Origin of the sequence: Streptomyces sp. NPDC003247 (genome assembly GCF_042888135.1) — a bacterium.
Taxonomy (GTDB): domain Bacteria; phylum Actinomycetota; class Actinomycetes; order Streptomycetales; family Streptomycetaceae; genus Streptomyces.
In genome coordinates, this window is sequence record NZ_JBIAPF010000011.1 from 55,261 (window position 1) to 108,812 (window position 53,552).

Consider the following 53,552-nt stretch of genomic DNA (forward strand, 5'->3'; position numbering starts at 1 on the left):
AAGGGTTCCGACGTCCGGCTGGCCGGGTAGGAGCGCCTTCGGCGCCCCCGCCGGGCGACCTGGGTCCGAAGGGCGAGACGCCTGCGTCCGCACCGCAGATGGCATGGCGGGCGCGTACGGTCGGCATGCCCGCGGCGACCTCCCGGATCCCCTCCCCGTTCCGCCATTCGGACGATCGCGTCTCACCATACGACACGCCGGTGACATGCCCGCCTGTCCGTCCCTACGATCGACCGCATGATGCAGCGACAGGCGGATCTCACGAAGCGGCGGGCAGTAGACCTGTGCCGCGTCGCCGCCATGCTCTGTCGCCCTGCCTCCTGAGCGGAAGCGCCGCCGGCCTTCCGCGCCTCCCGGCGCCCTCGCTCGAGGGCATCCGTGCGCCGGCCGCCGGCGAAGCCCGGTCGCGCACCCTCTTTCTTGCACACCCCCGCCGCAACTGCCCCGGAGGAGAACGAGCATGAGCCGCAGCGACGTCCTGGTCGACGCCGACTGGCTGCAGGACCACCTGGACGACGAGAACATCGCCGTCGTCGAGGTGGACGAGGACACGTCCGCGTACGACAAGAACCACATCAAGAACGCGATCCGGATCGACTGGACGCAGGACCTCCAGGACCCGGTCCGCCGCGACTTCATCGACCAGGAGGGCTTCGAGAAGCTCCTGTCGGCGAAGGGCATCGCCAACGACACCCTGGTGATCCTCTACGGCGGCAACAACAACTGGTTCGCGTCCTACGCCTACTGGTACTTCAAGCTGTACGGCCACGAGAACGTCAAGCTTCTCGACGGCGGCCGCAAGAAGTGGGAGCTGGACGCCCGCGAGCTGGTCGACGGCACCGAGGTGCCCGAGCGCCCGGCCACCGAGTACAAGGCCAAGCCGCAGGACACCTCGATCCGCGCCTTCCGTGACGACGTCGTCGCCGCGATCGGCGCGCAGAACCTGGTCGACGTCCGCTCGCCCGACGAGTTCTCCGGCAAGCTGCTCGCCCCGGCCCACCTGCCGCAGGAGCAGTCGCAGCGCCCGGGCCACGTCCCGAGCGCCCGCAACATCCCGTGGTCGAAGAACGCCAACGACGACGGCACCTTCAAGTCGGACGACGAGCTCAAGGAGCTCTACGCCGACGAGCAGGTCGACCTGGCCAAGGACACCATCGCGTACTGCCGCATCGGCGAGCGCTCGGCCCTGACCTGGTTCGTGCTGCACGAGCTGCTGGGCGTGGAGAACGTCAAGAACTACGACGGCTCCTGGACCGAGTACGGCTCGCTCGTCGGCGTGCCGATCGAGCTCGGCGCCAACAAGTAACCCCCACCCGACCGACCTTCTGGTCAGACCCCTTCTGGAGAAAGCCATGTGTGGAGCGAAGGCCGGCGGCCCGGACGCCTCGACGATCAAGCCCGGTGAGACCACCATCCAGGGTCAGGTGACCCGCGACGGCGAGCCGGTGACGGGCTACGTCCGTCTGCTGGACTCGACCGGCGAGTTCACCGCGGAGGTCCCGACCTCCGCCACGGGCCAGTTCCGCTTCTACGCGGCCGAGGGCACCTGGACCGTCCGTGCGCTCGTTCCCGGCGGCACCGCCGACCGCACGGTCGTCGCCCAGAAGGGCGGCCTCGCGGAGGTCGCGATCGCGGTCTGAACGGACCGCTGACGGTCTGAACGGACTACTGACGGTCTGAACGGACTGCTGACGGTCCGGACGGGCTGCTCACGGTCCGGACGGACCGGTGAACGACCGAAGGGCCGCACCCCGCGGGTTGGACGCCAGGGGTGCGGCCCTTCGGGCTGCCCGGGCCGGCGCCACGGACCTACCCTGGACGCATGTACGCACGGCGGCGCCACACGTACTTCGCCATGATGGGCGTCTGCGTCGGGCTCTTCGTCCTGGCCTGGGGCGTCGTGCGCCTGTGGTCGGTGCCCGTGGCCGTCGGGATGTGCGTGGTCGCGATGGTCATCCCGCCGGTCGCCGCGATGGTCGCCAACCGCCGGGGCCCCGACGACCGCTGGTGGGACGACCCGTCGGGGGACCCCACGTCGGACGAGTGGTGGGACGAACTGGACGGCAAGAAGCGCCGTCAGTAGACCAGTGCCTGGGTGTCCTCGGCGAGCGACTCCTGCACGAACACCTGCGCGCCCGCGATCCGTACGCCGTCCAGGACGTCCTTCTCCGTGATGTCCCGCCGGGCCGCGCACTGCGTGCACAGCGTGAGCCGGCCGCCCGCCATGATCGAGTCGATCAGGTCGGGCAGCGGCGCGGCGTGCGGCAGCTCGAACTCGGCGGCGCGCCCCGGCAGCGCGAACCAGGCGGACTCCCCGGTCAGCCACAGGGACACCTCCACCCCGCTGGCCACGGCCACCGCCGCCACCGTGAACGCCTGCGAGCACCGCTCGGGCGCATCGGCCCCCGCCGTCACCTTGATCACCAGCTTCTTCGCCATGCCTGAATCGTAATCAAGATCCCCACAACGGCTTGTGCCGCCCATGAGTCTCCTGTGCAGCGCGATACGGAAGACGCGCTTCATGTCCTGAGGGGAATGGTGTGGGAACGAGCGAGACGGGGGCCGACGGGCTGCCCGAGGAGAAACCCGGCGAGACAGCCGGAGAGAGACCCGGAGAGGGATCCGGAGAGAGACCCGACGGGTTACCCGGTGGGAAACCGGGCGAGGCGCCGCCGGAGGCGCTCGTCGAGACCGGGGGGAACGAGGGCTGCGGGAACGAGGGCGAGGGCGCGGAAGAAGCCGCCGGGAAACCGCGGCCCGTGCGGCGTGGGCGGCGTACCGCCGTGCTGATCGCCGGGGCCGCCGTGCTGGGCCTGGTGGCCGGTACCTGCACCGGCTACCTGGTGCAGGCCGACCGTGAGCCGACGAAGCTGCCGTCGCTCTCGCAGCCGGAGATCGCCCAGGCGAAGGGCCCCGCCCCCGCGCCACTGCCGGCGGCGCAGGACCGGCGGGTGAAGACCGACGGCGACCTGCGCGAGCTGCTGCTGTCGAAGCCGAAGGGCGCCAGGGACGCCGACTGGCTGGGTGACGACGGCTGGATGGACCTGGCCGCCTACGCCGACACCTACACCAAGTCGAGCTGGATCTTCGATGACCTCATCGGCTCCGAGTTCCGCAGGGCGGCCGTCACGGGCTGGGAGGTCGGCTCGGCGTACACCGTGGAGATCCGGCTGGTCCAGTACCGGCAGCGGGAGACCCTCGCGGCCGAGACGGCCAGTCACAACAACCAGCGCGCGGCGGAGGACGACGAGACGACGGACAGCTGGACCGTTCCCGGCACCGGCGACGGCATGGCGTACGTGCACACCGAGCCGGAGGTCGAGCCCGGCTACGAGCCGGTGTACGGGGCCGAGGCCTTTGCCTGGCGCGGGGACATCGCCATGGAGATCTTCGTCAGCGGTGACGAGCCGGTCGACGAGAAGACGATCACGGATCTGGCCCGGCGGCAGATGGAGCGGCTGTGACCGACACACGAGACACCCCGGACACCGACGAGCCGGCCGAGCCCACCGAACTCACCGAGGCGCCCGAGAAGCCCGCTCGGCGGGGCCGCGCCGCCGTGGTCGCCGGGTCCGTGCTGCTGGCCGGGGCGCTCCTCGCCGGGGTCGGCTGCACCGTCGTGACCGTGCGGGGCGCCGACCGTGACGCCGGGGCCCCGGTGTGGACGTTCCCGAAGACGGCGTCCGTGCGGACGGAGGCGCCCACCGCGACCGGGCTCGCCGCCACCCTCGTGCCCTACGGCACCGACGGCTGGTCGCAGGGCCCGGACCTCGGCGAGTACGGCTCCGACGCGCAGCTGGGCGGCGCCCAGGCCACGGCCCTCCAGAAGGAGGCGCTGAGCGGTCTGCCGCGTTCCCAGCGCAAGCAGCTCGAGCAGCGGATCGACGAGATGCACATCCAGGGCATGGCGATGCGGAGCTACCTCAGCGGGCCGCCCGACCCGTACACGAACGACGGGCTGTACACGATGAGCGTCGTGCTGTCCCGGATGGCGGACCAGAACGCCGTCCGGGGCATCGCGACCTTCCAGAACGAGTTCCTCGCCGCCCTGGACATCTTCCGCGAGGGCCCGCAGATCAAGGGCCACAAGGACGCCAAGTGCTTCCTGCCGCCCGAGGACGACGACGAGGAACTGGACGCGATGTACTGCTCGGCCTACGTCGGTGACGTCCTGGTCACCGCCACCGCGACCGGCGTGAAGCCGCTCGACACCGCACGAGCGGCGACCTTCCTACGCACCCAACTCGAGCGCATAGCGGAGCCGGGGGCGGCGGTATGACCGAGCAGCAGCAGATCGAACAGCAGCAGATCGAACAGCAGCAGATCGAGCAGCAGCAGACCGGGCAGCAGCAGAACGAGCAGCGGCAGGTCGCGGATCCGGCGAGCGAGCCGGCCGTCGCGCCCGAGCCGCCCGCCCCCGAGCCAACCGCCGCCCCCGAGGCGCCCCCCGCACCCGAGCCAACCGCCGCCCCCGAGGCGCCCCCCGCACCCGAGCCGCCCCCCGCGCTCCGGCCCGCCCGGGACCGTCGGGTCCTGTGGGCGGTCCTCCGCTGGACCGCCGCCGTCGCCGTGTTCGCGGCGGTCGGCACGGCCACGGCGTACGGCATCTCCGCCATGGAGCGGACGGACGTTCCGGGGCTGGCGACGGAGTCGGACGGGCGGTGGGACTACCCCACGCTCACCAGGCCGCCGCTGCCGTCGGGCAGCCCCGGCCCGTTCGACGAGGCCAACCCGGCCGGCACCCACCACGCCGACCTGCGCGCCCTCCTCCTGCCCGCGCCCGAGGGCGCCACCGAGGACAAGGCGCTGCGCGGCGCGGACGGCTGGCTGGGGACGGAGGACTACCTCGCCGAGTACGCGCTGGAGGAGGACCGCGCGGAACTGGGGCAGAAGCTCGTCGACCACGGCCTGAGGCACATAGCGGCCCGTGGCTGGACCACCCCGGACGGGACCCGGACCCGGATCTACCTCCTCCAGTTCGACACGGCGTTCGTCGTGGACACCGTCATGGCCGGCGAGGCCGTCCCCTACGCCGACCTGGTCCGCCAGGTGCGCGGCGCGGAGACGCTCCCGTACGAGGAGACCTTCGAGACGAAGCCCGGGGTCCCGGAGATCGAACGCGTCCTGCACGCCGAGGCCGAGCCGTACGGCGCGGAACAGGTCCGGGCGGCGGCCCTCGCCGCGGGCGACGTCTACGCGGTGATCCTTCAGAGCCGCGCGGGCGGCGCCGCCGCCGTCCCCTTCCAGCAGACGGTCACGCTCCAGAGCCAGTTGCTGGGCTGACGCCCGCGAGGGCACACCTCACGGAGAGGGCCGGGCCCCGGCCGCGTAAGCTGGGGCCCGGCCCTGTTGTACGCACACCTGAAGCACGCTCATCCGAGGAGCACCCCGTGGAGATCTTCTTCGAAGCCCTGCTGGTCCTGGTCTGCGTCGGCGTCCTCGCCTTCGCCGGGCTGACCGTGAAGAAGCTGTACCAGGGCCAGCGCTGACCGACCACGTCCAGGAACTGCCACCCATGATCGAGATCCCGTCCGACCTCCACAAGGACCTCGTCCCGCTCGCCTTCCTGCTCGGCAGCTGGGCGGGCGCGGGCGTGCACGACTTCCCCGGCTCCGAGAAGTGCAACTTCGGGCAGGAGGTCACCTTCGGCCACGACGGCCGTGACTTCCTGGAGTACCACTCCCACACCTGGGTCCTCGACAAGGACGGGAACAAGGTCCGGCCCCTGGAGTCCGAGTCCGGCTTCTGGCGGATCGACGGCGCCCGCAAGGTCGAGGTCACGATGACCCGCGACGACGGCGTCATCGAGATCTGGTACGGCGAGCTCGCCGACAAGAAGCCCCAGATCGACCTGGTCACGGACGCGGTGGCGCGGACGGCGGCCTCCCGCCCGTACTCCGGCGGCAAGCGCCTGTACGGCTACGTCAAGAGCGACCTCATGTGGGTCGGCGAGAAGCAGACCCCCGACGTCGAGCTGCGCCCCTACATGTCCGCCCACCTGAAGAAGGTCGTCACCCCGGAGGACGTCGAGCGCTGGGCCAAGGCCCTGCCCGACGACATGCCGGACGACGGCATCGCCTTCTTCAAGTAGTCCTCGACTCTTCAAGTAGTCCTCGACTCTGCAAGTAGTCCTAGACTCTCCTGTGTGGCGAGCACCCAAGGCACCGACTGGAAGAGCGATCTGCGACGGCGCGGCTACCGGCTGACCCCGCAGCGGCAACTCGTGCTCGAAGCCGTGGACACCCTGGAGCACGCGACCCCCGACGACATCCTCGTGGAAGTGAGGAAGACCGCGTCGGGGGTCAACATTTCCACCGTCTACCGGACCCTGGAGCTCCTGGAGGAGCTCGGGCTGGTCAGCCACGCCCACCTCGGCCACGGTGCGCCCACCTACCACCTCGCCGACCGGCACCACCACATCCACCTGGTCTGCCGCGACTGCGGGGACGTCATCGAGGCGGACATCCAGATCGCCGCCGAGTTCACGGCCAAGCTGCGCGCGACGTTCGGCTTCGAGACCGACATGAAGCACTTCGCGATCTTCGGCCGGTGCAAGGACTGCTCGCTCAAGGGCTCGACCAGCGAGAGTTCAACTACCGAGTCGTAGGCTTGGCTTCATGAAGAGCCCCTTGCTGTCCCTGCCCGGCGCCGTTCCCGCCGAGGGCGTGGACGAAGGCGTCGCCGCCCACTACGGCGACCTGTTCCGCGAGCAGCGCGCCCTCGCCGACGGCACCGGATTCGTCGACCTCTCGCACCGGGGAGTCGTCACCGTCTCCGGTGAGGACCGGCTCAGCTGGCTGCACCTCCTGCTCACCCAGCACGTCACCGACCTGCCCACGGGCCAGGCCACCGAGGCGCTGATCCTCTCCGCCAACGGCCACATCGAGCACGCCCTCTACCTCGTCGACGACGGCGCGACGGTCTGGGCCCATGTCGAACCCGGCACCCAGGACGCCCTGATCGCGTACCTGGAGTCGATGAAGTTCTTCTACCGGGTCGAGGTCGCCGACCGGACCGACGCGTTCGCGGTGGTGCACCTGCCGGCCGGTTCCATCGCCGAGGTGCCCGAGGGCGTCGTCGTCCGGGAGACGCCGTACGGCCGCGACCTGTTCCTCCCGCGCGCCGACCTGGAGTCGTACGCCGGGACGGCGGGCCCCGCGGCCGGGATCCTCGCCCACGAGGCGCTGCGCGTCGAGCGGCACCGCCCGCGGCTCGGATTCGAGACCGACCACCGCACCATCCCGCACGAGCTGGGCTGGATCGGTACCGCGGTCCACCTCCAGAAGGGCTGCTACCGCGGGCAGGAGACGGTCGCCCGCGTCCAGAACCTGGGCAAGCCCCCGCGCCGCCTGGTCTTCCTCCACCTGGACGGCAGCGAGGTGCACCTCCCGCCCGCCGGAACCGAGCTGCGCCTGGCGGCCGACGGGCCCGACGGCCGCAAGATCGGCTTCATCACCACGTCCGCGCGCCACCACGAACTCGGCCCCGTGGCCCTGGCCCTGGTCAAGCGGAACGTCCCGGTCGACGCCCCCCTGGTCGCGAACAGCACCGCGGCGTCCCAGGAAGTCGTCGTGGAACCCTGAGCGCGGGGAACCCTGAGCGCGGGGAACCCAGAGCGCGGGGAAACCCGCGCGGCCGTCGCCCGCCGGGCCCCGCACGGCGGGCCCCGGCGGGGTGCCGGTGCGGTGGACCGGGTCAGCGCGGAACGGCGATCTTCGCCGCCAGCGTGAAGCCCGAACCGCTGATCGTCACCGCGGTGCCCAGCGCCTCGAGCGTCCCCGGCATCACGAGCAGCACCGTGATGCCGCCCAGCAGCGCCGCGACGGCGATGATCACCGCTGCGATCGCGTTGGACATCGGCAGCCGCGCGACGCCGGCCCCCTCGTCCCTCGTCTCCGGTGGTGAGCCGGATCCCCTTTCTCCGGGCAGGTGGTGTCCCATGCCCCGCTCCCTTCGTCAGCCCAGGTGAGTGGCGCCCGCGGTAGCAGCCGCGTGCACCGTGCCGGAGAGATGCCCAGCGTCCGGGCGGCGCAATACCGCGCCGGGGTACGGGAAAAGGGATACGGCGGGAAGGGGAGGGGCACTCCACCGTTCTCCGTAGGGAAAGCACGACCGCCGCCCCGGAGGCCTGTGACCCCCGGGGCGGTCCGGGTCTTCCGGGGCCCGCTGCTACAGGCCCCGGTGATCGGTTGCCGACGACCTCGGGTCCGACCCACCTGGGCTGACAGGGAAGTCAGGGATCCGGCGGCGTTCGCCGCCAACATGGCCAAGTTGGCAACCAACTTCGCTGTACTTATCCCCACGTGGCGGGGATCCATAAACAACTCGGGAACAACTGCCGACGGATGGGCCGAAGTTGTGGCGTCCGGACCTGTGAGGTCCGGACCCGTGAGGTTCGGACCCGTGAGGTTCGGACCGGGACCTGAGGCCTCCGGTCCCGGCGGTCCGGATCAGACCTCGATCAGCACGGTGAACGGGCCGTCGTTCGTCAGCGACACCCGCATCTGCGCGCCGAAGCGTCCCGTCTCCACCGTCGCGCCCAGCGAGCGCAACCGCGCCACCACCTCGTCGACGAGGGGCTCGGCGACGTCACCGGGGGCGGCCGCGTTCCAGGTGGGCCGGCGGCCCTTGCGGGCGTCGCCGTACAGGGTGAACTGGCTGATGACCAGCAGGGGCGCGTCGATGTCGCTGCACGACCTCTCGTCGGTCAGCATCCGCAGGGACCACAGCTTGCGGGCGAGCTGGGCCGCCTTCTCCTTGGTGTCCTCGTGGGTGACCCCGACCAGGACGCACAGGCCCTCGCCGGTGATCTCGCCCACCGTCTCGCCGTCCACGACGACGCTCGCGCCGTCCACCCTCTGCACCACTGCACGCATGCGGACCATCATGCCGTGCGCCCCCGCAACCGCCGGCCAGGGGATTCTTTTTGATCCTTTGGCCCGGATCTGGGCCGTTCGGGGGCACTCGGTCACATAGGGGTCACTTGGGGTGGCACGATGCTCCCACACGCCGGTCGAGGGGACGGTAGAGCCACATGAGCACACCAAGCACCGGGCCGCTGGGGACGACCACCCAGCGGCCGCCCGTGCAGCGCACCGACAGTCCGCCGTGCAGGCTGCCCGCGGAGCCGCCCGAGCACGACACGGCCCGCCTGAGCCTGCCCGAGCTGCGCACCCTGCGCCGGGACGCGCAGCGCGACGAGGCGGACCTCAGTTACGTACGACGGCTCCTCCAGGGCCGTATCGACATCCTGCGCGCCGAGCTGGCCCGCCGTGGGCCGGCGGCCGTGCCCGAACCGGCCGGGGACTCGGTGGTCGCCCGCCTGCCGGAGATCCTCACCGACGCCCCGGCCCGCCACCGTTCCTCCGCCCGCCACGTCACCCTGGGCACCCCGCACAGCGAGGAGTACGGGCGGCTGGCCGCGGACATGCTCGCCGAGGTCGAGCTCTCCGACCTCGCCGCCCGCACCGACCCGGAGCTCCACGAGGCGATGGCCCGCCTCGTCGGCTACGAGCAGCAGGTCTCCCGCTGCCGGCAGCGCCTCCAGCGGACGGCGGACGGCTGCGGCGCGGAGATCACCCGCCGGTACCGGGAGGGGGAGGCACAGGTGGACGACCTGCTGGTGTAGGCCGGCCGCCGGGCGGACCCGGGCGGACCGGACGCACGGTAGGTGGCAGCGGCAGGCGGCAGGCGGCAGGCGGCAGGCGGCAGGCGGCAGGCGGCAGCGGCAGACGGCAGGTAGCGGTACGGGGCGGGGCGGGGCGGGCGGGGCAGCGCGCGGCGGGGCCGAAAAGGCCTCGACGGCACCCACCCCACCCTGCCTACGGTGACGTCATGACCCACCGAGCCGACGCACTCGACATACGTCCCGTCACCGAGGACGAGTTCCCCCACTGGCTCCGTGCCGTGCACACCGGCTTCCTGCGCGAACCGGTGGTCGGGGAGAGCGAGCTGAGCAGCCGCCGGAGCCAGTTCGTCCCCGGCCGCCACCTGGGCGCCTTCGACGCGGGCCGGTGCGTGGCCACCTTCAAGTCCTTCGACCAGCAGGTCACGGCCGTGGGCGGCGGGTCCGTCCCGGCCAACGCCGTCACGGGCGTCACCGTCACCCCCACCCACCGCCGCCGCGGCCTGCTCAACCGCATGATGGGCCAGGACCTGGCGGCCGCGAAGGAGCGCGGCGCCGTCGTCGCCACCCTGATCGCCGCCGAGTACCCGATCTACGGCCGGTACGGCTTCGGCCCCGCCACCTGGGCGACCGAGTGGACCGTCGACGTGCCGCGCACCGGACTCGACCCCCGCCGCTCCGGCCAGGACGAGGCGGGTGGCCGGATCGACCTCGTCGACGGCGAGGACGTCCGCAAGCTGGGCCCCGACCTGCACGAGCGGGTGCGCCGCGCCCAGCCGGGCGCCGTCAGCCGCGACGAGCTGTGGTGGCAGCGCAACACCGGCGCCGTACGGTTCGAGCCGTCGTGGACCGAGCCCTTCTACGCGCTGTACCGCTCGCCGGACGGCGAGGTCGAGGGCCTGGCCTCGTACACCTCGGACGACCACTGGCCCGACAAGCGCCCGCACCACACGGTGAGCGTGAACTGGCTGCTCGCGGCGGGCCCGGCCGCCGAGCGCGCGCTGTGGCGCTACCTCTGCTCGATCGACTGGGTCACGCAGGTGAAGAGCGGCTGGCGCGCCCCCGACGACCTGCTCCCCTTCCTGCTGCCGGACCCGCGGTCCGCGCGGCAGGCCACGCACGGGGACTGGCTGTGGGTGCGGATCCTGGACGTCGTACGGGCCCTGGAGGCGCGGACGTACGGGGCGGAGGGGACGCTGGTGCTGGAGGTGGCCGACCCGGGGGGTCTGACCGGGGGCCGGTTCCGGCTGGAGGCGTCGCCGCTGGGCGGGTCCTGCACCCCGACGACGCAGAGCGCCGACCTCGTGCTGGACGCGGCCGGGCTGGCGAGGCTGTGGCTGGGCGACGAGTCCGCGGTCCGGCTGGCGGCGCTGGGGAGCGTCGGGGAAGAACGAGCGGGCGCCGCCAGGTCGGCCGACGCCCTGCTGCGTACGTCCAGGCGGCCTTGGTGCCCGGACATGTTCTGAGCTCCCTCCTGCCGTGGGGGGCGGTGCCGTGCGTGATGATCCGTAGCCGCCGCGGCCGATCCGGCGATGTGCTGTGGTGCCGTTCTTCAGTTGTGGCTGTGCGGTCGTGCCCGTTGTTCGGTTGTGGCTGTGCCGATCGGTTGTCCGTGCGCGGGGTGCGCTGAACGGCCGGGCTCCCGGCTCCCCTCCGGAGGGGAGCCCGACCAACCCCGCGAAGTACGGCCATGTTGGGCGAGTTGGTCGCCAACTTAGCTAATATGGTGCCGACTTGGAAGTGTCTGGTAACCATCTACCGAGCAACTGCCGGAAGATGGCGCAAAGTTGTACTGTTCTGCTGTGACGTCGGAAAGTGCCCTGGTCAACGGTCGGCGGAGACCGCGGCCGCCTCAGCGCTCCTACCGCGAGGTGGCGGACGAACTGCGCGCCCGTATCAGGGCCGGCGAGCTCAGGCCGGGGCAGCGCATGCCCACCCAGGCCAAGCTGGCCGAGGAGTTCGGCGTGGAGCGCGGCACCGTACGGCAGGCGCTGCGCATCCTGCACGAGGAGCGGCTGCTGACCAACGTGTCGAAGGGCAGCCCGGCGACCATCGCCGCCGCCCCGGACAAGGGGCCCCTCGGCTCCGGGGCGCCGCCGCTGCCCACCGCGGTGGCCCTGGCCCCCCGGATCACCGCGGCCTTCGCCGCCCCGCGCGTCCGTATCGACGCCGTGTGCCTGACCTCGACCACCCTCACCCTCACCCTCAGCGAACCCCTGCGTCAGATCCACGCCGGGCAGCTGAGACCGGCCGGTGTGGAGGTGCGGGTGCTGCTGCCGTCCCGGGACATCGACCTCGCCTTCCCGGTGCCGGTCGAGGGCCACGGCGCCGGTCAGGACCGTCCCGTCCACCGGCAGTGGCTCGCGACGCGCAACGCGCAGGCGCAGGTCATGCGCCACAACCTGCTGGCGCTGCGCTCCACGCACGGCATCGACGTGAGCGTCGCCTTCCGCGCGCTGCCCTTCACCCCGCCCGTCAAGCTCTACCTCCTCAACGGGTCGGAGACCCTGTTCGCCTACTACACGGTGAGGCGCCGTGAGGTGGGGATCGACGACGAGCACGTGGAGATGTACGACGCGGAGGGGGCGCAGTCGATGCTGTTCGGCTTCGAGGCGGCCGCCGGACCGCGCGACCGCGCCTTCGTCGAGCAGTCCCACCTGTGGTTCGACGCGTTGTGGGAGACCATCAGTTCGGACCTGCACCTGGGCGGCTGAAGGGCCGTACCGTGGGCGTGTGACCGAGGAGAGTACGGCAGTGGACGGCAGCCGGCGGCTCAGCTTCCGGGAGATCGCCGACGTCCTGCGCGAACGCATCCGGGTCGGGCAGCTCAAGGCCGGCGACCGCCTGCCCACCCAGGCCGAACTGGCCGAGGAGTTCGGCGTGGAACGCGGCGCCGTCCGCCAGGCCCTGCGGCTGCTCCAGGACGACGGGCTGCTCAGCAACGTGAACAAGGGCAGCCCGCCGCGCATCGCCGCGCCGAGCACCGACGCGTACGGGCGGGAGCCACAGCCGACCATGGTCGCGCTGGCCCCCCGCCTCGCGGACGCCTTCACCGTGCCGCACGTCCGGATCGACGCGGCCTGCCTCACGGCCGAGAGCCTGATGCTGGCCCTGGGGGAGCCGCTGCGCCGCATCCACGAAGGCCGCATCCGCCCGGAGCGGGTCGACGTCCGCATCCTGCTGCCCTCCCGCGACATCGACCTCGCCTTCCCGGTCCCGATCGAGGGGCAGGACGACGAGGACCGGGTGCACCAGCGCTGGCTCGCGCTGCGCAACGCCCAGGGGCAGGTGCTGCGCCACAACCTCGTGGCGCTGCGCTCCTCGCACGGCGTCGACGTGAGCGTGAGCTTCCGCGCGCTGCCCTTCACCCCGCCGGTGAAGCTGTACCTCCTCAACGGGACGGAGGCGCTGATGGCGTACTACACGGTCACGCGCCGCGAGGAGTCCATCGACGACGCCACGCTGAACATGTACGACGTGCTCGACTCCCAGTCGCTGCTCTTCGCCTTCGCGTCGGGCCGGGGACCGAACGAGGCGGCTTTCGTGAACGAGTCGCGGAAATGGTTCGACGCCCTCTGGGAAACCATCACCACGGACCTGACACTCACTTGGTGACTGCTGAATCGAGCGAGTTCCGGGAACTGGTCGTCGGGGCGAAAGTGGTCCTGTGGGACTTCGACGGGCCGATCTGCCGGTTGTTCGCCGGGTGCCCGGCGCAGGACGTGGCGCACGCGCTGGTGCGATGGCTGCGGGAACGGGGCCTGGCCGGCCGCGGTCTGACGTCCTGCTTCGCCTCCCCCGTCCACGGCCGCACGGCGGACCTCGGCCGTCTGGAGCCGCCCCCGCACACACTGCACCGCGCACTCGCCGCCCTGGACGCGGCACCCCGCGACGCGCTGGCGATCGGCGACTCCCCCACGGACGCCCTGGCCGCGGCGGAGGCCGGGGTCCCCTTCCTGGGCTACGCCCGGCGCGAGGCGCAGGCCGCACCCCTGAGGGCCGCGGGCGTCACCCACGTCGTGGCGTCACTGGAACAGGTGCTCACCGAGGTGAGGCGGACCGGCCCGGTCCGCGCCTGCGTCAGCCAACCCCCCGGTGTTCCGGCGGAACCCACCGGGGATCCGCGATGACGGGAGTCTCGGGTTTGATGTAGTCGAGCTTCTCCCACAGATTGCGGTGCCACTCCATGTGGTGCTCCGCGATGGCCTGGGTGGAACGGGAGGGAGACCGGGCGTCCCAGCCGATGATGCGGGCCTTGCCGTACCGCAGTCCGAAGCCGGCCGTGTCGAGGATCCGGTACAGGGCGTCGTGCCGGCGCACCCGAGTGTCCACGATTCCGTAGGGGGCGTAGAAGATCTTCTCCTGGTTGAGGATGTAGAACTTGCGCTCCGGTATCTGCGGGGACTCCCGCACCTCGCACGTGATGGCGATGCCCGGGTTCCGCTCGTGGACGCGGTCGAGGAGTTCTTTGAGGTCGTTCCAGCGGGGCTTGGTGAAGTCCTCCCGCATGCGAAGGCGGTTCTCCGGGGCGTCGGCGAAGTAGAGCGTCCCGGGCGGGTGCCGGCTGCCGTCCGGGGCGGGGTCCAGCCGTCCGGGGAGACTCATCGGCAGGTTGAGATGGGCGATGATGACGTGCAGCGTGAGTTCCTGGGTGCGTACTTCTTCGTCGGCCATCCGCTCCAGGGGGCCCCGGAGCAGATCGATCAGGGTCTGCATGGTGAACCCGGAGAAGTCGACCCGGACGCGCCGCGCCTCGAACGCCTCACGGAACGGATCCCGCAGGTCGTTGAGGTGGGCGAGCACGTAGACGCCCGAGACCTCCCGGGGCTCGGAGTCGCTGATGGCGTCGAAGAGGATGAGGGCGATCAGCGCGGCGAACGATCCGCCCAGGAACCCCTGGCCCTTGAGCGCGTTGCCGAGTGGGGCGATGATCTCGGCGGCGAGCGCGAGAACGGCCACCAGCGCGAGCAGCCACTTGACCAGGCGGGGTTTCCACTCGTTCAAGGACTGGCGGATGCGGTCGAGTCTGGACGCGCCGGCGCCGCCCGGAGTACGAGGAGACACTCACTACCCCCTGTGGTGAGCCTCGGATGCGAGACGGCAGCAAGCCCGCCGGTCTCCTTGAGGGCCATGATGCCTTCGCCGACTCCCGTGCACTAGAAGACCGCTTCGGCCCGACGCGCGCCAGGACGGAGGTGCCCCGGGCACACCTGGTGACACACTGCGACGAAGGCGACCGAGGGGCTACTCTGTGCGGTTATGCGGCAACGTCTGCTTCGCGGAACGCAAAGAGCGATGAGCCGCACCCCCACTGAGGTACGGCGGCGCGGCCCCGCGGGCGAGAGGGACACGGGCCACCACACCGTCATGGGCCTGCCGGGTGGTCCGTCGTCGGAGATGAGCCCCCGCGGCCCGGTCGGTGGAGCGGGGAGCGGAGCCTCGGCGCCACCCGGGGCTGGACGCCGTCCCTGGCGAGGACCCGGTGGCGCGGGCGCCGCCGCGGTGGCGTCACGGAGACCGGGGCGGCCGAACCGAGGAGCGGATGGAACGGCATGAACGGTGATCTCGACGACGTCGAGCACGCGAGGGAGCTCCTGGCGGGCGGCGCGGGAGAGGCGGGCGCCGGCTGCGTCCTGTTCGACTTCGACGGCCCCCTCTGCCGGCTCTTCCCGCTGGGGTCGTCGATGCGGGTCGCTGACGAACTCCGGCGCTGCGTCGAGTCCTTCGGCGCCCTGGACGTCCTCTGCGCGCGGGAGCGGACGGACAAGGACCCGCATGTGGTGCTGCGCGCCGTGCACCGGGCGCGACGGGACCGGGAACTCGGTGATCTCCCGGAGCGCCTGGAGGAACTCGTCGCCCGCGGTGAACTGAACGCCGCCCGGACCGCCTGGCCCACACCGCAGGCGGACGATCTCGTCCGGTGGCTGGCCGACCGGGGAGCACGGCTGGCCGTCGTCACCAACAACGCTCCCCGAGCGGTCGACTTCTACCTCCGGGCCCACGGGCTGCGCCAGTACTTCGAGGGCGTCCACGGCCGAACCGCCGACCCCGGCCTGATGAAGCCGCACCCCGACGTCATCGAGCGGGCGCTGCGGGGCCTTGGCCTCTCACCGGGCGACGCGGTGATGATCGGGGACACCCCGACGGACGTCGAGGCCGCGGAGCGGGCGGGCGTCCCGTTCATCGGCTACGGACGAAACGCCGAGAAGCGGGCGCGGTTGCGGAACGCGGGGGCCAAGGCGGTGCTCGGGTCGTACGGGCCGTTGCTCCAGCCGGTGGGTGAGGGCGACGCCGACGCCGACGGGCCCCGGATGTGATGCCGATGTCCTCTTCCTGACCCGGCCTGCCACCGTGCACCATGAGCGGGCTCGTTCCAAGGCGTGTGCCTACAGGGGGAATTGATGTCTCGGGCATCACTGAGAAGCAGGGCGGCGGCCCGCTGGGCGCAGGCGGAGAGCACGGTGTCGCGGCTGCTGCTGCTGGCCGTCTTCGCCGTGGGGCTGGTCGCCCAGTTCGTCAAGCCCGTGGGGGACGCGCTGGAGGGCAAGGCCTACATCGGCGGGGCGTTGCTGAGCCTGGTGGGCTATGTGCTCTACAGCGAGGTGCAGCGACTGAACTCGGCCCACGAGGCGCAGCGGGAGGAGGCGGAGAACCTGCGGGCCACGATCCGGGTCCTCAGCGACGGCGTCGCGGAACTCACCCAGGCCCAGCGGCCGCACGGCGGCGCGGACGTCTCTCCGACTGCTCTGGCGGAGGAGTTCCGTCAGGCGCTGTGGAACGGGGAGGACGTGCGGCTCGCCGCGTGGGGGTTCACCGGCGAGACCTTCGCAGTCCCGCTGAAGCAGCTGCTGGGCAGTCTGCCCCCGAACCCCCGGCGCTCCGTGTCCCTCCGGATCCTGGTGCCCGACTTCACCAGACAGATCCACATACCGGGTCTGGTGCGGGCGGACGGCCGGGCCGCGGACGCCCCGGGGTTCCGGGCGCATCTGGTGCGGAAGATCGAGGGCTACGAGGCGGATCTGAAGGGGATGATCGGCCGTATGCACCATCACGGCCAGGGCGCCCTGTCGGTCGAGTTCCGCACCCTGCACATGTCGCCCCAGCTCAAGCTGTACCTCGTCAACGACGACCAGGCGTTCGAGGGGATCTACGACAAGATCGAGCTGCGGCCCGACGAGTACGGCCCTGCCGTCCCGCCTCATGGGCCGGGCGCGGTCGGCTCGGAGCAACTGCTCGACCCCATCGGCTACGACTCGCTGCTCACACGCCGGCACCGGGACGACGGTCCGCAGGCGCGGGAGATCATCCGCCGCCGCAGGGAGCTCTTCGACACGATGTGGAGCGTGGCCCACCCCCTGACGGCGGGGCCCCTGACCAACGGAAGCCCGGGCCCTCACGCCGCCGGCTGAGCGCGACGGGCGGGCGGGGCCTCCCTCGGCGTCGAGGCTGCGGGAGGCACGGGTGCCCGGGCTGCGTAGGCTCCCCCCATGAGCGAGACCGGCCTGCGTGAGCGCAAGAAGCGGCGGATGTACCGGACCGTGTCGGAGATCGCCGTCCGCCTCTTCGTGGAGCGGGGCTTCGACGCGGTGTCCGTCGCCGAGGTCGCCGCCGCGGCGGAGATCTCCAAGCCGACCCTCTTCCGGTACTTCCCGGCCAAGGAGGACCTCGTCCTGCACCGGATCGCCGACCACGAGCGGGAGGCGGCGGAGGTGGTCGCCGGGGCGCGGGACGAGGGGGCCGCGCCGCTGGCCGCCCTGCGCCGGCACTTCCTCGCGGGCCTGGCCGCGGCCGACCCGGTCACCGGCCTCAACGACGACCCCGAGGTGCGCGCCTTCCACGCCCTCCTGTACGGCACCCCGGCACTGGTCGCCCGCCTCCACGCCCATCTGGAACGGTCCGAGGCCGCCCTGGCCGACGCCCTCGGCGGCGACCTCGACGCCCGGCTCGCGGCCGGCCAGATCATCGCCGTACGGCGCATCCTCGCCGAGGAGAACTGGCGGCGGATCGCGGCGGGGGAGCGGGTGGAGGACGTACGGCCGGAGGCGGTGACGGCGGCGGAACGGGCGTTCGCGGCGCTGGAGGGGGGACTGCCGTGGCTGGCCAGGCCGTCGGCCGGGCGGTGAACCACTCGACCCGGTGACCGGCCGGCCGTCCGGCGGGGCCGCCGCACGGTGTGAGGCTGAGTAAAAAAATTAACTGAGTTACGTTTTGTGGGTACGCTCGGGCCATGACGTCACCCCGCCCTGCCTCGAAGGACGACCGACCGCCCTCCGCCGACGACATCCCCGCCGACGCCCGCCCGCTCGGCGACGACCCCGGCCTCGCCGCGGCGCTCCTGCGGGAACGCGCCCACCACGACGCCTGCCGGGCGGCCCTCGCCGGGATGCTGGCGGGTGCCGACGTCCAGGTCGTCACCGGTGAGGACGTCTCCGCCTCCGGTGCCGACGCCGAGGTGCTCGGGTACCGGCTGCGCAGCCGGGCCAAGGCGCTGCGGGAACTCCCCGAAGGTCCCCTCTTCTTCGGCCGCCTGGACTTCGCGGACGGCACCGGCGGTGAGCACGCGGGCCTCAGCCACCACATCGGCCGCGTCCGCGTCGGCGAGCACCCCGCCGTCCCGCCGCTCGTCGTCGACTGGCGCGCCCCCGTCTCGCGCCCCTTCTACCAGGCGAGCGCCCGCGACCCGCAGGGCGTCGCCGTCCGCCGCCGGTTCGGCTGGGCGCCGGGCAGCCGGGGTGATTCCGCCGATCTGACCGGCCTGGAGGACGAGCACCTGGGACGCGGCGAGGCCGGGCTGAGCGCCCTCGTCGCCCGCGAGATCGAACGCCCCCGGGTCGGCCCGATGCGCGACATCGCCGCGACGATCCAGCCCGAGCAGGACGACCTCGTCCGCGGGGAACCGGCCGAGTCGGTGTGCGTGCAGGGCGCCCCGGGCACCGGCAAGACCGCCGTCGGTCTGCACCGGGCCGCCTACCTCCTCTACACCCACCCCCGCCGCTTCCGCCACGGCGGCCTGCTGATCCTCGGCCCCCACCGCACCTTCCTCTCCTACATCGCCGAGGTCCTGCCCTCCCTCGGCGAGACGGGCGTACGGCAGTCGACCCTGGCCGACGAGATCGCCCGGCACCCGGTCACCGTCACCGACCCCGCGCCCACCGCCGCCGTCAAGCACGACCCACGCATGGCCGAGGTGCTGCGCCGGGCGCTGTACGGCGGAGTGGAGGCGACTGGGGCAGGTGGTGCGGGTGGTGCCGGTGGTGCCGGTGGTGGTGCGGGTGGTGCCGGTGGTGGTGCGGGTGGTGCCGGTGGTGCGGATGGTGGGGCGGGTGGTGCGGACGGTCTCACGGTGTCGGACGGGCCCTACCGCCGGCGGGTCACGGGCGACGAGGTCGCGCGGATCGTGACCGGCGTCCTCGCCGAGGAGCCGCCGTACGAGGTCGGGCGCGAGCGGGTACGCAGCCGGATCGTGCGCCGGATCCAGGAGCAGGCCGAACAGCGGGGCGGCCCGCGCCCCGCCTCCTGGCTCCGCCGGATGGAACGGGCGCGCCCGGTGGGCGCCTGTGTGGACGCGGTCTGGCCGAAGGCGCGCCCGGAGGAGGTCGTGGCCCGGCTCCTCGGTGATCCGGGGGAGTTGGCGCGTGCGGCGGCCGGCATCCTGACCCCGGAGGAGCAGGCGGCCCTGCACCGGCCGGGCGCACCCCGTTCGGCCCGTTCCGCACGCTGGTCGTCCGCAGACCTCGTCCTCCTCGACGAGGTCGCCGGGCTCCTCGAACGCCCCGGGGGATACGGCCATGTCGTCGTCGACGAGGCGCAGGACCTCTCCCCGATGGAGTGCCGGGCCATCGCCCGCCGTGTGCCCTTCGGTTCGCTGACGGTCCTCGGCGACCTGGCGCAGGGCACCACGCCCTGGGCCGCCCGCTCCTGGCGGGACCTCCTGACCCACCTGGGCAAGCCCGAGGCGAGAGTGGTCCCGCTGACCACCGGCTTCCGCGTCCCCGCCCCGGTCCTCGCGCTCGCCAACCGGCTCCTGGCCCGCCTCGACACCGACGTGCCGCCCGCGCGTTCCCTGTGCCGGGACGGTGAACTCGCCGTCCGCGGGGCGGCCGGTGACCTGCCGGGGGCGGTGGTGGCCGCGGTCCGCGACGCCCTCGCCCACGAGGGCTCCGTCGGCGTCGTCACCGCCGACGCCGACGCGCCCCGCATCCGCCGCGCGCTCGCCGGGGCCGGCGTCCCCACCGCCTCCGGCCCCGAGGACACCAGCACCCGCGTGACGGTCGTCCCCGCGACCGCCGTCAAGGGCCTGGAGTACGACCACGTCGTCGCCGTGGAACCGGTCGCGATCGTCGAGGCGGAGGAACGGGGGCTGAACCGGCTGTACGTGGTGCTGACCCGGGCGGTGTCGCGGCTGGTGGTGGTGGAGGAGAGAGGGGTGCCGTGGTGACACGTACCCGTACGCCCGCCCCGAGGTGTCGTCCTCCCGCGACGCAAAGGCCGGCGGCGTACCCCGACGTGGTGTCGGTGTACGCCGCCGGGCCCGCGGTACGAGGTGCGGGAGGTGTCCCGCGCTGTCACGGCGGTTACTTCGGGTCGCGGTCGAACGTCGAGGCCGACCAGAAGTAGCCGAGCAGGGTGAGGCCCACGCACCAGGCGATCGCGAGCCATCCGTCGTGGCCGATCTCGGTGCCGAGCAGCAGTCCGCGCAGGGTCTCGATGGCGGGCGTGAACGGCTGGTACTCGGCGATCGGCCGGAACCAGCCCGGCATCGCGTCGACCGGGACGAAGGTGCTGGAGATGAGCGGCAGGAGGATCAGCGGCTGTGCGCTGTTGGCGGCGGCCTCGGCGTTCGGGCTGGCCAGGCCCAGGCCGACCGCGATCCAGGTGAGCGCCAGGGAGAACAGGGTGAGCAGCCCGAACGCCGCGATCCACTCCAGGGCGGTGGCGTCGGTGGAGCGGAAGCCGATGGCCACGGCGACGGCGCCGACGAGGACCACGCTGGCGACGCACTGGAGCACGCTGCCGGCGACGTGCCCGACGAGCACGGAGCCGCGGTGGATGGCCATGGTGCGGAAGCGGGCGATGATGCCCTCGTTCATGTCGGTGGAGACGGACACCGCGGTCCCGACGACGGTGCCGCCGATGGTCATCATGAGGATGCCGGGCACGATGTAGGCGATGTAGTCGGAGCGGTCGGCGCCGCCGATGCCCGCGCTCATCACGTCGCCGAAGATGTAGACGAAGAGCAGCAGGAGCATGACCGGGGTGAGCAGCAGGTTCAGGGTGAGGGAGGGGTAGCGCCGGGCGTGCAGGAGGTTGCGGCGCAGCATGGTGGAGGAGTCGCGGACGGCCAGGGACAGGGTGCTCATCGGGCGGACTCCTCGGACTGGGCGGGGACCTTGGTGCTGCCGGTGAGGGCGAAGAACACGTCGTCGAGGTCGGGGGTGTGCACGGTCAGCTCGTCGGCCTCGACGCCGGCCGCGTCCAGCCGGTCGAGGAGGGAGCGCAGCGCGCGCTGGCTGCCGTCGCCGGCGATCTGAAGCGCCAGCGCCTCGTCGTCCCGGGCGGCCTCGCCCAGCGCGGAGACGGCGCTCCGGTAGGTGTCCGGGGCGGTGAAGCGGAGCCGGACGTGTCCGCCGGGGACGATCCGCTTGAGTTCCTCGGCGGTGCCCTCGGCGGCGATCTGGCCGTCGTGGAGGACGGCGATGCGGTCGGCGAGTTCGTCGGCCTCCTCCAGGTACTGGGTGGTGAGGAAGACGGTCACCCCGTCGGAGACCAGCTCGCGGATGATCTGCCACATGGTGTGGCGGCTGCGCGGGTCGAGGCCGGTGGTGGGCTCGTCGAGGAAGATGATCCGCGGGGCGCCGACCAGGGTCATGGCGATGTCGAGGCGGCGCTTCATGCCGCCGGAGTAGCCGGCGGCGGGCTTCTTCGCGGCTTCCGCCAGGTCGAAGCGCTCCAGCAGTTCGGCGGTGACCCGGCGCCCTTCGTGCTTGGGCAGGTGGTGCAGGTCCGCCATGAGGAGCATGTTCTCCTCGCCGGTGATCAGCCCGTCGACGGCGGAGAACTGCCCGGTGACGCCGATCGCGGCCCGCACCCCGTCCGGTGACGCGGCGATGTCGTGGCCCGCGACCTGGGCCTGCCCGGCGTCGGCGGTGACGAGGGTGGAGAGGATCTTGACGGCGGTGGTCTTGCCGGCACCGTTCGGCCCGAGCAGGGAGAAGACCGTTCCCTCGGGCACGTTCAGGTCGACGCCGTCGAGCACGATCTTGTCGCCGTAGGACTTGCGCAGTCCGTTCGCCGCGATGGCCAGATCGGTCATGACCGGGTTCTCCTTCGGATTCGGATTCGGATTCGGTTTCAGAGGCTGCGGGCGGCGATGTCGCCGTGCGAGGTGGTCGCGTGGATGGCCAGGCCGGCGGCGGCGCCGTCGGTGTTCGTGAGCGCGTTGTGGATCCGGCCGTAGGAGGTGCCGGCGTCCAGCGAGGCGGAGACCCCGCGGGCGGCGCCGACCGAGATGTCGCCCTGCTGGGTGCTCAGGGTGACCGTGCCGCTCACGGCCTCGGTGATGCGGATGGTGCCCCTCTGGGTGCTGATGTCCGCGGGACCGCCCAGGCGGCCGACCGAGACGTCGCCGTCGAGGACGGTGAGGCGGGCGCTCGCGGCCTCGTCGAGCTTGACCGGGCCCTGCGCGCCCTCGAAGGCGACGTCGCCGAGCCGTCCGACGCCCCGGAGTTCGGCGCCGGCCGTCTTCGCCTCGACGCGGGAGCCGGCGGGCAGCTGGACGGTCACCTCGACGGATCCGGAGGGGCCGAAGTACTGGTTCTTCGCCGGCGAGGCCGCGATCCGCAGGACGCCGTCGCCGTAGGCGACCGTGGTCTGCTCCGCCGCCTTCACGTCACGCCCCTTCGAGGCGTCCGCGGGCAGGACCTCGACCGTGGTGTCGGCCCGGTCGGCGGCGATGAACCGGATGCGACCCGCGGGGATGTCCAGGACGGCGGAGATCGGGGCGGGGGTGTCGAACTTCTGCATGGTGTCTCTCCTCGGGCTCGTCGTTTCCGATGCACGAAAAGCTACGTTGCATTCACGGATCACGCAATAAAGATGTTGCACTGCGATGCAATCAGTGCAGGTAAGGGCCGTATAATCGTTGCAACGGCCTTCGCATCAAATGCAACGAGTGGGCTCGGTCGTTGCAATGGATTGAGGGTGAACGCTATGCTGGAGGCCCCGAGGAGAGTGAAGGAGACCGCGATGCCGGGAGGCAGACTCACCCAGCAGGAACGGCAGCAGATCGCGCTGGGACTGGCCGACGGCCTCGCCTACGCGGAGATCGCCAGGAACATCGATCGCCCGACCTCGACGGTCACGCGCGAGGTGATGCGCAACGGCGGTCCCACCGCCTACCGCGCCGACCTCGCGCACCGCGCCACCGAACGCCGCGCCCAGCGGCGCAGGCAGGCCGCGCCCCGCGGGGCGGAGGCGCCCCCGCAGGCCCATGGGCGCGACGCCGACGCCATGCGCGAGTACGAGGAGACGTTCGCCACCGTCCTGATGGCCTCGGGCATGCCCAAGATGATGGCCCGGGTGATGGCCTGTCTCACCCTCACGGACGCGGGCAGCCTCACCGCGTCCGAACTGGCAGGGCGCCTCCAGGTCAGCCCGGCGTCCATCTCCAAGGCGATCGCGTTCCTCGAGAGCCAGGGCTTCGCCCGCCGGGAACGCGACGAACGCCGCCGTGAGCGCTACGTCGTCGACGACGACATCTGGTACCAGTCGATGATGGCCAGCGCCCGGTCCACCGCCGTCATCGTCGAGACCGCCCGGCAGGGCGTCGGCGTCCTCGGCCCCGGCACCCCGGCCGGCGTCCGCCTCGAGAACGTCGCCCGCTTCCTCGACTTCGTGAGCGAGAGCATCACCCGCGCCGCCGAACAGGCCCGCGACGTCCTCCACACCAGAGCGGAGGAGGCCTCGGGCGACACCGCCGAACCGCGGTCGGACCGCGGGTAGACAGCCGTCCCGACGGCTACGGCGCCCCCGGCCTCGGCCGGGCACGGCGTACGACGGCGATGCGACACACTTCTGCAAGCAGGTGCTTGCAATTGTTAGCGATGGTGGGGCACGCTGGAGGCATGGCATCGCTCAAGGTCGGCAATCTCGGTGAGTACCTGCGCGAGCAGCGGCGAAACGCCCAGCTCTCGCTGCGGCAGCTCGCCGACGCCGCCGGGGTGTCCAATCCGTACCTGAGTCAGATCGAGCGCGGGCTGCGCAAGCCCAGCGCGGAGGTGTTGCAGCAGGTCGCCAAGGCGCTGCGGATCTCCGCCGAGACGCTGTACGTGCGCGCCGGCATCCTCGACGCCGAACGGGACCGGGACGAGGTCGAGACGCGCGCCGTCATCCTCGCCGATCCCACACTGACCGGGCCGCAGAAGCAGGCGCTGTTGCAGATCTACGAGTCCTTCCGCAAGGAGAACGGATTCACGGTCGGCGACGGCGCGGCGGACGCCCGGGACGACGCCGCCGAACACGACACCCGCACGGCCGGTGGCACCGACGACGATCCGCAGCGGAAGGCCGATTGACCGGACCGGTGGACCGGCCGCCCGACCGCGGACCCGCACCGACCGACATCCACGAACGCGAACAACGCGACGAACGCGACCACGGGAGGACCATCACCATGGCCATCACCGACGACCTGCGCAAGACCCTCAGCGACCCGACCCCCCTCTACTTCGCGGCCGGCACCGCCGACCTGGCCCTCCAGCAGGCGAAGAAGGTGCCGGGCCTGGTCGAGCAGCTGCGTACCGAGGCTCCGGCCCGGTTCGAGGCGGTCCGCAACACCGACCCCAAGGCCGTCCAGGAGCGGGCCGCCGCCCGCGCGAAGGAGGCCGGCGCCCGGGCCAAGGAGGCGCAGGAGACCTTCCAGACCAAGGTGGGCGAGTTCCTCGGCGCCCTCGACGGCGACCTGAAGAAGCTGAGCAGCACCCTCGACGCCGACCTGAAGAAGTTCGGCGAGACCGCCCAGGACCTCGCGCTGCGCGGGGTCGGCGTCGCCGCCGAGTACGCCGTGAAGGCCCGCGAGACCTACGAGAAGGTCGCCGAGCACGGCGAGCAGGCCGTGCGGACCTGGCGCGGCGAGGCCGCCGAGGAGATCGAGGAACTGGCGATCGTCGTCGAGGGCAAGGACGAGCCGAAGCCCCAGCCGGTCGAGGTCGTGGACGAGCCGAAGCCCGCCGCGGCCGCGCCCGCCCCGGCGAAGAAGGCCCCCGCCAAGAAGACCCCGGCCGCCCGCAAGACCACCGCGAAGAAGACGACCCCGCCGCCGGCCGAGTGAGCACCGCGGGCACATCCCCCACGCGCGCGGAACGCGCGGGAACACGGCCACGGGCCGGGCACTCGGAGGGTGCCCGGCCCGTTGTACGGGTGACGGAGGCGCGGTTGCGGGTACGGTGGCCGCGTAAGGACGAGCCGTGCCGAGTCGGGTGGTGGACGTAGTGCTGATGCAGGGGTTCGCCGGGTTCATGTCGCTGCTGAGCCTGGCGCTGATCGTGTTCAGCGGCTTCGCGCTGTTCGACGCGGCCATCCGCCGCGAGGACGGCTATCGCGCCGCGGACAAGCAGACCAAGCCGTTCTGGCTGATCGTCCTCGGTCTCGCCTTCGTGGTGAACCTGATCTTCAACATCCTGTCGTTCCTGCCGATCATCGGCCTGATCGCGACCATCGTGTACATGGTCGACGTCCGGCCCGCCCTCCGCTCCCTCCCGGGCGGCGGCCGCACCCGCCGAGGCGGCTCCAGCAGCGACGGCCCGTACGGCCCGTACAACGGCGGCCGCTGAGAGACCCCTGGCTGAAGGGCGGCGCAGCCCCCTTCGGCCAGGGGCGCGGGGAACTGCGCGACCAGCCCCCGACGACCCGCACCCGGCACACCACGCACCCCCAATCGGCGCAACCCGATCCCGGCCCCCAGCGGAGCGCTAAGGCACTCGGTCCAGCAGGACCACCGCCACGTCGTCCGTCAGCTCGCCGCCGTTCAGCTCGCGGACCTCGTTGACGGCCGCCCGCAGCAGGTTCTCGCCGTGCAGGCCCGCCGCGAGCTGGCGGCCGATCATCTCCACCATGCCGTCCTGGCCCAGGCGCTCCCTGCCGTCCCCGACGCGTCCCTCGATGAGCCCGTCGGTGTACAGCATCAGGCTCCACGCGGCGCCCAGCTCGACCTGCATCCGCGGCCAGCGGGCGCCCGGCAGCAGACCGAGGGCGGGGCCGTTGTTGTCGTAGGGCAGCAGCCGGGGCGGCTGGCCGGGGCGGGCGATCAGCGGGGCCGGATGGCCGGCCAGGCACAGGCCGGCGCGGCGGCCGTCGGGCGCGATGTCCACCGTGCACAGCGTCGCGAAGATCTCGTCGTCCTCGCGTTCGTGCTCCAGCACCTGCTGCAACGTGTTCAGCAGTTCGTCGCCGCACAGGCCGGCCAGCGTCAGCGCCCGCCAGGCGATCCGCAGCTCCACCCCGAGGGCGGCCTCGTCCGGGCCGTGGCCGCGGACGTCGCCGATCATGGTGTGGACCGTGCCGTCCGGGGTGCGGACGGTGTCGTAGAAGTCGCCGCCGAGCAGCGCGCGGGAGCGGCCGGGGCGGTAACGGGCGGCGAAGCGCAGCGGGGAGCCGTCCAGCAGGGGCGTGGGCAGCAGCCCACGCTCCAGGCGGGCGTTCTCCTGGGCGCGCAGCCTGCCCTCGGCGAGCCGCCGCTCGGCCGTGTCGGATCGTTTCCGCTCCACCGCGTACCGGATGGCGCGGCTCAGCAGCCGTCCGTCCAACTCGTCGCGGAACAGGTAGTCCTGGGCGCCCACCCGGACCGCCTCGGCCCCGCGCTCGGCGTCACCGGACGCGGTCAGCGCGAGCACGGCGTGCCGGGGCGCGAGCCGCAGCACGTGCCGGAGCACGGCGAGCTCGTCGTCGTCGTCCGCGCGGCCCGGGGCGGGCAGGGCGAGGTCCAGCAGGATGCAGTGGACGTCGTCGGTGAGCAGCCGCTCGGCCTCGGTGAGGTTGCGGGCGGTGCGCACGCGGATCGGCTTGCCGGAGGAGTCCAGCAGGCCGGGCACGATCGGGGCGGCCGTGGGGTCGTCCTCGATCAGCAGCAGTGTGAGGTTGGTGGTGTGGGCGGCGGCGCTCACGCCGGAGGGGGCGCCGCCGGGTGTGGCGTCGTCCCCGACCGGCGTCGTCGTGTTCGCTTCGTCGCGAGCGTCGTTCCGGTCGTCCGTGCGCGGGGCTTCTTCCGTGGAGGGGCCACCGACTGCGGGGGCGGCCTGCGCCTGACCGCACTCCACGGCCGGGATCGCTCTCTGCCGCGGTACGGGTACGGGCATCGTGTCGGGTTCCTTCCCTCCCCCCGAGGGCATGGCGGGGACGAGGGACCTCGACCCACCGACCGGGACCATAGCGGCAGAAGGCGCCGCAGCGGAATGGTGCGGAGCACGCCGCTTGATCTCAGGCCACTGTCATATGCCGCGTTCCGTACCGCAGTTGGGCAGGGGGGATGGGGTGCGGGAATGACGAACGTCACGTCGGCGGGAGGTTTGGTGGCGGAGGGGCGTGCGGTGGGTCACGTGGCTGCGGTCACGGGCCGCCGCCGGCCCTGTGTCCGGGTTCACGCGTTCGCCCGTGTGTCCGGGCTCAGGCGTCCGGCTCACGCGTCCGGCCGTGTGTCCGGCTCACGCGTTCGCCCGTGTGCCCGGGTTCACGCGTCCGGCCGTGTGTCCGGCTCACGCGTTCGCCCGTGTGCCCGGGCTCAGGCGTCCGGCCGTATGCCCGGGTTCACGCGTTCGCCCCTGTGCCCGGCCTCACGCGTCCGGCCGCACCACCCCGAGGATCGGCATCGAGCCGGCCCCCGCGACGGTCACCGTCCGGCCCGGGCGCGGGGCGTGGACGATCGAGCCGTTGCCCACGTACAGCCCCACGTGGCTGGCGTCGTCGAAGTAGATGATCAGGTCGCCGGGGCGCAGGTCCGTGACCGCGACCCGTTCGAGCTGCCGCCACTGCTCCTGCGAGGTGCGCGGGATGGTGAGGCCGGCGTTCACCCACGCCTGGGAGGTGAGGCCCGAGCAGTCGAAGGAGTCGGGTCCCTCGGCGCCCCACACGTACGGCTTGCCGACCTGCGCGGTGGCGTACCGGACGGCCTCCAGGCCCTGCGCGGTCGCCTCGCCCTCGACGCCGTCGAGCACACCGGTGCCCAGCCAGGCGGTCTGCGCCTGCTGTGCGGCCTGTTCCTGGAGCTGGGCGAGGCGTTCCTTCTCCTCCTTCTCCAGCTGGGACTCCAGCTTCTCGGCCGCCGCGATCTGCTGCTCGATCTTCTTCTGGGCGGCGGCCTTGGCCTTCCGGTTGGCCTCCAGCTTCTGCCACTGGGCGGAGGCGTCGGCGGAGTACTGCTCCAGGTCCTGCTGGGTGCGGGTCATCTCACCGATCAGTCCGTCGGTCGCCCGCTGCCCCTGGAGCACCCGGCCCGCCCCGTCGAGGAACTCGCCCGGATCGTCGCTGAGCAGCAGGTGGGCCTCGTCCGGCAGGCCGCCGCCGCGGTACTGCGAGCGGGCCGCGGCGCCCGCGCGGTCCTTCAGCGCCTCCAGCTCCTCACGCCCCTCGACGATCTTCCCGGCGAGTTCCACCAGCTCCGCGGACTGCTTCCGGGCCTGCTCCTCGGCCGCGTTGTAGGCGTCGGTGGCGACCGAGGCGTCGTGGTACAGCGTGTCGAGCTTCTCGCGGATCGCCTCCAGGTCCGCGCTGTGCGAGGGCGGCGGGGTGAGCGTGGGCGCGGTCGTCGGCGCCGGTGTGGGGCTCGGAGCGGCGAACGCCGTACCCGGCACCGCCAGCACGGTGACCGCGCAGACCACGGTCACGGCCACCGCGAGCAGGCCGCGCTTGCCCGTCCCCATATGTCCCCCCAGAGCTGATTTACCGTCAGTAACTTACGGTCGCCCGAGGGATCGTGCCATGCCCTGCCGGAAAACGACAGAGGCAGTCCTTCCCCCCGTTCCCACCCCGCCATGGCGAAGTCCCCGCCTATGTGACGAACGCCTCAGGGAGATCGTTCCCGGTGCCTACCCCCGCGGGGCCAGCGCCCCCCACGCCACCGTCACTTCCCCCTGCCGCCACCGCGCCGGGCCGTCCGTCACCGGCCAGTCCCGGGTCAGGTCCCGCACCGTCCGGATCCACCGCTGGCGCGCGCCGTACGAGGCGTACGGCGCGGCGGCGGCCCAGGCGCGGTCGAAGTCGCGGAGGAAGGCGTGCACGGGCTCGCCGGGCACATTGCGGTGGATCAGTGCCTTCGGCAGCCGTTCCGCCAGGTCCGAGGGCCGCTCCAGGGAGCCCAGCCGGGTCGCGAAGGTGACCGTGCGGGGGCCCTCGGGGCCGAGCGCGACCCACACGTGCCGCCGCCCGATCTCGTCGCAGGTCCCCTCGACGAGCAGCCCCCCGCGCGAGGTCCGGGTCGCCGGTGCGAGCCGCGCGCACAGCCGCTCCCAGACGGCGGCGACCTCGGCCTCGTCGTACTGCCGGAGCACGTTCGCGGCGCGGATGAGGTGGGGCCGGCCGTCGAGCGGGACCTCGAAGCCGCCGTGCCGGAAGGCGAGGCCGTCCCGCTCGTACGGCTTGGCCGCCGCGACCCGGGCCGGTTCGATCTCGACGCCGACCACGCGCGCGTGGGGCGCGACGGAGCGCAGACGGGCGAGCAGCTCGACGGCCGTCCAGGGGGCGGCGCCGTAGCCGAGGTCGACGGCCACGGCACGGCCGGCGCGGCGCAGCTCACGGCCGTGCGCCGCGGCGATCCAGCGGTCCATGCGGCGCAGCCGGTTGGGGTTGGTCGTCCCGCGCGTGACCGTGCCCACGACGGGGGTCCCCCCGCTCGAGCGAAGCCGAGAGTGGGGGAGGGCCGCGCGGGATGTCATGCCTTCGAGGGTATTCGGTGTCCATGACGGCAGGACCACGACGGCAGTGTCCGTCACCGCAGGACCACGACGGCAGTGTCCGTCACGGCAGGACCACGACGGCGGTGGCCATGACGGCGATGTCCATGACCGCAGGACCACGAGGGTGGTGTCCTCGACGGCGGTGTGCATGACGACGGTGTCCATGACGGTGTCCGTGTCCACGGCGGCAGGACCGCGGCACGACGCAACCCGAACTCGAACGGTTGAGCGACCCCCGGTAACGCCTGGGCAAAAACGTCCGCGACCGGGAGCCCGCCGGAATGGCGACGGCTCCCTCCGGCGTTGCACCCCCTCGGAGGGTGCCGCACATCCTCCGTCCGGCATGCCCGCAGCTAGGAGGAACGCCACGTGAGCCAGTACATCGGCAGGCTCGGGCGTCGTTCCGGGACGGCACCCGCGCGGCTCCGGCTGCACCGCCGCCCCCGCCGCGTCGCCATGCTCTCGGTCCACACCTCGCCGCTGCACCAGCCCGGCACGGGCGACGCCGGCGGCATGAACGTCTACATCGTCGAGCTCGCACAGCGTCTCGCCGCGATCGACATCGAGGTCGAGATCTTCACGCGCGCCACGACCGGCGGCCTCCCGCCGACCGTCGACCTCGCCCCCGGCGTCCTCGTCCGGCACGTCGACGCGGGACCCTACGAGGGCCTCGCCAAGGAGGACCTCCCCGCCCAGCTGTGCGCCTTCACCCACGGCGTGATGCAGGCCTGGGCCGGCCACCGCCCCGGCCACTACGACCTCGTCCACTCGCACTACTGGCTGTCCGGGCACGTCGGCTGGCTCGCCGCCCAGCGCTGGGGCGCCCCCCTGGTGCACGCCATGCACACCATGGCCAAGGTCAAGAACGCCAACCTCGCCGACGGCGACACCCCCGAACCCGCCGCCCGCGTCATCGGCGAGACCCAGATCGTCACCGCCGCCGACCGGCTGATCGCCAACACGGCGGAGGAGGCCGACGAACTCGTCCGGCACTACGACGCCGACCGCGACAAGGTCGCCGTCGTCCACCCCGGCGTCAACCTCGACCGCTTCCGGCCCGCCGACGGCCGTGCCGCCGCCCGCGCCCGCCTGGGCCTGCCGCAGGACGCCCTGATCCCGCTCTTCGCGGGCCGCATCCAGCCCCTCAAGGCCCCCGACATCCTGCTGCGCGCCGTCGCCGTCCTCCTCGACGAGCGCCCCGAGCTGCGCTCCCGGATCGTCGTGCCCGTGGTCGGCGGCCCCAGCGGCAGCGGCCTCGCCAAACCGGAGGGCCTGCAGAAGCTCGCCGCCCGCCTCGGCATCTCCGACGTCGTACGGTTCCGGCCGCCCGTCGGGCAGGACCAGCTCGTGGACTGGTTCCGCGCCGCCTCCGTCCTCGTCGTCCCCTCCTACAGCGAGTCCTTCGGCCTGGTCGCCATAGAGGCGCAGGCCGCCGGGACACCCGTGCTCGCCGCCGCGGTCGGCGGGCTGCCGGTGGCCGTGCGCGACCGGGAGACCGGCGTCCTGGTGCAGGGCCACGAACCGGCCCGCTACGCGCGCGTGCTCGCCGAGTTCGCCGACAGCCCGGACCTCGCCGCCCGTATGGGCGCGGCCGCCGCCCGGCACGCCCGGTCCTTCGGCTGGGACACCGCGGCCGCCGCCACCGCCGACGTCTACGCGGCCGCGACGCAGGCCCACCGCCGTCGCGTACGCTCCCCGCATGGGTGAGTGGCATGACTGAGGCGCGGCGGGCCGACGCACAGAACGCGGCCGCGCGGGTCGTCGAGGACGTCCTGGAGGACGCCGAACTGGAGTGGGAGGGCCCCGAGCCCGGCACCTACGTCGTGCAACTCCCCGGCACCCGCAAGCTGAAGACGACCGTCTCCCTCATCGTCGGCCGCCACTCGCTCTCCCTGAACGCCTTCGTCGTCCGCCACCCCGACGAGAACGAGGCCGGCGTCCACCGCTGGCTCCTGGAGCGCAACCTCAAGCTGTACGGCGTGAGTTACGCCGTCGACCACCTCGGCGACGTCTACGTCACCGCCCGCCTCCCCCTCGCCGCGGTCACCCCCGACGAGATCGACCGCCTCCTCGGCCAGGTCCTGGAGGCCGCCGACGGCGCCTTCAACACCCTCCTGGAGCTCGGTTTCGCCTCCGCGATCCGCCGCGAGTACGCCTGGCGCGTCTCCCGCGGCGAGTCCACCCGCAATCTGGACGCCTTCCGCCACCTCACCCGCCGCCCCGGCGAGTGAAGGCGTCACTGACGACGGACCTTCGGCGGGACCACCCACCACCGGCGCGTCGGCGTGCCGGCGGCCGGCGACTGGGGCGACGTCAGGTGGCGGACGCCGTGTAGCGCCCGGGGGTCACCCCCACCAGCTTCCGGAAGTGCCGGGTGAGATGGGCCTGGTCGTAGAAGCCGGCGGCCGCCGCGACCTCGCCCGCCGGCCGCCCCTCCAGCAGCAGCCGGCGGGCCCGGTCGACACGGCGGGCCGTCAGGTACTGGTGCGGCGCGATGCCGTACGCCCCGCTGAACGCCCGGACCAGATGCGCCGGATGCGCCTGGAGCAGCCCGGCGGCCGTGTCGAGCGTGACGCCCTCGACGACGCGCCCGTCGAGGAGGTCGCGCAGCCGGCGCGCCAGGACGGGGTCACGCCGGACCGGCCGCAGGGGCTGCCGGGGCCGCAGATGGCCGCGCAGCCGCTCACCGACCAGCGCCAGCCGGCTGTCGGCCTCCAGCTCGTCCCCGGGCCGGGCGAGGGCCGCGTGCAGCTGCCCGACCCGCCGCCGCAGCAGCGGCTCGCGCAGGTCGGGTCCGTCCACGGCGGGCCCGATCAGCTCCTCGCCGAGCACGCTCGCGTCCAGGTACAGCACCCGCTTGCGGAAGCCGTCCGGGGTGACGGCGGAGCCGTTGTGGGGCACGTGCGGCGGCAGCAGCGACACGGTGTCGTGCGGCGTCCCGTGCTCGTGCCGGTCGAGGTCGTACCGTACGGCCCCGTCGTCGACGATGAGCAGCGTCCAGGAGTCGTGCACGTGCATCGGGTAGGCGTACCCGGTGAAGTGCGCGTGGAAGACCTCCACGACGCCCCGGACGCGGGGGCGCCAGGCGGAGACGTCGGCGGTGGGCTGCGCGGCCCTGCCCTGAGCGGAGGCCATGCAAAGAACGTACAAGACGCCGCCACGCTCCGGACGGCAGCCTCGGACCATGAACGACGCACCGACCCCCGAGGCCGACCCGCCCGTCCGCTTCGACACGAAGATCGCCGTCCTGCTGCGCGAGGACCTGGAGACCTGGCAGCGCCTGAACGTCACCGCGTTCCTGGTCAGCGGCCTGGGCACAGAGCTCCCCGAGGTCGTCGGGGAGCCGTACGAGGACGCGGACGGCGTCCCCTACCTGCCGATGTTCCGCCAGCCGGTGCTGGTGTTCGAGGGCGCGAAGGAGACCCTGACGGCGGCCCACGCGCGCGTGCTCTCCCGCGCCCTGCCGCGCGCGGTGTTCACCGGCGACCTCTTCGCCACCGGCAACGACCGCGACAACCGCGCGGCGGTGCGGGCCGTGGGGACGGACGCCCTGGACCTGGTGGGACTGGCGGTGTACGGCCCGCGGAACGCGGTGGACAAGGTGCTGAAGGGGGCGCGGATGCATCCGTGAGAAGAGGGGCCGCTGGGCCGTCCACCTAAATGAGCCGGGGCACCGCCGGGCCGGGGGCACCGCCGGGCCGGAGGGGACACCGCCCCGCCCGTCAGGTGGCGCTGACGTCGGCCGCGGCGGTGACCGGCCCGGGCGCACCGGCGGTCTCCACCGCACCAGCCGCACCCGCCGCCTCATCCGCCACATACGCCCCATCCGTGGGCTCCGTGGCCTTCGTGGCCTCCGCGGGCAGCCGGCGCATCAGCAGGGCGTACCCGGCCCCGGCCGCCGTCCCGACGACCGCGCACAGCCCCCACAGCCACTCCGCCCCGAACCGGTCGATGACGAAGCCGGACGACAGCGGGGCGAGGAGCGACGCCGCGGCCCACGACAGGGTGTACATGCCCTGGTAGCGCCCGCGTCCGTGGACCGGGGAGAGACGGACGACGAGCCCGGTCTGGGTGGGCGCGTTGACGATCTCGGCGAGGGTCCACACGCAGACGGTGAGCGCGTAGACGCCGACGGACCCGGCGAAGGCGGTCAGCCCGAAGCCGTATCCGGCGAGGACCGACGAGATCACGAGCAGCCGTCCCGGATCCCGGTGCTCGATGAACCGGGTGACCGGGATCTGGAGCACGACGATGAGGACGCCGTTGACGGCGATGGCCATGCCGTAGTCGGCCGGGGTGAAGCCGGCCGCGCCCATCGCCACGGGCAGCCCGATGGAGCCCTGCTGGAAGACGAAGGCGACCAGGAACGACAGCCCGACCACCCCCATGAACCGACCGTCGCGCAGCACGGTCCGCAGCCCGACGGAGTCCCCGCGCAGGGCCTTGTCCACCGGCCGGGGCCGTGACTCGGGCAGCTTGAGGAAGACGACGACCGCGCAGACGAGGGTCATGCCGGCCTCGACGATGAAGCCGGCGAGGTAGCTGACCTCGGCGATGAACCCGGCGGCCGTGGAGGAGACGGCGAAGCCGAGGTTGATGGCCCAGTAGTTGAGGGAGAACGCCCGGACCCGGTCCTCCGGCCGCACGATGTCGGCCATCATCGCCTGCACGGCGGGCCGGGAGGCGTTGGAGGCCGCCCCGACGAGGAAGGCGACGCCGGCGATGACGACGGGGTGGTGCACGAAGCCGAGCAGCGCCACGGAGAGGGCGGTGGCGACCTGGGCGACGAGCAGCGTGGGCCGCCGCCCGAGCCGGTCGGCCATCACCCCGCCGCCGAGGGAGGAGACCACCCCGCCGAGCCCGTGCAGCGCGGCGACGAGTCCGGCGTAGGAGGCGGAGTACCCGCGGTCGAGGGTCAGGTACAGCGCCATGAAGGTGGCGACGAAGGCGCCGAGCCGGTTGACGAGGGTGCTGGTCCACAGCCACCAGAACTCGCGGGGCAGCCCGCGTCTCAAGGAGGCGACGGACATGGGTGATCCCCCGGATGTAAGCGGTGCAGGTGGTACGGAGAACTTACGGAGCGGCCGGTCCCGGGGGCCACTCGATTAACAGAACCAGTCAACTGTCCCGCCGCCGCGCGTCGCGCTCCCGCAGCGTGCCCGCTCACGTGCCCCCAGGGCGTCCGCCCTACGGGCGCCGGGCGGGCCGGGACACACCCTTCGATTACGCTCATCCACATGGCCGACGCACCGTACAAGCTGATCCTCCTCCGCCACGGCGAGAGCGAGTGGAACGCGAAGAACCTGTTCACCGGCTGGGTGGACGTCAACCTCAACGAGAAGGGCGAGAAGGAGGCAGTCCGCGGTGGCGAGCTCCTGAAGGACGCCGATCTCCTCCCCGACGTGGTCCACACCTCCCTCCAGAAGCGCGCCATCCGCACCGCGCAGCTGGCCCTGGAGGCCGCGGACCGCCACTGGATCCCGGTCCACCGCTCCTGGCGCCTGAACGAGCGCCACTACGGCGCCCTCCAGGGCAAGGACAAGGCCCAGACCCTCGCCGAGTTCGGCGAGGAGCAGTTCATGCTGTGGCGCCGCTCCTACGACACCCCGCCCCCGCCCCTCGAGGACGGCACCGAGTTCTCCCAGTCGGACGACGCGCGCTACGCCACGATCCCCCCGGAGCTCCGCCCCCGCACGGAGTGCCTCAAGGACGTCGTCATCCGCATGCTCCCCTACTGGTACGACGGCATCGTCCCCGACCTCCTGGCCGGTCGCACGGTCCTCGTCGCCGCCCACGGCAACAGCCTCCGCGCCCTCGTCAAGCACCTCGACGGCATCTCCGACGCCGACATCGCGGGCCTGAACATCCCGACGGGCATCCCGCTGTTCTACGAACTCGACGCCGACTTCAAGCCGGTCACCCCGGGCGGCCGCTACCTCGACCCCGAGGCGGCCGCGGCAGCCATCGAGGCGGTCAAGAACCAGGGCAAGAAGAAGTAACCCCACACCATCAAGCCCCCGACCTGCTGTTTCCTGGCAGGGCGGGGGCTTTTTGGTGGGGCGGGGGGCCGTCAGTCTGCGCTCGCCCCTGTGTCCGGGTGGGGCATCTCCCCCTCCGGGGCGGGTGCCAGCACCGCGGATACCACCGTGTGGGACGAGGTCATGACGTCGGTCACGAAGCGCAGGCGGCCGATGCCGAGTTGGCGTAGGGCCGGGCCGTGGTCGGTGGCGACGACGAGGGAGACCGTGAGCAGGAGAAGGCGCCACACGGCCATCAGCGGGCGGCGCAGTGCGCGGGGCAGCTCCGCCAGGGAGTCGTGCAGCCGCTCGCAGTGGAACGGGACGTGACGCTGCTCGTCGGACAGGATCCGGTTCGCCACGTCCGTGGTGAGCGGGTCGTCGGTGCCCTCGCGCAGGGCGCGGTAGTAACGCAGCGCCACGACCTCCGCGATCATCAGCACCAGGAGTTCCATGCGCAGGCCCATGAGGCGCCGCAGCCGTACGAAGACCGCGTCGCTCCAATGTCCGGTCAACGTCGGTACGCCCCCCGCGGCCAGCAGTCGGGCGAGGAGACGGGCGTGGTTCTGTTCCTCGGCGACGAAGAGCCGGACCGCCTGCGCGTAGTCGGGGTCGCCGGCCCGGTCCGCTTTGCCGACGAGGTTGGCGCCGTCACCGTCCTCGCCGACCTGGAAGCGCTGGATGCCGGCCCACACCGCCGGATGCAGCGTCGCGCCCCGCTCCCAGTCCGGATCGCCCTGGACGCGCCTGCGCTCACGCTCGTCCTCGAACCGCCTCGTCCACTCGGCGAAGTCGCCCGTACGCACCCGGTCTCCCCTCTCCGGGACACGGCCATGCCCCGGAGAGGGACGACGCGGGCGGACGCCGAACCGTTCCGCCGCCGCCGGACAACGCCGCTCCTCCACAGGCATCGGTCAGCGGAGAAGGACGCGGGTTCCAACGAGTGAATCCAGCGGGTCGGCGCGTGGCGGCCGGGGCGGCAGCGGGAAGGTCATGGCACACCGGACCAACGATGGGCAGGAGGCATGCCGGTGCCGAAGTTCCTCATCCAGGCCACCTACACGCCCGAGGGCACCAAGGGGCTGCTCAAGGAAGGCGGGAGCGGCCGCCGCGCCGCGGTCGACCAGGTCGTCACCGGCCTCGGCGGGCAGGTCGAAGCCATGTACTTCGCGTTCGGGGAGGACGACATCGTGCTCATCGTCGACTTCCCCGACCCGGTCTCCATGGCCGCCGTCAGCCTCACCGTCAAGGCCAGCGGAGCCCTCCACACCCGGGCCACCCCTCTCCTCACCCTCGACGAGATCGATCAGGCCGCCCGACGGCAGGTCACCTTTCGCTCCCCCGGAGCGTGAGTCCGAACAGGCCCCTGCCGGCGGTCGATCCGCAGGCAGGGGCCTGTCGCTGTGCGGGTGCCGTCCCGGTCGGCTGTGGTGCTACTGGCGGTGTCGGGGCTTGCCCTTGCGTGGGGGCAGGGTCAACGTGATCTGCCGGACGAGTTGCTGGAGGCAGGCCAGGCATGCGAGGGCGGGGAGGGCGGCTCCGGCGATACCGGTGAAGGTCCGCTCGGCCTGCGCCACGCACAGCATCATCGCGACGGAGGAGAACAGCAGGACGATGAACCACGAATTGAACGCCCGGCGCTGATGCAGGGCAGTTCGCAGAATGGAGAGAGAGGCCACCGTCCACGGGCCGTACACGAGAAGCGGCCACCAGGGAATCAGCCCGCTCTTCGTCTCGGACGTGATGCTCTGCAACGGTCCGTAGGCCACTACGCCGCAGAAGACGCTGACCGCCGCCACGATGACGGAAACGAACGCGACGATGACGACGCTGCCGGTCTGCATCCATTTCAGCCGGAGTTTCCGGACCCGAATCTTGCGATGTCCGGTGGGAGAACGTCGGATGGGCGGCAACTGGGCGGTGATCTGCGCCAGGCCCTCCATCGGGTCGGCGTAGTCGACACCGGGTGACGCCTCGCCGCGAGGCGGCGGCACCATGGCCTCCGGCTCCGCCGGAACAGCCTCTTGCAGGAGGTAGGCGAGTTCCTCGACCGGGTCCCAGCCAGAGTCCGGGGGTACCAAGGGATCCCCGACATTCAGGGCGTCGACGGGGCTGCCGTGCCGCCCGGCGCCGGAACCATAGGAATATGAATCGGAATACCATTCATGCCGTACAAAGGAAGGATCCGCATAGTCGTGATTCATGGAAATCCGCTCCCGTCACGCACGGTCGGCGTGGCAGCCGGACTTTTCCTGGCCGTTCCACCGCTGGTTGAGTTCCTCTTGGGCTGCCTCCAGCAGGACGAGGAACTCGCGGAGCAGTGACTCGGTGACCTGGAGTTCGACCCGCACGCCGGTCCCGGGGAAGGCGCCGCCCTCACGTGCCGTGAGTGCCACACCAGGCGTGTAAGTGTATTTTCCCGCTGTCGCATCACGGGTCGCAGGCAGATTATCCTTCCTCACGCCGCGGTGAGGCAAGCCATGGAACCTTGCTGCTTTCGCCATGTCCCGCTAACGCCGCTCCCTCTCCTCCAGATGCGCGGCAAATGAGTGACCCTGATGTGGAGAAAATGTTGAGGAGAGCGTTCTTGATTAAAGTCATCCGCACTTACTTCGCACGTTATGGGTCGAGCGGTTTGTCTGCTCAGATCTCTTGGCCGGTAAATAGGATTCGCAGTCAGTCGACAGGGGTGCCAGTCGACAGAGGCGCCAGTCGACAGGGGCGCCGGTGGGCTGAGGTGCCAGTCGACAGGGGCGCCGGTGGGCTGAGGTGCCGGTGGGCTGAGGCCGGGGGCGAGGTCCCACCGTTCCACCTCAACACGCCCATCTGATCACCATGTTGGTTCCCTAGGGTGATCAACGGTCCGGCCGTCGTCGACGCAGCCGGATGCACGGATGTACGGATGTACGGATTCACGGAGGGAACAGAGTGAAGGCAGCACTCAAGCGGCGCGCCGCCACCGTCATTCCGGTCGCCGTCGCCGCCGTCCTCGCGGGCGGCCTGGTGGCGGCCCCGGCGGCGCAGGCCAGTGGTTCGGACGGATGCGCCGGCGGATACGCGAAGTACACGTCGAAGGGCGACTACCTCTACGTCAAGGACCGCAAGGCCGACGGCCGCACCGTCTTCGTCAACCTCGAAGCGGCCAGTGGCAAGCCCTACTTCTGGGACACCTTCCACGTCACCCGGGGCGCGGGAAAGAGCTACACGTGGAACCTCGATCTCCCGGAGAAGCGGAAGGTCAGGATCATCATCTCCCTCGTGAAGGGCGATCCGGCCGACACCGACAGCAAGTGGAGCAAGTGCGCCACGTTCACCAGCGCCACCTGACCCCCTGATCCTCTGATCCCCTGACCCGGCGACGCGCCGCAGCGGGCGAGGGCACTCAGGGCGAGGGCACTCAGGGGGCGTGGCCGCGGCTCACCCCAGTGCCCTCTCCAGCACGTCCCGGCGATCGGACACCCACCGGTACGCCGTCCGCACCTCCGTGACCACCCCGGTGTCGCGGAGCCGCCGCATCGCGGGGTCCCCCGCGTCGGCCCCGGCCTGGATGCCGCGCCGGCAGCGGTCCTGCCACCACAGCACCGTGGACACGAGGCCGCGCCGGTGCAGCCGCTCCAACCCGTAACTGTCGGCGATCAGCCTCATGCGCCGGGCCGCCTCCGCCGCGTCGGCCACGGACGGGCCGAGTCCGAGGTACTGCCAGCACACGTGGGCGACGTCGTGGAGGCGTTCGCCCGGCGCCGCGAGGTCCCAGTCGATGAACGCCACCGGTCGCAGCTCGCCACCGACCGGCCGGTAGACCGTGTTCTTGGGCGACAGGTCGTTGTGGCAGACGACCTCCTGGTCCCCGGCGAGCGCGGTGCCGGCCGTCAGGTCGTGGAACGCGCGCACGAGCCGGGCCACCGCCACCATGCTCGCGTCCGACGAGACGGCGGCGGGCTGCCGCGGTTCCCAGGCCACGTGTCCGTCGAGGTGGCTGAGGACCTCCCGGCCGTGCTCGTCCACACCGAGATGGCGGGGCGCTCCGTCCCAGCCCGCGGTCTCCAGGAGTGCCAGCAGGTCACTGACGTACGGCGTCCGTGCGGAAGCCGTACGGCGCACCGTGTTCCCGACCCGGACGACGGTGCTGACGGAGCCCCCGGGCAACGGCGACCCGGTCATCGCCTCATCGCCTCATGCCTCATCTGCCTCATGCCTCATGCCTCATCGTGCCCGCCCGCGTCCGGGGGGAGCGGGAGAGGGGCCCGGCGCCGGAGCGCCCGGCCCCTCTCCCGTACGACCCGTACAAGACCCGCTTACAAGACCCGCGTGCGAGACCCGTACGACCCGTACGACCCGTACGGCGTACGGCGGTGAGGTGTCGTCCTCAGCCGCACTGGCAGGGATTGCCCGACTGGCAGCCGCAGCCGCATCCCGAGCCGCAGCCGCACGCGCCGATCAGCATCAGGTTCCGGACGGCGACGGGCTGTTCGGTCGGATGGTCCTGGGTGGGGTCGGGGGTGGGGGTGCTGGGGGCTTCGGCCATGGGTTCCTCCCGGAGGCTAGGGCGCCTGTGCCCATTCCATGCCCGTTGTGTCCGGCGCATCAACGGCGCATGGGGGCTTCCCCGCGCCCCCGGCGGGTTCGAACGCCCCCGAGTGGCTCGCCTACGCCCCCTCGACCGACTGGATCTCGTTCGGCAGGTCCGGCTGGAACTCGTCCGCGTGCTCGCCCGTCACCAGGAACACGACCCGCTTGGCGACCGCGACCGCGTGGTCGGCGAAGCGCTCGTAGTAGCGGCCGAGGAGGGTGACGTCCACGGCCGTCTCGATGCCGTGCTTCCAGCGCTCGTCGATGAGGTGCTGGAAGAGCGTGCGGTGCAGGAGGTCCATCGCGTCGTCGTCCGTCTCCAACTGGAGCGCGAGGTCGACGTCCTTAGTGATGATCACCTCGGCCGCCTTGGCCATCAGGCGCTGCGCGAGCTGGCCCATCTCCAGGATGGTGGCGTGCAGGTCCCGCGGCACCGCCCGCTCGGGGAAGCGCAGCCGCGCCAGCTTCGCCACGTGCTGGGCGAGGTCGCCGGAGCGCTCCAGGTCGGCCGACATGCGCAGCGACGTGACGACGATCCGCAGGTCGGTCGCCACCGGCTGCTGCCGTGCCAGCAGCGCAATGGCCCGGGCCTCCAGGTCGTGCTGGAGTTCGTCGATCTTCTGGTCGGCCTCGATCACGCTCTCGGCCAGCTTCAGATCGGCGTCGAGGATGGCGGTCGTGGCGCGCCCGACGGCCGACCCGACCAGCCGGGCCATCTCCACCAGACTGTCGCCGATCGAGTCCAGTTCCTCGTGGTACGCGTCCCGCATCAGGGGTTCCTCTCGTACTGGTTCTTCCGGGGGCTTCGCAATGCCGTGATGTCGGAATATCGGGTTCAGGGGGTTCAGGGGGTCCAGGAGGTCCAAGGGTTCGGGGCACCCGGCGCTGTGAACCCCACGGTGCCACGGTCCGCCCCGTACGCGTCGGTTTCCGTCACCCCAAATGAACCACCCCTGGCTCCAAGGTGAACTCTGGGCGACGAGTGTTCGAGGTCCCACTCCGATGGCTGTGGCCGGGGCGGATCGCATGCCTAACCTGGACGCATGGACGTGAACGCGGCGGTCGCCGCAGCGGCAGCGATCGCCGGGGTGCTCACCGGTGTCATCGCCATGCTGGCGTTCCGTTGGAGCGAACGCGACCAGAACCGACCCACCAGGACCTCCTTGCACACCGATCCCGTGCTGCCGCCGGGCGTGGACACCGTCCTCTCCGTCCTCCGTTCCTCGGCCGTCGTCCTCGACGAGGCCGACGCCGTCGTCAAGGCCAGCTCCGCCGCGTACGCCCTCGGGCTCGTCCGCGGCGGTGAACTCGCCGTGGAGCCCATGCTCCAGATGGCGCGGGACACCAGACGGGACGGCGAGATACGCCAGGTCGAGCTGGACCTGCCCCGGCGCGGCACCGGACGCGGCGAGGCGCTCGCGGTCTCCGCGCGCGTGGCGCCGCTGGGCTCCCGGCTGGTCCTCCTCCTCGTCGAGGACCTCACCGAGGCCCGGCGCATCGAGGCCGTACGGCGTGACTTCGTCGCGAACGTCAGCCACGAGCTGAAGACCCCGGTCGGCGCGCTCTCCCTGCTCTCCGAGGCTGTCATGGACGCCTCCGACGACCCGGAGGCGGTGCAGCGCTTCGCCGGCCGGATGCAGATCGAGGCGACCCGGCTGACCAACCTGGTGCAGGAGCTCATCGACCTCTCCCGCGTCCAGAACGACGATCCGCTCGAGGACGCCGAGCCGGTCAGCGTCGACGAGCTCGTCGCCGAGGCCATCGACCGCTGCCGCCACCAGGCGGGCACCAAGCAGATCACCATGGCCGCCGCGATCCAGGAGCCCGAGGAGCCGTCCGCGGAGGGCGGCGACCGCGGCCGGGCGGACACCGCCCGGCTGCGCCTGTGGGGCAACCGCGGGCAGCTCGCCGCCGCCCTCGGCAACCTGGTCGAGAACGCCGTCAACTACTCACCCGCCCGCACCCGCGTCGGCATCGCCGCCCGCCGGGTGGCCACCCCCGGCGGGGACCTGATCGAGATCGCCGTGACCGACCAGGGCATCGGCATCTCCGACAAGGACAAGGAGCGCATCTTCGAGCGCTTCTACCGTGTCGACCCGGCCCGTTCCCGTGCCACCGGCGGCACGGGCCTCGGACTGGCCATCGTCAAACACGTGGCCGCCTCGCACGGCGGGGAGGTCACGGTGTGGAGCGCCGAGGGACAGGGCTCCACGTTCACCCTCCGGCTGCCGGAGGCGGGCGCCGTCCGTGACCGCGTCCGCCAGCACCCCGACCTCGACGCGTACGACACCGCGGCCGAGGGCGGGCCCGCCGGAGGAATCCCCGCCGATTCATCCCCCGACTCCACCGCGTACCACACGCTTTCCGCCCCGGAGGTCCTTCCGTGACCCGAGTGCTCGTCGTCGAGGACGAGGAGTCCTTCTCCGACGCCCTGTCGTACATGCTCCGCAAGGAGGGCTTCGAGGTCGCCGTCGCGACCACAGGGCCCGACGGACTCGACGAGTTCGAGCGCAACGGCGCCGACCTCGTCCTGCTCGACCTGATGCTGCCGGGGCTGCCCGGCACGGAGGTGTGCCGGCAGCTGCGCGGCCGCTCCAACGTGCCCGTGATCATGGTGACCGCCAAGGACAGCGAGATCGACAAGGTCGTCGGCCTGGAGATAGGAGCCGACGACTACGTCACCAAGCCGTTCTCCTCGCGCGAGCTGGTCGCCCGGATCCGGGCCGTGCTGCGCCGGCGCGGGGAGCCGGAGGAGGTCGCCCCGGCGGCCCTGGAGGCCGGGCCGGTCCGGATGGACGTCGACCGGCACGTCGTCACGGTCTCGGGCTCGAAGGTCGACCTGCCGCTCAAGGAGTTCGACCTGCTGGAGATGCTCCTGCGCAACGCGGGCCGCGTCCTGACCCGCATGCAGCTCATCGACCGGGTGTGGGGAGCCGACTACGTCGGTGACACCAAGACCCTCGACGTGCACGTCAAGCGCCTGCGCGCCAAGATCGAGCCGGACCCGGGCGCGCCCCGCTACCTGGTGACGGTCCGCGGTCTCGGCTACAAGTTCGAGCCGTAAGCCGTAAGCCGTGAGCCGTGAGCCGTGAGCCGTGAGCCGCTGATCTGTGTGTTGTCGGCGGGTAGCACGACCGGAGGGCGGCACCCCGTGCGGGGTGCCGCCCTCCGGTCGTCAGGGGCGCTACGGCGCTCAGTGCTCCGCGGCGGCCGACTCCGAGGCGCTCGCGTCGGCCGACTCGGCGGCGGCGGGCGACTCGGTCGAGCCCTCCGTGGTGCCCTCGGCCGGAGACTCGGTGGCCGACGCCTCGCCGGACGGGGTCTCGGAGGCGGAGGCGGACTCCGGGGCGGTCGGGACCTCGCTCGGACCCCACTCGGTGAAGTAGCTCTCGGCGGGGACGACGAAGGCGCGCAGGCTGACCGCACCGGTCTCGCTGAAGGTGAAGGTGACCTTCTGGGCGTTGCCGTCCTGGACCGCCTCGCTGCCGCCGGGCAGGACGGCGGAGGCGTTGTCCGCGCCGCCGATGACGACCGAGCCGCCGGCCGGGACGGTCAGCTCGCCGTCCCCCTTCGCGGGCTTGATCTCCACCGGCTCGTCGACACCCTCGACGGTGATCGACTCCAGCGTCTGGGCGGCGTCGCTGTTGTTGAAGACGGTCGCCGAGACCGCGGCCGGGCCCGTCGACTCCGGGTCGGGCTGGGTGATGACGACGACGTTCTGCAGCTTGATGTCGCCGACGGTGGTGGCGGCGTTGTCCGGCTTGATCTCCAGCGTCTGGGCGTCGTTGCCCGCGCCGCAGGCGGCGAGTGTGGCGATCGAGAACGCGAGGGCGGAGGCGGCGAGGGCGCCGCGTCGAAGGCTGCTGCTCACGGCGGCGGCAACTCCTTGAAACGCACGGGCAGCTCACCTCAATAAAGCCGCCCTAAGGGTCTGTCAGCGGGCCTTAGGTTACCGAGCTGTCCTCACGCCACCGCACCCGACCCGCCTCTAGCGTGCTCCAGGGCCCCGATGACCGCCACAGCACGACTGCCGTCACTCCCGTCACGGCAGCCACAAGTGACCCGTGAGTCACATTGGCTTCTTCTCGATCGCCCGGACGTCGCCCCCCATTCACATAAGCGCCGCTCACCGGGGCGGGCGGGTTTTTGCGGACCGGAATGCGGGGTCGTCCGGAGAATTGATCACGCCCTGTTCGGCCGATGGTGTGATCAATTCCGGAAACGGCGTGGATCCGCCTCCGGACACCGAACGGAGTAGCGGAAGTCGCACGTCTGGAACCGGACATATGGGGATGTTCGGCCGTTCGGAACGGCCTCCGGAAGACTGTGACGTGCGTGTTTCGTCCCCCTTGGACAGCCGCTCCGACCTGCGAATACCTGCTTCCGCCGCCCGTCCGCAGCACGTTCCTGTTGCTGTTGTCAAGCCCCGAGATATGCCCTGACCTGCGAAAACGCCATTCAGGAACCGCCGTTTCCGTGTTACCCTGGATAGCCACGGAAGGGGTACCTGTCACATGACGTTCAAGGTTGGCGACACCGTGGTCTATCCCCATCACGGGGCCGCGCTGATCGAGGCCATCGAAACTCGCCAGATCAAAGGCGTGGACAAGACCTACTTGGTGCTGAAGGTCGCCCAGGGTGACCTGACGGTACGTGTGCCAGCGGACAATGCGGAGTTCGTCGGCGTGCGTGATGTGGTCGGTCAGGACGGGCTGGACCGGGTCTTCGAGGTGCTGCGTGCGCCGTACGCCGAGGAGCCCACGAACTGGTCGCGTCGCTACAAGGCAAATCTTGAGAAGCTCGCCTCCGGCGACGTCATCAAGGTCGCGGAAGTCGTGCGTGACCTGTGGCGTCGTGAGCGCGAGCGCGGACTCTCCGCCGGTGAGAAGCGCATGCTCGCCAAGGCGCGCCAGATCCTGGTGAGCGAGCTCGCCCTCGCGGAGAACACGAACGAGGACAAGGCCGAGGCGCTCCTCGACGAGGTCCTCGCGTCCTGACGCCGACGCAGCCGGCCTCGGCTCAGTACAGGCTCAGCACACTGAAATGCCGCGGTGCCCGATGACGTATCTCTTGTCGCCGGGCGCTGCGGCATGTCGCGTTCCGATGTCGTACGCCTGAGTCCCCCAGGGGCCACTGTGAATCCCCCAGGGAGGACCACTGACCCCCTCGCGGGGACGACCGGCCCCCTCGGGGGAACGACCGCTCCCCCTCAGGGGAACTGACTGATCCCCTCGGGGGAACGATCCCCCGACCCTGTGTGTGCCGGGCCCGGGCAGCTGGCTCGACCGGCGCGTCACGGAAGGGTCCGGTCAAGGCGTCGCGCCCGGCACGCTGTCTCCGTACCCACGTATGGCGAGCACACAAACCTGACAGGAACCGATGTCTGACGATTCGCTTCCCGCCCCCGCCCCCACCCGCACGGCCGCGGTGATTCCGGCCGCCGGTCGGGGCGTACGCCTCGGCCCGGGCGCCCCCAAAGCGCTCCGCACGCTGGGCGGGACACCCATGCTGATCCACGCGGTGCGCGCCCTCGCCGCCTCCCGCGCCGTCTCCCTCGTGGTCGTCGTGGCGCCGCCGGACGGCACCGCCGAGGTCAAGTCGCTGCTCGACGCGCACGCGCTGCCCGACCGGACCGACTTCCTCGTCGTCCCCGGCGGCGAGAGCCGGCAGGAATCGGTCAGGCTCGGCCTCGACGCGCTGCCGCCCGGCTACGAGATCGTCCTGGTGCACGACGCCGCCCGCCCCCTGGTTCCCGTCGACACCGTCGACGCCGTGATCGAGGCGGTCCGCGAGGGCGCCCCGGCCGTCGTCCCGGCCCTGCCGCTCGCCGACACCGTCAAGGAGGTCGAGCCGGCCGCCGCCCCAGGCGCCCCCGAGCCGGTCGTCGCCACCCCCGAGCGCGCCCGCCTGCGCGCCGTGCAGACCCCGCAGGGCTTCGACCGGGCCACCCTCGTCCGCGCCCACGAGACCGTCACCGGTGACGTCACCGACGACGCGAGCATGGTCGAGCGGCTCGGCGCGACCGTCGTGGTCGTCCCCGGCCACGAGGAGGCCTTCAAGGTCACCCGCCCGCTCGACCTGGTCCTCGCCGAGGCGGTCCTGGCCCGCAGGAGGCTCAACGATGGCTTCTGACCAGCCCCTGACGCTCCCCCAGGTCGGCATCGGCACCGACATCCACGCCTTCGAGGACGGCCGCGAACTGTGGTGCGCCGGCCTGAAGTGGGAGGGCGAGGGCCCCGGACTGGCCGGGCACTCCGACGCCGACGTCGTCGCCCACGCCGCCTGCAACGCGCTGTTCTCCGCCGCCGGACTGGGCGACCTGGGCCAACACTTCGGCACCGGCCGGCCCGAGTGGTCCGGCGCCTCCGGGGTGACCCTGCTCACCGAGGCCGCCCGGATCGTCCGTGAGGCCGGTTTCACCATCGGCAACATCGCCGTCCAGGTCGTCGGCCCCCGGCCGAAGATCGGCAAGCGGCGCGACGAGGCGCAGAAGATCCTCTCCGAGGCGGCGGGCGCCCCCGTCTCGGTGTCGGGCGCGACGACCGACGGGCTCGGCTTCCCCGGCCGCGACGAGGGCCTGATGGCCATCGCGACGGCACTGGTGGCGCGGACCCGCTGACGGCAGGTGCCACGGTCCGCTGACGGCCGGTGCCGCGGGCCGTTGACCGTGGGTGCCGCGGGCCCGCTGACGGTCGGTGGCTCGGGCCCGCTGACAGCCGGTGGCGCGGACCATCTGACGGTTGGTGGCGCGCACCAGTTGGCAGTCGATGCCACGCACCTTCTGACGGTCGGTGGCGCGGACCTCTGACAGTCGATGCTGCGGGCCAGCTGACAGCCGGTGCCGCGGACCCGCTGACAGCCGATGCCACGCGCCTGCTGACGGTCGGCGGCTCGGAGCCGCTGACGGCCGGCGGCGGCCACCCGCGGGCAGCCAGTGGCGGGCACCCGTCGGCAGCCAGTGGCAGGCACCCGTCGGCAGCCGGCGGCGGCCGATCGTCGGTGCGTGCCGCGCCGCGGGCGAAGTGCCGCGGCACGCCACGCACCTGCTGACGGTCGGTGGCTCGGACCCGCTGACGGCCGGCGGCGGCCACCGGCGGGCAGCCAGTGGCAGGCACCCGCCGACAGCCGGCGGCGGCCGATCGTCGGCGCGTGCCGCGCCGCGGGCGAAGTGCCGCGGCACGAATGTGCGGCCTTCGGGCGGAAGGGCGCGGGGCACCGCCCCACGCCCACTACCCTGGAGTGGTGACGATTCGCCTGTACGACACCAGCGCCCGGCAGATCCGTGACTTCACCCCGCTCACGCCGGGTTGTGTCTCGATCTACCTGTGTGGTGCCACCGTGCAGGCCGCCCCGCACATCGGGCACATCCGCTCGGGCCTCAACTTCGACATCATGCGCCGCTGGTTCGCCCACCGCGGCTACGACGTCACGTTCGTCCGCAACGTCACCGACATCGACGACAAGATCATCAGCAAGTCCCACGAGCAGGGCCGCCCCTGGTGGTCCATCGGGTACGAGAACGAGCGGGCGTTCAACGACGGCTACCAGGCGCTCGGCTGCCTCCCGCCGACGTACGAGCCGCGGGCCACCGGACACGTGCCCGAGATGATCGAGATGATGCGCGGTCTCATCGAGCGGGGCCACGCCTACGAGGCCGACGGCAACGTCTACTTCGACGTGCGCTCCTTCCCGGAGTACCTCCGGCTGTCCAACCAGGAGCTGGACAACCTGCTCCAGCCCTCCGGCGACGGCGAGACCGGCAAACGGGACCCCCGCGACTTCGCGATGTGGAAGGCGGCCAAGCCCGGCGAGCCGAGCTGGGAGACCCCGTGGGGCCGCGGCCGGCCCGGCTGGCACCTGGAGTGCTCGGCGATGGCGCACAAGTACCTGGGCAGCGTCTTCGACATCCACGGCGGCGGCCTCGACCTGATCTTCCCGCACCACGAGAACGAGATCGCCCAGGCCAAGGGCTACGGCGACGACTTCGCCCGGTACTGGGTGCACAACGCCTGGGTCACCATGCGCGGCGAGAAGATGTCCAAGTCGCTGGGCAACTCGGTGCTGGTGTCCGAGATGGTCAAGCAGTGGCGGCCCATCGTGCTCCGGTACTACCTGGGCACGCCCCACTACCGCTCGATGATCGAGTACAGCGTGGAGTCGCTGCGCGATGCCGAGTCGGCGTTCGCGCGGATCGAGGGCTTCGTGCAGCGCGTCGTGGAGAAGGCCGGGGGAGTCGTCGAGCCGTCCGCCGACGTACCGCCCGCCTTCGCCGAGGCGATGGACGACGACCTGGGCGTCCCGCAGGCGCTCGCCGTCGTGCACACCACCGTCCGGCAGGGCAACAGCGCGTTGGCCGCCGACGACAAGGAAGCCGCCGTGGCCCGCCTCGCCGAGGTCCGCGCCATGCTCGGCGTCCTCGGCCTGGACCCCCTCGACCCGCACTGGGCCGGGGAGGACGACCGGGGCGAGGACCTGCACGGCGTCGTCGACAGCCTCGTACGCCTCGTCCTCGACCAGCGGGAGGCGGCGCGGGCCCGCAAGGACTGGGCGACCGCGGACGCCATCCGCGACCAGCTCAACCAGTCGGGACTCGTCATCGAGGACAGCGCGCAGGGACCGCGCTGGTCGCTCGGCCCGCGCTGAGCGAAACTGATCGATTCTTGATCGATTGTGCCGCCCGGGTGTCCGGGCGGCACACTGCATTACGTACGCACACACACCGCACGACAGACGGGTAGGTCATGGCAGCCAACAACCGCCGCATGTCCGGCAAGAAGGGCGCGCAGGTCGGCAGCGGCGGCCAGCGACGCCGGGGCCTGGAGGGCAAGGGCCCGACCCCGCCCGCCGAGATGCGCAAGGGACACAAAAAGAACCGCCTCGCCACCGCCAAGGCGAAGCAGGTCGCACGCCGCCCCGCGCCGCGCGGCCGCGGCGGCAGGTCGGCGTCCGAGCTGGTCGTCGGCCGCAACCCGGTCGTCGAGGCGCTGCGCGAGGGCGTGCCCGCGTCCACGCTCTACGTCCAGCAGTTCATCGACAACGACGAGCGGGTCCGCGAGGCGCTGCAACTCGCGGCCGAGCGCGGCGGCATCAACCTCATGGAGGCGCCGCGCCCCGAGCTGGACCGCATGACCAACGGCCTCAACCACCAGGGCCTGGTCCTCCAGGTGCCGCCCTACGAGTACGCCCACCCCGAGGACCTCCTCGACGCGGCCGCCGACGAGGGCGAGGACCCGCTGCTCGTCGCTCTCGACGGGGTGACCGACCCGCGCAACCTCGGTGCCGTCGTCCGGTCCGTCTCCGCCTTCGGCGGCCATGGCGTCGTGGTGCCCGAGCGCCGCGCGGCCGGGATGACGGCCGGCGCCTGGAAGACCTCCGCGGGCACCGCGGCCCGCACCCCGGTCGCCCGCGCCACCAACCTCACCCGCGCCCTGGAGGCCTACAAGAAGGCCGGCGTCGTGGTCGTCGGTCTCGCGGCCGACGGTGAGTCGGAGATCGGTGAACTGGCGGCCCTGGAGGGGCCGGTCGTCATCGTCGTCGGCAGCGAGGGCAAGGGACTGTCCCGACTGGTCGGCGAGACCTGCGACTTCCGGGCGCGGATCCCGATGCCGGGCGGCGCGGAGTCGCTCAACGCCGGTGTGGCCGCGGGCATCGTGCTGTACGAGGCGGCGCGCCGCAGGAGCTGAACGCCTGTCCGCCGGATCACCCGAACGGGTTAATTCCGGCGTGCGGGACATCCTTGACGGGGTCCGGACAGATCCGGCGGATCGCGGCAGTGTCCTAATCACACGTCACTCGGTTAGATGAGTGTGGACACCAGAACACCCCGCACACCCACGGGGGACCGCTCGTCGGGATTCGACGACGCTCCCGCGCTGAGCATGGTGAAGGTGCCGAGCGATCCGGCGCAGATCATCGTCAGTCACGCGAGCTTCCGCGTGCAGTTGGGCGCGTCGGCACGGCGCGGCCAATCCCCGCGGATCGCCCGGCACCTGAGCGCCACCCAGGACACCGCGCGCATCCCCGTCGTCGGGGCGGCGGGCAGAACGGGCACGGCGGCCCCGGCCGCTCCGGCTGCCGGGGCCCGCCGCCGGCCCGTCGTCTGGAGCGGCAGGTCGGCCCCGGACGACACCGGCGCGCACCGTCTCCTCCAGGCCGTGCGGGCGGGCAGCGTCGGCCACGGCGACGCGCCCGCCGATGCCGGCGCCACCCAGGTCATCCCCCGCGTCGGCGAGGGCTATGACGGCGACCTCACCGCGCAGACCCTCCAGACCCCGGTGGTCGGCCCCCCGCGCGCGCCCGGCGCCGGCGAACAGCGGATCCTGCCGCAGATGCGCACCGTGGGCAGCGCCTACGACGAGACCGCCTACGACGAGACCGGATACGGCGAGACCGCCTACGACGAGACCGGATACGGCGCCCCCGACTACGGCGAGGCCGGATACGACCAGCCCGGCCGGGGCAGGCCCGGACACGGCCGATCCGGTCACGGCCGTTCGGGCCACGGCCGGCCCGGTCATGGTCGGTCCGGTCACGGCCGGTCCGGTCACGCCGACAGCGGCTTCGAGGCCGACGGCTTCGGCGGCGACGGCTTCGAGGGCGACGGTCTCGAGGACTTCGTCGAAGCCGTCGCGGCGCAGGCCGGGCCACGGTCCCGGCGGCACGCCGAGGACCCCGCCCGGCACGCCTACTTCCCGGACCGCCGGCTGAACCTCGGCGTGGTCCTGCTCCCGCTGCGCGTCCTGCTCGGCTTCATCTCCGTCTACGCCGGCATGGGCAAGCTGTGCGACCCCGTCTACTTCGACGGCGGCGAGCGCGGCTCCATGGTGAAGTGGCTGAACACCCTGCACCCGTGGGAGGTCGCCGAGCCGCTGCGCCAGTTCGCCCTGCACCACCCGGTCGGCTCCGGACTGGTCATCGCCTTCCTCCAGGTCGTCGTGGGCGTCCTCACGGTCCTGGGCTGCTGGCAGCGGGTCGCCGCCGTCGGCGGCGCGACGCTCTCCGCCGCGCTCCTCGTCACCGTCAGCTGGAAGACCGTCCCGGTCTACGAGACCCCCGACATCATCTACCTCGCCGCCTGGTCGCCGCTGATCATCGCCGGCGCCCCCGTCTACTCCATCGACGGCCGGCTCGCCGGCAGCGCCTGGCGCCGGCTGGGCCCGCGCGCCGACCTGTGGGAGCTGCGCCGCTACGTCCTGCGCCGCGGCGCCCTCGTCACCACGATCGTCGTCGGACTCACCCTGCTCGTGGGGTCCCTGCTCGGCGGTGCCGTCCGGGACGCCGACCGGGTGGTCGTGCCCGGCCCGGGCGAGGCCCCGCGCAACGAGCTGCCCGGTTCCCCGCTTCCCGAGGAGTCCGACCCGCAGCAGCGGCCCGGCGAGCAGCCGTCCGCGTCCACCGCGCCCCCCCAGGACGACGCCACCACGGAGGCGCCGACGCAGGACGAGGAGTCCGCTCCGGGCGCCACCCGGGACACGGAGAGCGCCACCACCGGCGCGCCCAGCCAGACCCAGGGCACCGGCGGTGAGGCCCCGCCGCAGGTGTCCACCCCCGTCGAGCAGGCGCCCAGCACCAGCTCCGGGCCCACCTCCGGCGGATCCACCGGCTCCGGCGGCGGCTCGACCGGCAGCTCCGAGGACGGCGGTTCCCCCGCCTCCGGCCGGCCCGGCCTGGTGGGCGGCCTCCTCGGCGGCTAGGTGTAGTGATCACGACGACGGGGTCCCGCTCGTTCTCACGCGGGACCCCGTCGTCGTGACCGTTGCGGGCGACTCGGTCAGCGGCCGAGCGCCGCCAGTTCCCTCGCGGCCTCCGTGAGGTCCTTCGCGGTGTCGATCGCGCGCCAGTAGGCGCCCTGCGGGATCGGGAAGCCGGCCAGGCGGTGTTCACGGGCCAGGTGCGGGAACGTGGTGCGCTCGTGGTCGCCGCGCTCGGGGAGCAGGTCGGCGAACTGGGGGGAGAAGACGTAGACGCCCGCGTTGATCTCGTACGTCGTGGGCGGGGCCTCGATGAAGTCGGTGATGTGGCCGAAGCCGTCCGTCTGCACGGCGCCCCACGGGATGCGCGGCCGGGCCAGCGCGAGGGTCGCGACGGCGTCGCGCTCGGTGTGGAAGTCCGCCATGTCGCGCAGCGAGAAGCGGGTCCAGATGTCGCCGTTGGTGGCGTACCAGGGCCGGTCGGGGTGGGGCAGGCGGGCGGCCGCGTACTTCAGGCCGCCGCCGCGGCCGAGGGGCTCGCTCTCGACGACCGTGGTGACCTTCACGGGGAGATCGGCGGAGTCCAGCCAGGTCTCCAGAACGTCGGCGAGGTGGCCGCAGGAGACGACGACGTCCGTCACACCCTCCTCGGCGAGCCAGCCGAGCTGGTGCCCGATGATCGGCGTTCCCGTCCCCGGGATCTCGACCATCGGCTTGGGCCGGTCGTCGGTGTAGGGGCGCAGCCGGGACCCTTGGCCACCGGCCAGGACGACGGCTTGCGTGGGGCGGGACGCGGCGTGCGGATGGGTCATGCCCGCACTGTACGCGGCACCCTTTCGGGCGCGTGCGGGTCCCCCGGACGGCCGCACGGCGCGCCCGGGGCGGGCTGGACGGGGCAGGTGGCCGGCGCGGGTGCGGTACCGGCGGCCGACGCGGGTGCGGTACCGGCGGCGGTGCTCGGCCGTGCGTCCGGGGTGGCCCCCCGTTCGCCGGCCGAGCGGCGGGCCAGAGCCTCGGCGCCTCCCGGGCCAGGGACCCTCTGACCGGGGAACCCGGGCCAGGGGAACCGCTGCCCTCAGGCCGGGCAGCTGATGCCCCGGTCCGGAGCGCCGCGGTCCCGGCCCGGAGCGTTGAGCGAGGGGTCCCTGGCGTCGCGCGAGCCAGGGCTCCTGGCTCGCGCGTACCGGCCAGGACCCGGCGGTGCACAAGTGGTGCACAGGTGAGGATCCCGGCCCCCCAGGCCGGCAGCAGAGGTGCCGATGTCCCGGCCGGGGGGGCGGGCTCGTCCGCGCAGGGGTGGCTAGCTGTGGGCCGCCAGGACGCCCGAGGCGAAGGAGGTGTCGCAGACGGGGCGGGAGTAGGACTGGGCGCGGGAGGGGCCGTAGACGCGTACGGCGGCGCGGCCCAGGGCGCGGGCGATGTCGGCGCAGTGCTTCGCGAGGGACGGCTTGCCGTTCACCGCTGCCTGGAGGTGGGTCAGGGCGACGCCCGGGTCCTTCTCGTGCAGCTCGGCCAGCAGCCGGTCGCGCAGGACGTCCTGCGGGGCCTTGGCGGCGCCCTGCGCGGCGCGGTGCCCGGTGGAGACGTCGGCGGCGGTGAGCACCGAGTCGGAGGAGGGGTTCCCCGTCCAGTTGACCCGGGTGACCGCGAGGGTCCCCGAGAGCACCATGACGACGGGCAGGACGAGGGCGAGGGAGCGGCCGATCCG

At 72.2% G+C, this 53,552-nt stretch carries 59 protein-coding genes (2 of these 59 only partly in view); 38 read left to right on the top strand and 21 right to left on the bottom strand.

The annotated features are described in order from the left end of the window. The 5 genes from ACFYWQ_RS31845 to ACFYWQ_RS31865 form a co-directional block, all read left to right on the top strand. Positions 1 to 30, top strand: partial view of a DUF2993 domain-containing protein gene (locus ACFYWQ_RS31845; RefSeq protein ID WP_389521211.1) — the 3' end only. It extends 699 nt beyond the left edge of the window; only the last 30 of its 729 coding nucleotides appear in the window; the start codon falls outside the window, past its left edge; its stop codon occupies positions 28 to 30. A gap of 210 nt (positions 31 to 240) precedes the next feature. Beyond that, a complete protein-coding gene (locus ACFYWQ_RS31850) occupies positions 241 to 324 on the top strand; it encodes an Ms5788A family Cys-rich leader peptide (RefSeq protein ID WP_385102562.1) in 84 nt (27 codons plus the stop codon). Positions 325 to 460: 136 nt separating this feature from the next. Further along, the gene (locus ACFYWQ_RS31855) at positions 461 to 1,306 is read left to right on the top strand and encodes a sulfurtransferase (RefSeq protein ID WP_389521213.1); all 846 of its coding nucleotides are present in this window, start codon (positions 461 to 463) and stop codon (positions 1,304 to 1,306) included. Positions 1,307 to 1,352: 46 nt separating this feature from the next. After that, a complete protein-coding gene (locus ACFYWQ_RS31860; protein WP_009189358.1) occupies positions 1,353 to 1,640 on the top strand; it encodes a DUF1416 domain-containing protein in 288 nt (95 codons plus the stop codon). Positions 1,641 to 1,822: 182 nt separating this feature from the next. After that, complete coding sequence (locus ACFYWQ_RS31865; protein WP_389521215.1) at positions 1,823 to 2,083, top strand: DUF3099 domain-containing protein; 261 nt, start codon at positions 1,823 to 1,825, stop codon at positions 2,081 to 2,083. On the opposite strand, the gene ACFYWQ_RS31870 is transcribed toward ACFYWQ_RS31865, so the two are convergent. Next, on the bottom strand, positions 2,077 to 2,439 hold the full coding sequence (locus ACFYWQ_RS31870) for a DsrE family protein (RefSeq protein WP_385070300.1): 363 nt from the start codon (positions 2,437 to 2,439) through the stop codon (positions 2,077 to 2,079). The genes ACFYWQ_RS31865 and ACFYWQ_RS31870 overlap by 7 nt on opposite strands. A 320-nt stretch (positions 2,440 to 2,759) precedes the next feature. On the opposite strand from ACFYWQ_RS31870, the gene ACFYWQ_RS31875 reads away from it, so the two are divergent. From ACFYWQ_RS31875 to ACFYWQ_RS31900, 6 genes are all read left to right on the top strand, one after another. Then, a complete protein-coding gene (locus ACFYWQ_RS31875; protein ID WP_389521218.1) occupies positions 2,760 to 3,464 on the top strand; it encodes a hypothetical protein in 705 nt (234 codons plus the stop codon). Further along, on the top strand, positions 3,461 to 4,279 hold the full coding sequence (locus ACFYWQ_RS31880) for a hypothetical protein (RefSeq protein WP_389521220.1): 819 nt from the start codon (positions 3,461 to 3,463) through the stop codon (positions 4,277 to 4,279). The genes ACFYWQ_RS31875 and ACFYWQ_RS31880 overlap by 4 nt, the downstream gene beginning before the upstream one ends. Then, the gene (locus ACFYWQ_RS31885; protein ID WP_389521221.1) at positions 4,276 to 5,283 is read left to right on the top strand and encodes a hypothetical protein; all 1,008 of its coding nucleotides are present in this window, start codon (positions 4,276 to 4,278) and stop codon (positions 5,281 to 5,283) included. The genes ACFYWQ_RS31880 and ACFYWQ_RS31885 overlap by 4 nt, the downstream gene beginning before the upstream one ends. A gap of 232 nt (positions 5,284 to 5,515) precedes the next feature. Beyond that, positions 5,516 to 6,091: an FABP family protein gene (locus ACFYWQ_RS31890; RefSeq protein WP_389521223.1), complete on the top strand. Its 576-nt coding sequence runs from the start codon at positions 5,516 to 5,518 to the stop codon at positions 6,089 to 6,091. A gap of 54 nt (positions 6,092 to 6,145) precedes the next feature. Beyond that, positions 6,146 to 6,607 (top strand): Fur family transcriptional regulator, encoded by a 462-nt coding sequence (locus ACFYWQ_RS31895; protein WP_389521225.1) that lies wholly within the window; start codon positions 6,146 to 6,148, stop codon positions 6,605 to 6,607. A 10-nt stretch (positions 6,608 to 6,617) separates the two neighbouring features. Further along, entirely contained in the window at positions 6,618 to 7,583 is a 966-nt protein-coding gene (locus ACFYWQ_RS31900; RefSeq protein WP_389521227.1) for a YgfZ/GcvT domain-containing protein, read from the top strand. A gap of 112 nt (positions 7,584 to 7,695) precedes the next feature. Here the strand turns inward: ACFYWQ_RS31900 and ACFYWQ_RS31905 are convergent, their stop codons facing one another. After that, positions 7,696 to 7,941 (bottom strand): hypothetical protein, encoded by a 246-nt coding sequence (locus ACFYWQ_RS31905; RefSeq protein WP_389521228.1) that lies wholly within the window; start codon positions 7,939 to 7,941, stop codon positions 7,696 to 7,698. Between the two features lie 509 nt (positions 7,942 to 8,450). Further along, positions 8,451 to 8,876, bottom strand: a complete 426-nt coding sequence (gene dtd, locus ACFYWQ_RS31910) for a D-aminoacyl-tRNA deacylase (RefSeq protein ID WP_389521229.1) — start codon at positions 8,874 to 8,876, stop codon at positions 8,451 to 8,453. 158 nt (positions 8,877 to 9,034) lie between these two features. On the opposite strand from dtd, the gene ACFYWQ_RS31915 reads away from it, so the two are divergent. The 5 genes from ACFYWQ_RS31915 (at position 9,035) to ACFYWQ_RS31935 (ending at position 13,755) form a co-directional block, all read left to right on the top strand. Continuing rightward, positions 9,035 to 9,628 carry an aerial mycelium formation protein gene (locus ACFYWQ_RS31915; protein ID WP_389521231.1) on the top strand — a complete coding sequence of 198 codons (594 nt, stop codon included), beginning with the start codon at positions 9,035 to 9,037 and terminating at the stop codon, positions 9,626 to 9,628. Between the two features lie 206 nt (positions 9,629 to 9,834). Then, entirely contained in the window at positions 9,835 to 11,091 is a 1,257-nt protein-coding gene (locus ACFYWQ_RS31920; protein WP_389521233.1) for a GNAT family N-acetyltransferase, read from the top strand. A 336-nt stretch (positions 11,092 to 11,427) separates the two neighbouring features. Further along, positions 11,428 to 12,339 (top strand): winged helix-turn-helix domain-containing protein, encoded by a 912-nt coding sequence (locus tag ACFYWQ_RS31925; RefSeq protein WP_389521235.1) that lies wholly within the window; start codon positions 11,428 to 11,430, stop codon positions 12,337 to 12,339. Positions 12,340 to 12,358: 19 nt separating this feature from the next. Beyond that, positions 12,359 to 13,240: a GntR family transcriptional regulator gene (locus ACFYWQ_RS31930; RefSeq protein WP_389521237.1), complete on the top strand. Its 882-nt coding sequence runs from the start codon at positions 12,359 to 12,361 to the stop codon at positions 13,238 to 13,240. Beyond that, positions 13,237 to 13,755 carry an HAD family hydrolase gene (locus tag ACFYWQ_RS31935; RefSeq protein WP_389521239.1) on the top strand — a complete coding sequence of 173 codons (519 nt, stop codon included), beginning with the start codon at positions 13,237 to 13,239 and terminating at the stop codon, positions 13,753 to 13,755. Before ACFYWQ_RS31930 ends, ACFYWQ_RS31935 begins: the two co-directional genes overlap by 4 nt. Here the strand turns inward: ACFYWQ_RS31935 and ACFYWQ_RS31940 are convergent. After that, complete coding sequence (locus ACFYWQ_RS31940) at positions 13,706 to 14,629, bottom strand: hypothetical protein (RefSeq protein ID WP_389521241.1); 924 nt, start codon at positions 14,627 to 14,629, stop codon at positions 13,706 to 13,708. The genes ACFYWQ_RS31935 and ACFYWQ_RS31940 overlap by 50 nt on opposite strands. Positions 14,630 to 15,177: 548 nt before the next feature. On the opposite strand from ACFYWQ_RS31940, the gene ACFYWQ_RS31945 reads away from it, so the two are divergent. The 4 genes from ACFYWQ_RS31945 to ACFYWQ_RS31960 all read left to right on the top strand — a co-directional run bounded on the left by ACFYWQ_RS31945 (position 15,178) and on the right by ACFYWQ_RS31960 (position 20,063). Further along, positions 15,178 to 15,942 carry an HAD family hydrolase gene (locus ACFYWQ_RS31945; protein ID WP_389521243.1) on the top strand — a complete coding sequence of 255 codons (765 nt, stop codon included), beginning with the start codon at positions 15,178 to 15,180 and terminating at the stop codon, positions 15,940 to 15,942. Positions 15,943 to 16,026: 84 nt separating this feature from the next. After that, on the top strand, positions 16,027 to 17,034 hold the full coding sequence (locus ACFYWQ_RS31950) for an ATP/GTP-binding protein (protein WP_389521245.1): 1,008 nt from the start codon (positions 16,027 to 16,029) through the stop codon (positions 17,032 to 17,034). Between the two features lie 78 nt (positions 17,035 to 17,112). Continuing rightward, on the top strand, positions 17,113 to 17,748 hold the full coding sequence (locus tag ACFYWQ_RS31955) for a TetR family transcriptional regulator (RefSeq protein WP_389521246.1): 636 nt from the start codon (positions 17,113 to 17,115) through the stop codon (positions 17,746 to 17,748). 104 nt (positions 17,749 to 17,852) lie between these two features. Beyond that, positions 17,853 to 20,063 (top strand): HelD family protein, encoded by a 2,211-nt coding sequence (locus tag ACFYWQ_RS31960; RefSeq protein ID WP_389521248.1) that lies wholly within the window; start codon positions 17,853 to 17,855, stop codon positions 20,061 to 20,063. 136 nt (positions 20,064 to 20,199) lie between these two features. Here the strand turns inward: ACFYWQ_RS31960 and ACFYWQ_RS31965 are convergent, their stop codons facing one another. From ACFYWQ_RS31965 to ACFYWQ_RS31975, 3 genes are read right to left on the bottom strand one after another with little or no spacing between them, the layout of a single operon-like run. Further along, the gene (locus ACFYWQ_RS31965; RefSeq protein WP_389521249.1) at positions 20,200 to 20,985 is read right to left on the bottom strand and encodes an ABC transporter permease; all 786 of its coding nucleotides are present in this window, start codon (positions 20,983 to 20,985) and stop codon (positions 20,200 to 20,202) included. Beyond that, on the bottom strand, positions 20,982 to 21,938 hold the full coding sequence (locus ACFYWQ_RS31970) for an ATP-binding cassette domain-containing protein (RefSeq protein ID WP_389521250.1): 957 nt from the start codon (positions 21,936 to 21,938) through the stop codon (positions 20,982 to 20,984). The genes ACFYWQ_RS31965 and ACFYWQ_RS31970 overlap by 4 nt, the downstream gene beginning before the upstream one ends. A 38-nt stretch (positions 21,939 to 21,976) precedes the next feature. After that, complete coding sequence (locus ACFYWQ_RS31975) at positions 21,977 to 22,648, bottom strand: DUF4097 family beta strand repeat-containing protein (RefSeq protein ID WP_389521252.1); 672 nt, start codon at positions 22,646 to 22,648, stop codon at positions 21,977 to 21,979. A 222-nt stretch (positions 22,649 to 22,870) separates the two neighbouring features. Between ACFYWQ_RS31975 and ACFYWQ_RS31980 the strand changes: the two genes are divergently transcribed. The 4 genes from ACFYWQ_RS31980 (at position 22,871) to ACFYWQ_RS31995 (ending at position 25,455) form a co-directional block, all read left to right on the top strand. Next, the gene (locus ACFYWQ_RS31980; RefSeq protein ID WP_389521254.1) at positions 22,871 to 23,626 is read left to right on the top strand and encodes a helix-turn-helix domain-containing protein; all 756 of its coding nucleotides are present in this window, start codon (positions 22,871 to 22,873) and stop codon (positions 23,624 to 23,626) included. Between the two features lie 122 nt (positions 23,627 to 23,748). Beyond that, complete coding sequence (locus tag ACFYWQ_RS31985) at positions 23,749 to 24,198, top strand: helix-turn-helix domain-containing protein (protein ID WP_389521256.1); 450 nt, start codon at positions 23,749 to 23,751, stop codon at positions 24,196 to 24,198. 98 nt (positions 24,199 to 24,296) lie between these two features. Continuing rightward, positions 24,297 to 24,953 carry a hypothetical protein gene (locus tag ACFYWQ_RS31990; protein ID WP_389521606.1) on the top strand — a complete coding sequence of 219 codons (657 nt, stop codon included), beginning with the start codon at positions 24,297 to 24,299 and terminating at the stop codon, positions 24,951 to 24,953. 166 nt (positions 24,954 to 25,119) lie between these two features. Further along, positions 25,120 to 25,455 carry a DUF2516 family protein gene (locus tag ACFYWQ_RS31995; RefSeq protein ID WP_389521607.1) on the top strand — a complete coding sequence of 112 codons (336 nt, stop codon included), beginning with the start codon at positions 25,120 to 25,122 and terminating at the stop codon, positions 25,453 to 25,455. Between the two features lie 138 nt (positions 25,456 to 25,593). Here ACFYWQ_RS31995 and ACFYWQ_RS32000 read toward each other — a convergent pair whose 3' ends face one another. From ACFYWQ_RS32000 to ACFYWQ_RS32010, 3 genes are all read right to left on the bottom strand, one after another. Next, positions 25,594 to 26,976, bottom strand: a complete 1,383-nt coding sequence (locus ACFYWQ_RS32000; RefSeq protein WP_389521258.1) for a PP2C family protein-serine/threonine phosphatase — start codon at positions 26,974 to 26,976, stop codon at positions 25,594 to 25,596. A gap of 474 nt (positions 26,977 to 27,450) precedes the next feature. Continuing rightward, positions 27,451 to 28,536 carry an NlpC/P60 family protein gene (locus ACFYWQ_RS32005; protein WP_389521260.1) on the bottom strand — a complete coding sequence of 362 codons (1,086 nt, stop codon included), beginning with the start codon at positions 28,534 to 28,536 and terminating at the stop codon, positions 27,451 to 27,453. 165 nt (positions 28,537 to 28,701) lie between these two features. Beyond that, the gene (locus ACFYWQ_RS32010) at positions 28,702 to 29,547 is read right to left on the bottom strand and encodes a class I SAM-dependent methyltransferase (RefSeq protein ID WP_389521261.1); all 846 of its coding nucleotides are present in this window, start codon (positions 29,545 to 29,547) and stop codon (positions 28,702 to 28,704) included. A gap of 390 nt (positions 29,548 to 29,937) precedes the next feature. On the opposite strand from ACFYWQ_RS32010, the gene mshA reads away from it, so the two are divergent. Next, on the top strand, positions 29,938 to 31,275 hold the full coding sequence (gene mshA / locus ACFYWQ_RS32015) for a D-inositol-3-phosphate glycosyltransferase (RefSeq protein WP_389521263.1): 1,338 nt from the start codon (positions 29,938 to 29,940) through the stop codon (positions 31,273 to 31,275). 5 nt (positions 31,276 to 31,280) lie between these two features. Continuing rightward, positions 31,281 to 31,799: a YbjN domain-containing protein gene (locus tag ACFYWQ_RS32020; RefSeq protein WP_389521609.1), complete on the top strand. Its 519-nt coding sequence runs from the start codon at positions 31,281 to 31,283 to the stop codon at positions 31,797 to 31,799. Positions 31,800 to 31,881: 82 nt separating this feature from the next. Here the strand turns inward: ACFYWQ_RS32020 and ACFYWQ_RS32025 are convergent, their stop codons facing one another. After that, the gene (locus ACFYWQ_RS32025) at positions 31,882 to 32,703 is read right to left on the bottom strand and encodes an AraC family transcriptional regulator (RefSeq protein ID WP_389521265.1); all 822 of its coding nucleotides are present in this window, start codon (positions 32,701 to 32,703) and stop codon (positions 31,882 to 31,884) included. A gap of 49 nt (positions 32,704 to 32,752) precedes the next feature. Between ACFYWQ_RS32025 and ACFYWQ_RS32030 the strand changes: the two genes are divergently transcribed. Then, positions 32,753 to 33,199: a DUF2000 family protein gene (locus tag ACFYWQ_RS32030; RefSeq protein ID WP_389521266.1), complete on the top strand. Its 447-nt coding sequence runs from the start codon at positions 32,753 to 32,755 to the stop codon at positions 33,197 to 33,199. Between the two features lie 91 nt (positions 33,200 to 33,290). On the opposite strand, the gene ACFYWQ_RS32035 is transcribed toward ACFYWQ_RS32030, so the two are convergent. Beyond that, entirely contained in the window at positions 33,291 to 34,598 is a 1,308-nt protein-coding gene (locus ACFYWQ_RS32035; RefSeq protein ID WP_389521268.1) for an MDR family MFS transporter, read from the bottom strand. 207 nt (positions 34,599 to 34,805) lie between these two features. Here ACFYWQ_RS32035 and ACFYWQ_RS32040 point away from each other — a divergent pair, with 207 nt between their 5' ends. Then, positions 34,806 to 35,567, top strand: a complete 762-nt coding sequence (locus ACFYWQ_RS32040; protein ID WP_389521270.1) for a phosphoglyceromutase — start codon at positions 34,806 to 34,808, stop codon at positions 35,565 to 35,567. Positions 35,568 to 35,638: 71 nt separating this feature from the next. On the opposite strand, the gene ACFYWQ_RS32045 is transcribed toward ACFYWQ_RS32040, so the two are convergent. Beyond that, positions 35,639 to 36,391, bottom strand: coding sequence for a ferritin-like domain-containing protein (locus ACFYWQ_RS32045; protein WP_389521272.1), 753 nt, complete (start codon positions 36,389 to 36,391; stop codon positions 35,639 to 35,641). Between the two features lie 225 nt (positions 36,392 to 36,616). Between ACFYWQ_RS32045 and ACFYWQ_RS32050 the strand changes: the two genes are divergently transcribed. Further along, complete coding sequence (locus tag ACFYWQ_RS32050; RefSeq protein ID WP_389521611.1) at positions 36,617 to 36,937, top strand: GYD domain-containing protein; 321 nt, start codon at positions 36,617 to 36,619, stop codon at positions 36,935 to 36,937. Positions 36,938 to 37,018: 81 nt separating this feature from the next. Here ACFYWQ_RS32050 and ACFYWQ_RS32055 read toward each other — a convergent pair whose 3' ends face one another. Together ACFYWQ_RS32055 and ACFYWQ_RS32060 are read right to left on the bottom strand one after the other, a co-directional pair. Next, positions 37,019 to 37,789 carry a DUF2637 domain-containing protein gene (locus ACFYWQ_RS32055; RefSeq protein ID WP_389521273.1) on the bottom strand — a complete coding sequence of 257 codons (771 nt, stop codon included), beginning with the start codon at positions 37,787 to 37,789 and terminating at the stop codon, positions 37,019 to 37,021. Between the two features lie 15 nt (positions 37,790 to 37,804). After that, positions 37,805 to 37,981, bottom strand: a complete 177-nt coding sequence (locus ACFYWQ_RS32060; RefSeq protein WP_389521274.1) for a hypothetical protein — start codon at positions 37,979 to 37,981, stop codon at positions 37,805 to 37,807. A gap of 532 nt (positions 37,982 to 38,513) precedes the next feature. On the opposite strand from ACFYWQ_RS32060, the gene ACFYWQ_RS32065 reads away from it, so the two are divergent. Next, the gene (locus tag ACFYWQ_RS32065; protein WP_389521275.1) at positions 38,514 to 38,912 is read left to right on the top strand and encodes a hypothetical protein; all 399 of its coding nucleotides are present in this window, start codon (positions 38,514 to 38,516) and stop codon (positions 38,910 to 38,912) included. Positions 38,913 to 39,002: 90 nt separating this feature from the next. Here the strand turns inward: ACFYWQ_RS32065 and ACFYWQ_RS32070 are convergent, their stop codons facing one another. The 3 genes from ACFYWQ_RS32070 to phoU form a co-directional block, all read right to left on the bottom strand. Continuing rightward, entirely contained in the window at positions 39,003 to 39,746 is a 744-nt protein-coding gene (locus tag ACFYWQ_RS32070; RefSeq protein ID WP_389521276.1) for a phosphotransferase family protein, read from the bottom strand. Positions 39,747 to 39,951: 205 nt separating this feature from the next. Then, complete coding sequence (locus tag ACFYWQ_RS32075) at positions 39,952 to 40,110, bottom strand: hypothetical protein (protein ID WP_389521277.1); 159 nt, start codon at positions 40,108 to 40,110, stop codon at positions 39,952 to 39,954. A gap of 121 nt (positions 40,111 to 40,231) precedes the next feature. Further along, on the bottom strand, positions 40,232 to 40,924 hold the full coding sequence (phoU, locus tag ACFYWQ_RS32080) for a phosphate signaling complex protein PhoU (protein ID WP_389521278.1): 693 nt from the start codon (positions 40,922 to 40,924) through the stop codon (positions 40,232 to 40,234). A 273-nt stretch (positions 40,925 to 41,197) separates the two neighbouring features. Between phoU and ACFYWQ_RS32085 the strand changes: the two genes are divergently transcribed. Together ACFYWQ_RS32085 and ACFYWQ_RS32090 are read left to right on the top strand one after the other, a co-directional pair. Beyond that, on the top strand, positions 41,198 to 42,541 hold the full coding sequence (locus ACFYWQ_RS32085) for a sensor histidine kinase (RefSeq protein WP_389521280.1): 1,344 nt from the start codon (positions 41,198 to 41,200) through the stop codon (positions 42,539 to 42,541). After that, entirely contained in the window at positions 42,538 to 43,218 is a 681-nt protein-coding gene (locus ACFYWQ_RS32090) for a response regulator transcription factor (RefSeq protein WP_073941673.1), read from the top strand. The genes ACFYWQ_RS32085 and ACFYWQ_RS32090 overlap by 4 nt, the downstream gene beginning before the upstream one ends. A gap of 129 nt (positions 43,219 to 43,347) precedes the next feature. Here ACFYWQ_RS32090 and ACFYWQ_RS32095 read toward each other — a convergent pair whose 3' ends face one another. Then, positions 43,348 to 44,025: a DUF461 domain-containing protein gene (locus ACFYWQ_RS32095; protein WP_389521282.1), complete on the bottom strand. Its 678-nt coding sequence runs from the start codon at positions 44,023 to 44,025 to the stop codon at positions 43,348 to 43,350. 643 nt (positions 44,026 to 44,668) lie between these two features. On the opposite strand from ACFYWQ_RS32095, the gene ACFYWQ_RS32100 reads away from it, so the two are divergent. The 6 genes from ACFYWQ_RS32100 (at position 44,669) to ACFYWQ_RS32125 (ending at position 51,847) form a co-directional block, all read left to right on the top strand. Then, the gene (locus ACFYWQ_RS32100) at positions 44,669 to 45,151 is read left to right on the top strand and encodes a CarD family transcriptional regulator (protein WP_003953493.1); all 483 of its coding nucleotides are present in this window, start codon (positions 44,669 to 44,671) and stop codon (positions 45,149 to 45,151) included. Between the two features lie 382 nt (positions 45,152 to 45,533). Continuing rightward, a complete protein-coding gene (gene ispD / locus ACFYWQ_RS32105; RefSeq protein WP_389521284.1) occupies positions 45,534 to 46,286 on the top strand; it encodes a 2-C-methyl-D-erythritol 4-phosphate cytidylyltransferase in 753 nt (250 codons plus the stop codon). Beyond that, entirely contained in the window at positions 46,276 to 46,773 is a 498-nt protein-coding gene (gene ispF, locus ACFYWQ_RS32110; protein WP_389521286.1) for a 2-C-methyl-D-erythritol 2,4-cyclodiphosphate synthase, read from the top strand. Before ispD ends, ispF begins: the two co-directional genes overlap by 11 nt. Positions 46,774 to 47,396: 623 nt before the next feature. Beyond that, complete coding sequence (gene cysS, locus ACFYWQ_RS32115) at positions 47,397 to 48,797, top strand: cysteine--tRNA ligase (protein WP_389521288.1); 1,401 nt, start codon at positions 47,397 to 47,399, stop codon at positions 48,795 to 48,797. Positions 48,798 to 48,895: 98 nt separating this feature from the next. Next, positions 48,896 to 49,837 (top strand): 23S rRNA (guanosine(2251)-2'-O)-methyltransferase RlmB, encoded by a 942-nt coding sequence (gene rlmB, locus ACFYWQ_RS32120; RefSeq protein WP_389521290.1) that lies wholly within the window; start codon positions 48,896 to 48,898, stop codon positions 49,835 to 49,837. A gap of 123 nt (positions 49,838 to 49,960) precedes the next feature. Continuing rightward, a complete protein-coding gene (locus ACFYWQ_RS32125; protein ID WP_389521612.1) occupies positions 49,961 to 51,847 on the top strand; it encodes a DoxX family membrane protein in 1,887 nt (628 codons plus the stop codon). A 77-nt stretch (positions 51,848 to 51,924) separates the two neighbouring features. Here ACFYWQ_RS32125 and ACFYWQ_RS32130 read toward each other — a convergent pair whose 3' ends face one another. Both ACFYWQ_RS32130 and ACFYWQ_RS32135 read right to left on the bottom strand, forming a co-directional pair. Then, the gene (locus ACFYWQ_RS32130) at positions 51,925 to 52,656 is read right to left on the bottom strand and encodes an NDP-sugar synthase (protein ID WP_389521292.1); all 732 of its coding nucleotides are present in this window, start codon (positions 52,654 to 52,656) and stop codon (positions 51,925 to 51,927) included. 488 nt (positions 52,657 to 53,144) lie between these two features. Next, positions 53,145 to 53,552 carry the 3' portion of a hypothetical protein gene (locus tag ACFYWQ_RS32135; protein WP_389521613.1) on the bottom strand. The gene runs 51 nt beyond the window's last position, so only the last 408 of its 459 coding nucleotides appear in the window; its start codon lies off the right edge, out of view; the stop codon is at positions 53,145 to 53,147.

Bases quoted from the DNA above. Each gene is read 5' to 3' on its own strand.
- ACFYWQ_RS31850 (WP_385102562.1), top strand. From the start codon at position 241: ATGCAGCGACAGGCGGATCTCACGAAGCGGCGGGCAGTAGACCTGTGC.
- ACFYWQ_RS31855 (WP_389521213.1), top strand. From the start codon at position 461: ATGAGCCGCAGCGACGTCCTGGTCGACGCCGACTGGCTGCAGGACCAC.
- ACFYWQ_RS31860 (WP_009189358.1), top strand. From the start codon at position 1,353: ATGTGTGGAGCGAAGGCCGGCGGCCCGGACGCCTCGACGATCAAGCCC.
- ACFYWQ_RS31865 (WP_389521215.1), top strand. From the start codon at position 1,823: ATGTACGCACGGCGGCGCCACACGTACTTCGCCATGATGGGCGTCTGC.
- ACFYWQ_RS31870 (WP_385070300.1), bottom strand. From the start codon at position 2,439: ATGGCGAAGAAGCTGGTGATCAAGGTGACGGCGGGGGCCGATGCGCCC.
- ACFYWQ_RS31885 (WP_389521221.1), top strand. From the start codon at position 4,276: ATGACCGAGCAGCAGCAGATCGAACAGCAGCAGATCGAACAGCAGCAG.
- ACFYWQ_RS31890 (WP_389521223.1), top strand. From the start codon at position 5,516: ATGATCGAGATCCCGTCCGACCTCCACAAGGACCTCGTCCCGCTCGCC.
- ACFYWQ_RS31900 (WP_389521227.1), top strand. From the start codon at position 6,618: ATGAAGAGCCCCTTGCTGTCCCTGCCCGGCGCCGTTCCCGCCGAGGGC.
- ACFYWQ_RS31905 (WP_389521228.1), bottom strand. From the start codon at position 7,941: ATGGGACACCACCTGCCCGGAGAAAGGGGATCCGGCTCACCACCGGAG.
- dtd (WP_389521229.1), bottom strand. From the start codon at position 8,876: ATGCGTGCAGTGGTGCAGAGGGTGGACGGCGCGAGCGTCGTCGTGGAC.
- ACFYWQ_RS31915 (WP_389521231.1), top strand. From the start codon at position 9,035: ATGAGCACACCAAGCACCGGGCCGCTGGGGACGACCACCCAGCGGCCG.
- ACFYWQ_RS31920 (WP_389521233.1), top strand. From the start codon at position 9,835: ATGACCCACCGAGCCGACGCACTCGACATACGTCCCGTCACCGAGGAC.
- ACFYWQ_RS31945 (WP_389521243.1), top strand. From the start codon at position 15,178: ATGAACGGTGATCTCGACGACGTCGAGCACGCGAGGGAGCTCCTGGCG.
- ACFYWQ_RS31950 (WP_389521245.1), top strand. From the start codon at position 16,027: ATGTCTCGGGCATCACTGAGAAGCAGGGCGGCGGCCCGCTGGGCGCAG.
- ACFYWQ_RS31955 (WP_389521246.1), top strand. From the start codon at position 17,113: ATGAGCGAGACCGGCCTGCGTGAGCGCAAGAAGCGGCGGATGTACCGG.
- ACFYWQ_RS31960 (WP_389521248.1), top strand. From the start codon at position 17,853: ATGACGTCACCCCGCCCTGCCTCGAAGGACGACCGACCGCCCTCCGCC.
- ACFYWQ_RS31965 (WP_389521249.1), bottom strand. From the start codon at position 20,985: ATGAGCACCCTGTCCCTGGCCGTCCGCGACTCCTCCACCATGCTGCGC.
- ACFYWQ_RS31970 (WP_389521250.1), bottom strand. From the start codon at position 21,938: ATGACCGATCTGGCCATCGCGGCGAACGGACTGCGCAAGTCCTACGGC.
- ACFYWQ_RS31975 (WP_389521252.1), bottom strand. From the start codon at position 22,648: ATGCAGAAGTTCGACACCCCCGCCCCGATCTCCGCCGTCCTGGACATC.
- ACFYWQ_RS31980 (WP_389521254.1), top strand. From the start codon at position 22,871: ATGCCGGGAGGCAGACTCACCCAGCAGGAACGGCAGCAGATCGCGCTG.
- ACFYWQ_RS31985 (WP_389521256.1), top strand. From the start codon at position 23,749: ATGGCATCGCTCAAGGTCGGCAATCTCGGTGAGTACCTGCGCGAGCAG.
- ACFYWQ_RS31990 (WP_389521606.1), top strand. From the start codon at position 24,297: ATGGCCATCACCGACGACCTGCGCAAGACCCTCAGCGACCCGACCCCC.
- ACFYWQ_RS31995 (WP_389521607.1), top strand. From the start codon at position 25,120: ATGCAGGGGTTCGCCGGGTTCATGTCGCTGCTGAGCCTGGCGCTGATC.
- ACFYWQ_RS32000 (WP_389521258.1), bottom strand. From the start codon at position 26,976: ATGCCCGTACCCGTACCGCGGCAGAGAGCGATCCCGGCCGTGGAGTGC.
- ACFYWQ_RS32005 (WP_389521260.1), bottom strand. From the start codon at position 28,536: ATGGGGACGGGCAAGCGCGGCCTGCTCGCGGTGGCCGTGACCGTGGTC.
- ACFYWQ_RS32010 (WP_389521261.1), bottom strand. From the start codon at position 29,547: ATGACATCCCGCGCGGCCCTCCCCCACTCTCGGCTTCGCTCGAGCGGG.
- ACFYWQ_RS32020 (WP_389521609.1), top strand. From the start codon at position 31,281: ATGACTGAGGCGCGGCGGGCCGACGCACAGAACGCGGCCGCGCGGGTC.
- ACFYWQ_RS32025 (WP_389521265.1), bottom strand. From the start codon at position 32,703: ATGGCCTCCGCTCAGGGCAGGGCCGCGCAGCCCACCGCCGACGTCTCC.
- ACFYWQ_RS32030 (WP_389521266.1), top strand. From the start codon at position 32,753: ATGAACGACGCACCGACCCCCGAGGCCGACCCGCCCGTCCGCTTCGAC.
- ACFYWQ_RS32035 (WP_389521268.1), bottom strand. From the start codon at position 34,598: ATGTCCGTCGCCTCCTTGAGACGCGGGCTGCCCCGCGAGTTCTGGTGG.
- ACFYWQ_RS32040 (WP_389521270.1), top strand. From the start codon at position 34,806: ATGGCCGACGCACCGTACAAGCTGATCCTCCTCCGCCACGGCGAGAGC.
- ACFYWQ_RS32055 (WP_389521273.1), bottom strand. From the start codon at position 37,789: ATGAATCACGACTATGCGGATCCTTCCTTTGTACGGCATGAATGGTAT.
- ACFYWQ_RS32070 (WP_389521276.1), bottom strand. From the start codon at position 39,746: ATGACCGGGTCGCCGTTGCCCGGGGGCTCCGTCAGCACCGTCGTCCGG.
- ACFYWQ_RS32075 (WP_389521277.1), bottom strand. From the start codon at position 40,110: ATGGCCGAAGCCCCCAGCACCCCCACCCCCGACCCCACCCAGGACCAT.
- phoU (WP_389521278.1), bottom strand. From the start codon at position 40,924: ATGCGGGACGCGTACCACGAGGAACTGGACTCGATCGGCGACAGTCTG.
- ACFYWQ_RS32085 (WP_389521280.1), top strand. From the start codon at position 41,198: ATGGACGTGAACGCGGCGGTCGCCGCAGCGGCAGCGATCGCCGGGGTG.
- ACFYWQ_RS32100 (WP_003953493.1), top strand. From the start codon at position 44,669: ATGACGTTCAAGGTTGGCGACACCGTGGTCTATCCCCATCACGGGGCC.
- ispD (WP_389521284.1), top strand. From the start codon at position 45,534: ATGTCTGACGATTCGCTTCCCGCCCCCGCCCCCACCCGCACGGCCGCG.
- ispF (WP_389521286.1), top strand. From the start codon at position 46,276: ATGGCTTCTGACCAGCCCCTGACGCTCCCCCAGGTCGGCATCGGCACC.
- rlmB (WP_389521290.1), top strand. From the start codon at position 48,896: ATGGCAGCCAACAACCGCCGCATGTCCGGCAAGAAGGGCGCGCAGGTC.
- ACFYWQ_RS32130 (WP_389521292.1), bottom strand. From the start codon at position 52,656: ATGACCCATCCGCACGCCGCGTCCCGCCCCACGCAAGCCGTCGTCCTG.